Raw genomic sequence first — 57,671 nt, forward strand, 5'->3', positions numbered from 1 at the left:
ACAGCATAAACAATGAAACACTCTCTACGTTAATACCTAATACCATTAAGAGTATGATGTCTGCTATAAGTGATTGGAGTAAACCTATCCCTAATAATACACCATATTTACTAACAAACCAGCTGAAACCAGATTTTGGAGCCCCCACTGTCTCACGTAAAGGAAAAACAATAGAGGTTACTAACGCTCCAACAAACAACCCTATAGATAAGAAGTACGGTGTAATTCCTGTTCCGTAGTTTGGTACAGGTGCAACTTTATTTGTTTTAATCTCTACCGGCTGCGCAAGCATATTATACTTATCTTTATTCCCTTTAACTTCACCAGTCTCTTGAGCTGCTTCATTTAATTTATTCGCCAATTCTCCCGTTCCATCGTTGATTTGACCAATACCATCTGTTAATTGACTGGAACCTTCCGCCAGCTTTCCAACACCTTCAACCATTTGGATAGAGCCTGTTGATAATTGTCCTAAACCAGATAACAATGCAGCACTTCCGTCCGTCAATTGCTTTGCACCATTTTGCGCTTCACCAAGCTTACTTCCAAACACCTGAAAGTTTCTCAAAAATTCAGTTTGCCCTTGCTCAAGCTGTGAAATCCCTCCAGCCGCTTGTACTTGTCCTGCATTCAACTGACTAACCCCTTGTGAAAGCTGAGATACACCCATATTAATATCTTCTGCTTTTTGAGCTAATAAATCAGTTCCATCCGCAACTTGTTGGCTTCCTGCCACTAGTTCATCAAGTCCTTTTTGTAATGCTTCCTTCTGCTCTTCTGTTAGTATAGAGGAGCCTAAAATGGGTTGAAGCTGCTCTTGTAATTCTTTTGCGCCGATCACAACTCTTTTGGCTCCCTCATTTGTTGATACAGCTCCAGCCTTCCATTCTGCAACACCTGTTGCTAATTGATCCGCACCATTTTTTAAATTTTGCGAGCCATTTACGAGCATCGGCATTTTACTTTGCAATTCTTGTAAGCCACCTTGAATTTCTTCTCCACCTTGATATAACTGACCCTGTGCATTATATAATTGTCCAATCCCGCTTGATAAGTCATTCAATCCGTTTTCTACCTTGAATGACCCTTCAGAAGCGTCATTTAATCCATTTTTAAATGCAATAGACTTTTCAGCAAGTATCTTTAAATTATCACGAATTTGCTCCGCCCCTGCCTCAGCATCTGCAGACCCTTCATTTAACTTCGTTGCGCCATCTCCTGCCTGTGCTAATCCATTTGATACCTCTTTAATAGAATCAAACATTTGCTCCGCATATGTTTCTGTTAATGTGGCAGATATTTCTCCTTTAATTTTTTCCATTGCAGTGTTTCCCATTTGAGATGATAAAAAATTATAGCTTTCATTTGGAATATATTCTAATTCTAAGTGCTTTGGTTTTTCATCTAACAAGGTTGTTGCGTTCGAAGAAAAATTTTCTGGGATGCGAACCATCATATAATATTTCCTGTTCTTAAGTCCCTCGCTTCCCTGCTTTTCACTTACAAAATCCCATTTAAAATTCGAACTTTCTTTCAATTTATCAACAAAATCTTCTCCAATTTTCAGCTGTTCTCCCTCATATATTGCTCCTTTATCATTGTTTACAACAGCAACTGGAAGCTCATCAAGACTCTTGTATGGATCCCAGAATGCCCAGAGAAACATGCCACTGTATAAGATAGGAATAAACAGGACTGCCATAACCGAGATCAACAGTTTTTTATTTGTCACAATCGCCGAGAGTTCTTTTCCTAGCAATGTAAATCCTCTCATATATTTCCTCTCCTTAAAATAATTGACCATTTTGTTCATTTAGTCATTTTAGTGATAAGAATAAGGACTATCTCATTTAGACAATCCTTTTAGCAAGTAAAGCTGAAACAACTCTGCAATTTTTTCTTTTTCAAGCGGCTTGCGATTCTTTTCCCAATCAAAAATGAGTGCAATGTATAGACGAAGCATTACAAAAGCAGTAAGCTCTGGATCACATGGTTGGATTTCCCCTTTTTGAATGGCTATTTCAAGTTTTTCTTTTATAAAAGAAATTACTTCAGTATCAATTTTTTGCAGTACTGCCTGAACTGTAGGAGTTCCAACCTCTTTTTCTTCTTGAAACAATTTAATAGTAAGCTGGTGATCTTTACGAAATTCCAAAATACTATATAGAGCACGATGCACATTTTCAAAAAACGGTAACCGTGGATCAATAGCATTTTCTGCCACAAGCTTCATTTCACAAATCAAGTTAGAAACAATATCGTCGAACAATTCTTCTTTATTTTTGAAAAACGTATAAATCGTGCCTTTCCCTACATTGGCCATCTTTGCGACTTGATCCATTGTTGTTGCTTTGTACCCAAACAAAGCAAACGACTTAGTAGCTGCTTCTATAATGGAGCGTTTTCGATCAATTGTCAGAGCTCACACCTCCAGAAATAACTGAATGGACATTTTGGTCATTTAGTATGAACGTATTTTATCACATAAGAACATACAATGCAATTTTATATTCCAACCTAACCGCCCTTGTTCGCTTTCCCTTCTGCTATAGCCTCTCACATTTCCTCGCTAGAACAATCTGTGTATAGCATACACAAGGTTTCCTTCGTTGGATACCCTTTTGTAATTCAAAAAAACCCCTACCGCATTTGCAATAAGGGTCTTATTTTATTGTACTGCAGCCTCTTTTTGTTCAAATAACAAATAATCTAACACATATTTAACAGCTGCCTCACCTTGATCAATACAATCTGGTAATCCAGTACCCGCATAAGAGCTTCCTGCAAAGTATATACCTGGCAGCTCTCGATTGATAAATTTTTTGAGCTTTTCCATTCTCTCTTTATGACCAATTGTATATTGTGGCATAGCGTCCTTCCACCTGCTTACTACCGCAAATTCAGGCTCCGCTGTAATATCCATTATTTTGTTCAAATCTTCTAATACTAATTTTATAATTTCATCATCCGGCTGCTCCACAATTGCTTCGTCCCCCGGTCTACCAACATAACAACGAAGCAATACTTTATCTGCCGGCGTTGTATGAGGCCACTTTTTATGTGTCCATGTACATGCGGTGATAGTATAATCACTGTTTCGCGACACAACAAAACCTGTACCATCGATATCCTTTTGAATAGCACTTACTGGAAACGCAAGCGCGACGTTTGCTACTGAAGTAGCAGGCATCCGTCTAAAAAAAGATAGTTCCTTATACTGGGAAAACATTGTTGGTAACGCAGTATGTGGAGTTGCCACAATAACTGCATCTGCCTCTATCGTTTTTCCATTACTGAGAGTAACAGTGTATTCCAGCCCCCGTTTAATGACTTTTTCAACACGTGTACTTTTCAAAATCGTACCTTCCGTCAATCTTTCTTCCACTGCTTCCACTAACGATTGCAATCCTTTTGTCAATGTAAGGAAGATGCCTTTCGGCTTTATATCCTTAGACTTTGGCGGAGCTAGTGTGCGCATCCCAGCAACGATACTTCTGTGCTCTTGCTCAACATGATAAAACTGCGGAAACGTAGCCATGAGACTCATTTGATCAATATCTCCGGCATAAATCCCGGAAAGAAGCGGCTCAATTAAATTTTCCACCACTTCATTTCCAAGCCTCCTTCTAAAAAACTCCCCGAGTGATTGATCTGATTTTGGCTTGGAACGGGGCAGCACAAAATCAAAACCCGCACGAATCTTGCCAACTGGAGAAAATAAGCTAGAAAACAGAAACGGAGTAACTTGAGTAGGGATCCCCATCATCGACCCTTGCGGAATTCCGTGCAATTGACCATTCACAAGAACATACGATTTACCAGCCGTATTGTTCACAAGGGTATCCCCTAGACCTACTTCTCGAACCAAACGTGCTGCACTTTCTTTTCTCTCCAAAAATGAGTCCGGTCCTCTCTCAATCACATATCCTTCACGTTGTATGGTTTGAATTTTCCCGCCTAGCTTCGCGGATGCCTCAATTAAGGTCATATCAATAGGTAAGTTCTTTTGTTTCGCTTCTTTTTGCAGATAATAGGCCGCAGTAATTCCTGCTATCCCACCGCCGATAATGACGATACGCTTTTTTTCCCTGTTCATCAGCTGCTCCTCCTCTGCTATATCACTAAACGGTATGAACCTTATTCATTACAACATCTGCCAAACATGCAATAAACTCCTCTTGCGCATTCGGCATTTCAGGACGATAATAACTTGCTCCTATCTTGTCCGTTACCGCTTTACACTCAATATCATTGTCATATAATACTTCTAGATGATCTGCAACAAATCCCACTGGAATATATACAAATGCTTTATACCCCTGTTTTTCAAACAGTTCCTGAGTTAGATCCTGAACATCAGGTCCAATCCATGGATCAGGAGTATTTCCCGCACTTTGCCAGCCTACTTGATATTCTTTGATTCCTGCCGCTTCCGCAATTAAATCAGCTGTTTCTTGTAATTGACTTGGATACGGGTCACCCATTGTAATAATTTTTTCCGGCAAGCTGTGTGCAGAAACAATAAGAACTGAACTATCACGTTCTTCTTCTGTCATACTTGCGTAGGTTTCCTTTACTTTGGTTGCCCAATATTGAATAAACTTTGGATGTTTATACCAGCTTTCAATATCATAAATAACAGGGCCGCCTATTTTCTCAGTCTCTTCTTTTGCACGTCCGTTATACGACTTGACACTAAAAGTAGAATAATGAGGTGCAAGTACAAGGCTAACCGCTTCCTCAATACCATCTTCCTTCATCTGTTGCACAGCATCTTCTACAAACGGCTCAATATGCTTTAAACCTAAATACATCTTAAACTCAATTTCATTTTGTATCATATTCAGCTTTTGCTCTAGCTGCTCCGCTTGTTCAAGCGTAATTCTAGCAAGCGGAGAGATACCTCCAATTGCTTGATAACGTTCTGTCAGCTCATTCAGCATTTCCGGACTCGGCTTACGCCCTCTGCGAATGTGTGTGTAATAACGTTCAATATCTTCTTCCTTATACGGCGTTCCATATGCCATTACAAGCAGACCCATTCGTTTTTTCATTTTGTGACTACCCCTTTACTACTTAGATAACTTTGCTGCGGAATATTCATGAACAAACGCCGCAAGTCGCTTCAACGTTTCCGGCTGTACTTGAGGGAATACTCCATGTCCAAGGTTAAATACATAACCAGGTTGCTTCATTCCTTGATCCAAAATAGCTTTTGTTCGTTCTTCAATAACGTCCCATGGCGCAAGTAATATAGAAGGGTCAAGGTTCCCTTGTACTGTTTTATGGATACCTCGCTCACGTGCTTCATCTATTGATAAACGCCAATCTAAACCGACAACATCAAGAGGTAAATCATTCCACTCATTTGCTAAATGACTTGCGCCTACCCCAAACATAATAAGGGGCACATTGGTTTCTCGAAGCTCGGAGAAAATACGTTCCATCACAGGCTTAATAAATGTACGGTAATCTGCCACATTTAATGCTCCTACCCAAGAGTCAAAAATTTGGATTGCTCTTGCACCTGCTTTAATCTGTGCTTTTACGTATGTGATAGTCATATCTGCCAATTTTTCCATTAATGCAAACCATGCCTTTGGTTCTGAATACATAAAAGCTTTTGTTTTGTTATAATTGCGGGAAGGTCCCCCTTCAATCATATAGCTTGCTAATGTGAATGGTGCTCCTGCAAATCCAATTAAAGGTACTTGCAGCATTTCAGTTGTCAACAACCGAATCGTATCCAGCACATAAGGGACATCATCTTCCGGATGGATTTCTCCCAAGCGCTCTACATCCTGTAAGGAGCGAATAGGATTATCGATTACAGGACCAATTCCAGATTTAATTTCTACATCTACTCCAATTGATGGAAGCGGTGACATAATATCTTTATAAAGAATAGCAGCATCAACGTTATATTGATCTACCGGTAACTTTGTAACATAAGCACACAGCTCAGGCTGATGAGTAATTTCAAATAAAGAATATTTTTCTTTAATCTTGCGGTATTCCGGCTGTGATCGTCCCGCTTGACGCATATACCAAAGAGGTACGAAGTCTGTTCTCTCACCTCTGCAAGCTTTTAAAAATGTGTCATTAAATTGTTGTACCAAACCCCAAATCTCCCTTCATCAGCTTTACAGCGTAAAACTACAAATAAATTATGATTTTCTTTACTATTAACTATACCTGTTTCCAAACAAATTTGCACAGTTACCATTGCAATGTTCAACAAATTGACATTTTTCTTCATACAAAACCAAAATATATTATACCACACGATACGACATATTCACTTAATTTTCGCGTTTATCTAAGGCTGTAGAACTTTTGACCGTGGACCTGGCTTATTTGTTTGCTTATTGAATGGGACGATGTAAAATTTTGGAACAGAAAAAATATTAATATACTTTGCTTTATAACTCCCTGTTCCCGTCACAACATCAATTTGCGAAGCTTTCTTTCCTTCAATTTTATAAATACGATATTGAATACGTTTATCTTGAGGGGGCGTCCAAGTTAGCTTTACAGTAAATAGCCCTAATGGAGTAAACGTCCATTTCGCCTTCAAATCGGTAACACGTTCAAGGCGAATAGGCTTTTCTACATCCATTACCCCTTTTGGTTTCACAAACATTTCTAATGGTTTGACTTGAGAGGCTGTTAAAATTTTCTTAAAAAGAGCAGCTGTGTAACCACTCCCTCCTATTAAATGATGCCGTGAATCTGTTTTATCGTACCCCATCCAAACAGCCCCCACCATTTGTGGAGTATAGCCGACAAACCAAGCATCCTTAGCTCCTTCTCTACTATTAATTAAAGAAGTTGTCCCTGTTTTTCCTGCCAATGCTCCTATATACTCCCCTCTCTTTGCTGTTCCCTCTTTCACTACCCCTTCTAGCATTTTCGTCATAGTCCACGCAGTTTGAGGAGAAAATATTTTTATTTCTTTGATATCAGGTTTATTAATTGGTTCACCATTACGCTGCAGTATTTGTGTAATAACATGAGGTTCAATGATTTTCCCTCTTGCGGAAAACGCGCGATAAAGTTTAACCATGTCAAACGGACTAACTCCCTCTGATAAACCGCCGAGTGCCAAACTTAGCCCATTGTCTTGCAAATGAACCTCTCCATAATCTAAATATTGTTTTCCTGACTCTATGCCAATCTCGTTCAAAAGCCAAACGGCAGGAACATTTGCTGATGTTGTTACCGCATCATACATCGTAATATCTTTAGAATATTGGTTATTGTGATTACGAGGGATATACCCATCGAATGACAGCCTTTCGTTTGGCAAAAGAGAATACGGAGTATATACTCCCGTTTCTAAAGCGGGAGCATACACAATCAGAGGTTTAATTACTGAACCAGGCTGACGCTTCACATAGATTCGATTTAACCCTCGCTCAGCATAGCTTCTTCCTCCAACAGCAGCCACAATACCACCAGTCTTACTATCCATTAATAGGAAAGCACCTTCTACCTTGTCATCTGTACCCGGAAAGTATTTCTTTTCTTGAAACAATTGATATGCAGTCTTTTGTATTTTCGAGTTCATGGCAACTACAATTTTATATCCACCCCTTAAGACCTCTTCATTTGATAGACCGTATCGCGTTGCAGCTTCTTGAAAGACCATGTCCACATACGTCCTATAAGCTTGTTCTCTTTCCCTTTCTTTCCTGTTTAAATATATTGTTTTCCCTTGAAATCGAACAGCCTCTTCCGGGGTTATATAACCAGCTTGTTCCATTAAGGATAAAACAAGATCTCTCCTCTGTTTTGATTTGTTACTATTATATATAGGAGAATAAGATGCCGGAGCTTTCAATAATCCAGCAAGCAGAGCTCCTTCATCGACAGTTAAATCTGCTGTGTCCTTATTGAAATATATATCGGCAGCTGCTTGAATACCGTATGCTCCATGACCAAAGTAAATTTGATTTAAGTACATCTCTAATAATTGATCTTTCGTATATCGACGCTCTAAATTTAGAGCAATCACCATTTCTTTTGTTTTTCGTAACAACGTCTTCTCGTTTGTTAAGAAAATGTTTTTGGCAAGCTGCTGAGTGATAGTGCTTGCTCCCTCTACTTTTCCTCCTGCTGCAAGATCTTTATAGAGAGCCCTAAATATAGATTTAAAATCTAGACCATGATGTTCATAAAATCTTGCATCCTCTACCGCTATAAAAGCTTGCTGAACAGGCAGTGGAATTTTATCAATGGATACTATTTCACGATTTTCTAAATATAATTTAGAAATTTCTTCTCCTCGCTCATCAACAATCTTTGACGCAGAATTGAACACTAATTTTTTATCATCAATAACATAATTCCCAATTGCAACAATAAACAAATACCCAATCATCCCAATTACAAACACCGTAAATATGCTAAGAGACCCTACTATACACTTTTTCAAAGAAGACTATCCCCTTTAACAAATTTTGGTTAATTTTTAGTATTTGAATATTTCTTTCCTTTATGTACCAAATTTAAAGGATTATTTCATATGCACTAGAATAAAACTTGTTATAATTAAGAAAACCTCTGAATTATTAAGAATTGCGGCGTTAGAAAAGCCTCTTATCTTATGCTTGGATTCTCTCGAAAATGACAATTCCAGACAAAATCCACTACGTATTTCCAAGGAAATAGACAAAAAAGGAGCGGGGAAATTTGATTGATCGCTTATATAAGCTATTAGAGCAAAAATATGAACAGATGGTAGAAATGAGGCGTTATTTACATCAATATCCCGAATTATCATTTCAAGAATATAAAACAGCTCAGTATATCGCTTCGTTTTATGAAGAACGGGGAATTGAGGTACAAATGCATGTGGGTGGGAATGGAGTGGTAGCAAAAGTTCACGGGAAAAGTCCCGGAAAAACTGTTGCGCTTCGCGCAGACTTTGATGCCCTCCCTATTCAAGACGAAAAAACTGTACCCTACCGCTCTAAAGTTAATGGCGTCATGCATGCATGCGGTCATGACGGCCATACTGCAACTTTACTTATCCTTGCAGAAGTACTGCATGAGTTACGCCATGAATTTGATGGTACTGTCGTTTTTATTCACCAGCATGCGGAAGAGTTGGCACCTGGAGGAGCAAAACCAATGATTGAAGCTGGCTGTTTAGAAACTGTCGATGTTATTTTTGGTACCCATTTATGGGCTACTGAACCTCTTGGCTCTATTCTTATCCATCCTGAATCCATTATGGCGGCAGCTGATCGATTTGAAATTGTAATAAAAGGAAAGGGCGGACACGGCGCACAGCCCCATGAAACTAAGGATAGTATCCTCGCAGCTTCTCATCTAGTGTTAAACTTGCAGCAGATTGTAAGCCGGCGAATAAATCCGTTGGATAGTGCCGTTCTTTCGATAGGTTCATTTGAAGCGGTTAATGCATTTAATGTAATTGCTGAACAAGCAAAGCTTGTAGGAACCGTACGAACATTTAAAGAAAATATACAAAACTTTATGCAGGAAGAAATAGAACGTATTATCCAAGGTACATGTCTTGCCTTTGGTGTAGAGTATGAATTTACATACTTTAAAGGATATCCTCCCGTTATAAACCATAAAGATCAGACCACATTTTTAGCTGATCTTGCAAAAGATATTCCTGGAGTACTCAAAGTACATGAAACAGAACCTTTAATGGTTGGAGAAGATTTTGCTTATTACCTGCAATCCGTACCGGGTACTTTCTTTTTAACAGGAGCACAGGCTCCGCATAACAAAAATCCATATCCTCATCATCACGCAAGATTTGATTTTGATGAACGTGCTATGCTCATTGCAGCAAATACACTTGGAAATGCTGCTTTGACATATATGAGTGCTTCTCCCCTGCTTCAGAAAAGCAATATTTCAGACACAAGCAAAATATGAATACTTAACATCTAAACAGAAAAGGAAGGCATTCAACTGCCTTCCTTTTCTTTAATTATGCGTAAACGATAGCTGTTCATTACTACCTCACCCAACCTGTCAAGCAATTGATAATTTGCATAAGCTCCTACCGCCGCTCCAATTACCGGCACTAGTTGTAACATTTTCGCAAGATCAATATAATCTCTATATTCTTGTTGAAACACTCTCCAGTCGAGCTCCTGCACCTTTTCTTTTTTTTCTTCCCAATTCTCTATAATGGAAAATACTTTTTTTCGGTGTGCGTCACTTGAAAAGGCAAGCTGAAATAAATATAGTAAAAATACTCTTTCCTCTCTCTTAGTTGTATCAAAGCCGTAAATCGTTGCGGCATCGAATAAAAATTTGATTTTAATCCCTAATAAAAGCGGAAAATCTGCTAAACCAAGTAGAAATCCTCCCGCACCTGTTCCTGCTCCTTCTGCTGCTGCAATTTTTTTATAATCATTTATTTTTTTTTGCAAATCCCTATCTTTCTCCTGAAGTGTTAATCCTGATACATCCTGTGATTTTGTAATCAAATCAGAACCTGCCAGTATTGTTTGTACCATCACCTTAATAGTATCTGTCAACACCTCATGGACTTTTTCCGGAATTAACTCTTGTACCTTTGTTTGCACTCTTTTTGATAACTTGCCTACAACAGTGGAATCCTTCATCATCTTATACTTCCAAGCCGCCAGCTCCAGCCTTACTTTTCGTTCGTATGTCATCATCTATTTGTTCCTTTCTTTTTGATTTACCATATGCAACAACATATCGGAATAGTAAACCCCCTTCATGGAACAAGAAAATTTATAATTTCGTTTTAACATACCGGTACGAAAATATATATACAAATACTGTGCTAATGCCGAAAATAATCCCGGTCATTACAAAAGAAGCTGTTACAATTCCAATCACGGCTGAAAAAATAATACTTACTATGAACAATAGAACGAACAACAAGGTCTGAAAGGATTGCGTTCTGCTTTCTACTGAAACTGGGTATAAATCAATCCATAACTTCGACTGATGATGCTTCCATAAAGTAATCAACTGAAACCCGATAAAATATAAAAATAAAACACTAATTGCTAATCTTGCGTAAAAAAATGGTACAAAATACAGCAAAATCGCACCAATAACACTCAAACGAACATATACACCCAAGTAATCACCAGAGCGAAGAAAAGTGCGAATATACAAATATAAATAAACATGGCCATCAGGAGCTAATGAGGCAAGCAGATCCAGCCACCTTCTTCGTTTCACCCTTGTCTTTAACATGGGAACATCGGTAAACATATTGGCAACACGATAAAACAACGTCATTCTTTTCTCTTCTTCCGCAATTAAATATTCCCACTTTAATGACTTTGTTTTAACTGACTGATGTAAAAGAGTAAGGTAGGTAATCATGAGGAAGACGAGACATCCCAGCCAGATAGTTGCTGCATTTACAAACAAAAAGTAGCAAAATAAAAAGTTTATTCCAAACCGTACCAGACTGTCGTATAAATGCTTTTTTTCATCTGTAAGCAAAGAAATTTCCCATGTTACAAACATATTCCATGCTTTAATAAGTGCCGCCAGCAATAAAAACAAGAACAACGCGGAAAATGGCTTTTTTAATTGCTGCATATATAAAGGTGCTGCTGCTGCACCTGCAATAATTAAAATATATATTTGCATCATGTAACTCCATACAAAGGCTCGTTGAAAATATGGATTCATTTTTTTTTCAAGCGGTAGCAAAAATACCACATCTGCCTGTTTTAGTAACGTTTGTACTGATCCCGCTGTTAGTATCACTCCAAACAGCACAGCAAGTATAAACGCGGCAGGAAAAGAAGATGATAATGTTTCTAACCATTGTTGATAATAATAAGCTCCTATACCAATAGCAAAAATAAGAATAAACTTTAAATGGTCATTAAAAATATACTTAACGTATCTCCTTACTTCCTTCAAAAATAATTGAAAGCGCTGCTTCCATAACTCTATTGCATTAAACATAATCTTCTTCCTTTGTCAGTTCGATATAAATATCATCTAATGTGGCATTCGGCATCGAAAATTGCTGCTGAAGTTCTTGAAGTGTTCCTTTTGCACGCACTTGACCATTATGTAAAATAATGAACGAATCGCAATATCTTTCGGCTGTAGCAAGAATATGAGTGCTCATTAAAATTCCTGCCCCTTGCTCTTTCATTTGCTGCATAAGCTGCAATAGCGATTGAATTCCCAGTGGGTCTAATCCAACGAACGGCTCATCTATAATATACAAAGACGGCTGTACCAAAAAGGCACACATAATCATTACCTTCTGTTTCATCCCTTTCGAAAAATGGGACGGAAACCATTTCATGCGGTTTTTCATACGAAATTCTGTAATTAGTTGCTCTACACGTTTGGCATATTCTTCTTCTTTTACCCCATAGGCCATGGCTGTTAATTTCAAATGTTCTTCCAGTGTAAGTTCTTCATATAATACGGGTGTTTCAGGTATGTATGTAAATGCGGCCCGGTAAGAAGTTGGATTTTGAGTGAACATTTGACCGTTAATGGTAATCGTGCCTTCCTTTGGCTCCATTAAACCAATAATATGCTTAATAGTCGTACTTTTTCCGGCTCCATTCAAACCAATTAATCCTACTAATTCCCCTTTATTAATTGAAAATGAAATATCTTGTAATACGGGCTTTTTCGTGTATCCTCCCGTTAAATGCTGAATTTGTAATAATGGTTCCATAGCAAAATCCTTTCTTTTGGATTTGTTCCTGCCTAAAGCACAGATCTTCTGTAGAAAGTGAACACCACCCAAACATTAAAATTAATGAATAAAACTTGTTCCACTATACTTTCATCTTACCAAAAATTCTGCCAACTACATAGCGAATCCCATTGTTATATTTAAAAAATAATTTACGTTTCATTTGTATATAAAAAATGAAATGCGGGTATGCTATTTATTGAAGAGGGGAGATGTTGAAAAACATCATCCAGCAAAAAGGTGAATACGTTTTGTGGTGAATTCTCATCATAAAATGGGGTGTCAATCAAAGACAAAATGTCTATGTAGTAGGAGTAAGTTTTTGTTCAATTCGGAAATGGGGTGTCTCTGGGAGAGCATATAAACTCAATTAGAGATGAGAACTCAAATTACGAAATGGGGTGTCTCCGAAAGGCGTCGTAGCGTAGTACCTCATAAATGAAGGTTCGACAACGACAAAATAAGGGGATGGTTTTCTTGAACAAAGTCACCGTTTTACAGGAGTAAACCAACTTAACTACAACTGCAAATGGGGTGTCTCGAGCAGAGTAGACAACTGGATTACGCATATTATCCTGACAAATGGGGTGTCTCCGAAAGACAATATTGAGTAAACATCAGGTTTTTCAACTTCCCTATCTTCTTTAAAACAGGAAGCAATTCAGCTTCCTGTTTTTTATTTATTTTATCATTGTTTTTTCTACCGTCTAAATATGGTAAAATACGGATAATACTATATGAAAGGATGAAAAATATGAATCATTTAGCAGATGATTGCATTTTTTGCAAAATTACTGAAGGAAAAATCCCTTGTGCAAAAGTATTTGAAAACGAACATGTGATAGCGTTTCTTGATATTAGCCAAGTAACAAAAGGACATACTCTCATCATTCCAAAAGTACATAAAAAAGATGTATTTGAATTAACATCTGACATTGCAGCAAATGTATTCTCTGTTGTGCCGACAATAGCAAACGCTATCAAACACCAATATAGTCCAGTGGGATTCAACTTGTTAAATAACAACGGGGAAAAAGCTGGCCAATCTGTATTTCACTTTCACTTACACTTGATCCCTCGCTACGGAGAATCGGACGGATTTGGAGCAGTATGGAAATCTCATCAAAGCGACTACACACCATCTGCTTTACAGGAAATTGCAGAATCGATTGCCAAGCATATTTAATTATTAAAAAACTGAAATATTATTGTGCACAGCAAGCTCACTCCGCCTAAACAACCATATGTAAAAGCTCGTTGCTTAAGCAGCACAGCAGGCGGATATGCTCGCTTGCTTTTTAATAACGTAATTTCATACATAGCACGTACAAAAAAGAACACAGTGCATATAAGAAGAAAAAAGACCATTTGTCTACTCCCCTTTTCCATTATGGATATGCTTATAGTAGACATTTCATGAGTACATGCTGATATTAAGGAGGGTTCTTTATGGCAAAATCAAAGCTTTTTATAGTTGGAGTATTGTGCGGAGGAGCAATTACCGGAGCAGCAGCATTATTGGCTTCCCCAGCCAGTAATGAATTGAAACGTAAACTAAAGGAAAAGGGCAAAGAATGGAAACAATCTTTGCATGAACTAAAACTAGATGGAAACCGTTTAAAAGTACAAACAATTGAAGCGCTATCTGAAGGAAAAAATGCAATTGCTAAACTAAAAGATGAGATGCCGAAGTCACTTTCGATTTGGCAAGCAAATATTGAGCCAAATAAAGAAAAGATCCAACAAGAATTAGATAATCTAACCAAAACATTAGAAAATCTTCAACAAACGCTTCCACCTAAACATTAATATACAAAAATGCACCTCGCTATAAAAATCGAAAATCTCTCAATTATACTAAGCTAGACTATAATATGTCTAGCTTATACAAAAAATTTTAACAATTCTAACAAAAGTACTTTATAATTTTTTATTTTACTGGCATAATAGATACTAACGAGATAGATTTATAGAAAAGTAGGTGAGTCAATGAAAAGCGGGGATAAAAACTATACAATTAAAGAAGCAATGATTTTTAGTCAACGTATCGCCCAGTTATCAAAAGCATTGTGGAAGTCCGTAGAAAAAGATTGGCAGCAATGGATTAAACCCTATGATTTAAACATTAATGAGCATCACATCTTATGGATTGCATATCACTTAGAAGGAGCTTCTATTTCTGAAATTGCAAAATTTGGAGTTATGCACGTGTCTACCGCATTTAACTTCTCTAAAAAGCTGGAAGAAAGAGGATACCTTGTATTTTCTAAAAAAGAGGATGACAAACGGAATACGTACATCGAAATTACGCCAAAAGGCGAGGAACTTCTCCTAAAATTAATGCAAGAATATGATCCTGAAAGCAACTCTGTCTTTAATGGCGCATTGGCACTTCGTGATTTTTACGGGAAATTTCCAGAAAATATTGAATTAATGGCAATTTTACGCAACATTTACGGACAAGATTTTATTGAAATTTTCGAAAAGTCTTTAGATAATATCGAAGAAAACTTTAAAGTAGAAGATAAAAAACTGATAAAAAAATAAGGTCTATATACATCTTCTTCAAATTCATAAGCTTTCTGAATTTAATTATTAGCGTGCGGAACATCTTTTGCTTTTACATAGCTTCAATTCCTTGTCTTAACATTGGCTTTTGTGGAAGCGCTTTTCCAAATTCCGTAAGAAGCGGATAATACCAAAGTTAATCTTCCGCTTTTTGCTTTGTATATCTTTGTTCATTTATTCACAAACTAATAGATAATTCTTGATTGCGTTTTAAACTAAAAACACAGAATAAATTACAATGTACTATTTATACCTCTTTTTATTTCCTCTCTGTACACTGATTTCTATCCTATCCCTCTCTTTCACACCTGTTATTTTACAGTTTTTTCGAAATGACACTATAACTTTGAAAACACGAATCTAACAACCTATGGTACAATGAAATGGATATTTGTTTATTTTTACATATAAGGAGGCATATCCTATTGAGTGCAATCTATATTCCTTTTGCTCTTATTGTACTATTCTACGCTAATTTCATGACCCATACCCTATGCAGACAGAAGGATATGTCCGAAAAACGTGAAACAAGAACTTTTCGAACTATTAACGTGTGTATAACTATTTTATTAATTTCATCCTATATAGAATTCATACATGCATAGGTAAACGGTAAAGCAAAAGCTTTACCGTTTTTTGTTACATATAAATAATCCCCACTATAATAAGTAAAATAAATAAGACAAGTAATAAAACAAAATAAGAATTTTCATATATGTTTCCCACTTTAATACCTCCTCTGTTCTCTCCTCTCGTTATGTATATGTAGGCATAAATAAAAAAGTTCAGCCACGGTTGACTGAACCTTTCCTATAGTTTTTTCATTTACTGTATTATAACCAAGCACATCCTACGATGATTAATAAAATGAACAGAACCACGATTAATGCAAAGCCGCCATAGTAGTTGTATCCTCCACCCATGCCTGACACCTCCTTCGAATTACCTATGATATAATATGCAAATTCCGTTTGTAAGGAGTAGGCGTTTATCCTGCTTCTTTCAATCTTCTAATTTTGAGTTAATTAGGAAATGTAAGCACACCCTACGATGATTAGCAAGATAAACAATACAACGATCAGTACAAATCCGTTACCATAATTGTATCCCATCTTTCTTACCTCCTTTTTAGGCCTCCATACATACTATTGGAATTTTTAAAATTTGCCTATGCGAATGTCCCGGTTTTCTTGAATATGACAACAAATTGGCAAATTTTCTTTTCGACATATGAAAACAGATATAAATGTGATATATTAATTGTTGTATCGATTGAACATACTGTAAATAAAAATACATACATAGGAGTGTTAATCAATGAAGAAAGCAATTATTGCGTTAGCTGCTACAAGCATGCTTACATTATCAGCATGCAATTCCATGCAGAATTCTGACCCAATTGTAAAAACAAGCGCAGGTAACGTAACGAAAGAGGAATTTTATGAAGCAATGAAAGACCGCGGCGGACAAAGTGTCTTAAAAGAGCTTGTCGTGGCAAAGGTTTTCGCAAAAAAATATAAAGTTACTGATAAAGAAGTGGATAAAGAATTTGATAGCGTTAAAGAGCAGTACGGTGACCAGTTTGAGGATGCATTAAAGCAAAGCGGCATGGATGAAAAAGCATTAAAGGAGCAAATCCGCTCTAATCTTGCCATCAAAAAAGCAGTAGAAAAAACAATTACTGATAAAGAACTGAAAGAAAACTATAAACCTGAAATTCAAGCAAGCCATATTCTTGTAGCAGATGAAGCAAAGGCAAAGGAAATCAAAGCACGCCTAGATAAAGGAGAAGATTTCGCAAAATTGGCAAAAGAATTCTCCGAAGACACAGGCTCTGCTGAAAATGGTGGAGACCTAGGATTTTTTGGTCCTGGCAAAATGGTTGCTGAGTTTGAAGCAGTAGCTTATAAATTAAAAGTTGGTGAAATCAGCGAACCCGTTAAATCTCAATTCGGTTACCACATTATTAAATTAACTGATAAAAAAGAGCTTGAACCATTCGATAAAGTAAAAGATGACATCAAAGCAGATCTAGTTGAGAAAAAAGTAAACGACCAAACTTATGTGAACAAACTTGTGGATGATGAACTGAAAAAAGCAGACATTAAAGTAGAAGATAAAGATTTGAAAGATACATTCAAACCTTCTGAAGAAACTTCTGAATAATAAAGAAATCGAGCATAGAAATTTTCTATGCTCGATTTTTTAGGTAAAATGGGACTTGGATGGGAGAACGGTTTTCGCTCCTCCTTTTGTCATTACAATTTGCATAGAAACGTGAATTGGGCTATTCTGAATACCTGATAAATAGTGGATGTCCTCTTGTTTTCGTTACATACTCTCCTTATGCACTTATATCCGTAATCTTGTACTCTACTATGCACCAAGCATATTCGAATCCTCATCAGGAATAACCGCATCAGACAATCGTCTTTCCACTTCAGCCACATACTGTTTCTTCTGCTCAGCAGTCCAATTCAAACGCTTTTCCATATAATCTGTAACTGCATCCTTCCATTTATACACCCAGTGAATATTAAAAAATAAGGCTCCTGTTCGACGAATAAAGAAATCTACCGGTTTTACCGTCATTTCATAATCAATAGCATACGCGAGAGGAATCAATACCTCTAAAGGCAAATTACAATTCTTTACTTCTTTTTCATATTTTTGTACAAAATCAAAAATACGATTGACATTAGAACCATAAAAGCGTGCAAATCGCTCTGCCTGTTCCTTGCTCAAGCCATACCTTCTTCCTTCTGCCGTTTTTTGCGCAAGGAACATTTGAAAATTAGAAGAACCACCTATATCTCCTCCTGAAATAGGCATATGCTTTGTTTTACAAGAAGAATATACACCATTTCCTTCTTTTTCAAGTAACTTTACTACTACATCCGTTACAAATTCTGACATTTTTCTATATCCCGTCAACTTTCCTCCTGCAATCGTAATTAACCCTGACTCCGATTGCCAAATTTCATCCTTACGGGAAATTTCTGAAGCTGCTTTTCCTTCTTCAAAAATAAGGGGACGTACTCCTGCCCAACTCGATTCAATATCGTTTTCTGTAATATTTACTGTTGGGAACATATAATTAATAGCTTCAATTACATAGTTACGATCTGCAATTGTTATTTTAGGATGAACTATATCTTGATCATAAAATGTATCTGTCGTTCCTACATATGTTTTTCCATCTCTTGGAATGGCAAATACCATTCTATGATCAGGTGTATCAAAATACACAGCTTGCTTTAATGGAAATCGTTTTTGATTAATAACAAGATGAATGCCCTTTGTGAGCTGCAATGTTTTTCCGCTTCTTGAATTATCTTTTTCACGTAATCTATCTACCCAAGGTCCCGTTGCATTGACAACTTTTTTTCCATACACTTCATATACTCGTCCGTCAAGCTGATCAATTACTCTTACTCCCTTTACTTTGCCATCTCTATAAATAAATTCTTCGGCTTTTGTATAGTTTAAAGCAATTGCTCCTTGCTCCACTGCTTTTTTTATTACTTCTATCGTCAAACGGGCATCGTCAGTACGATATTCTACATAATATCCGCTTCCTTTTAATCCTTCCTGCTTAAGCAACGGTTCCTTTTCTACTGTGTCTTTTACATTCAGCATACTGCGGCGTTCTGTTTTCTTTACTCCAGCCAAATAATCATATACCTTTAATCCAATCGAGGTACTAAATTTCCCAAATGTTCCTCCCTTATGAATTGGAAGAAGCATCCATTCCGGAGTAGTAACATGCGGGCCGTTTTCATATACAACTGCTCGTTCTTTTCCTACTTCCGCCACCATTTTAACCTCAAATTGCTTTAAATAGCGTAACCCTCCATGAACAAGCTTTGTAGAACGACTGGAGGTACCAGATGCGAAATCTTGCATTTCAAATAAAACAGTAGAAAGCCCTCTTGTCACTGCATCAAGCGCAATTCCGGATCCTGTAATCCCCCCTCCGATGATTATAAGATCTACATGCTTTTTATTCACTTCTGCCAAAAGCTCTTTACGCTTACGGCTTGAAAAATTCATGTCATATCCCCCTTTATATAAAAAGAGACCGCAAATAATACTATAGATAAAATAACTATAGTATATTGCGGTCTCTCCAACTCTCTTGCCTAATGTATGAACTTATCTACAGCCTACTATATTGTATGTTACTTGAATACTTTTGTTGCCACAATTGCCTTTTTCCAACCACTATACAATTCTTCTCGTGTTTTTTCTGGCATATTCGTTTCAAATTGACGTTCAATCTTCCACTGTTCTGCAATTTCATCTTGGTCTTTCCAATATCCTACAGCTAAGCCAGCTAAATATGCTGCCCCAAGAGCTGTTGTTTCGTTTATGACAGGACGCTCTACAGATACCCCTAGTATATCTCCTTGAAATTGCATCAAAAAATTGTTTTTCACTGCTCCTCCATCCACACGAAGAGTTTTTAACTGAATTTTAGCATCAGCTTCCATGGCACTGATTACATCTTTTGTTTGATATGCCAATGCTTCCAGAGTAGCACGAATAAAATGCTCTTTTGTTGTTCCTCGTGTCAAGCCAAACACCGCTCCTCGTACTTCACTGTCCCAATAAGGTGTACCAAGACCAACAAATGCAGGAACTACATATACTCCCTCAGTAGAATCTACTCGAGAAGCATACTCTTCACTGTCTTTCGCATCCTGAAACATTCGTAAGCCATCACGAAGCCATTGCACTGCGGAACCCGCCACGAAAATACTGCCTTCTAATGCATATTGCACTCTTCCGTTCAAGCCCCACGCGATAGTTGTCAGCAAACCATGCTGAGACGAAACAGCTCGCTCTCCTGTATTCATAAGCATAAAACAACCAGTACCATACGTATTTTTAGCCATTCCCTCATGGAAGCAAGCTTGCCCAAACAAAGCAGCTTGCTGATCACCTGCGATACCTGCAATCGGAATGTTTTGGCCGAAGAAATGATACTCTGCTGTATATCCATATATTTCAGAAGAAGACCGTACCTCCGGGAGCATACTCTTCGGTACGCCTAACAGATCCAATAATTCCTCATCCCATACCAGTTCATGAATGTTAAAAAGCAGTGTACGTGAAGCGTTAGAATAATCCGTTACATGGTTGCTTCCTCCTGATAGCTTCCAAACAATCCATGTATCAATCGTACCAAAAAGAAGCTCTCCTCTTTCAGCTTTTTCTCGTGCACCATCTACATGATCTAAAATCCATCTCACCTTTGTGCCCGAAAAATAAGCATCAATTAACAAGCCTGTTTTTTCTCGTACTACTGTATCATATCCTTGTTCCTTTAATTCATCGCAAATCTCTTTCGTTTGACGAGACTGCCAAACGATGGCGTTATAAATAGGCTTACCTGTTTCTTTTTCCCATACAACCGTTGTTTCCCGTTGATTCGTGATACCGATTCCGGCAATTTGCTCAGGCTTTACATCTGATTCAATTAAACAAGTGGCAATCACTGATAAAATTGAACCCCAAATTTCATTCGGGTCATGTTCTACCCAACCTGGATGTGGAAAATGTTGCGTGAACTCTTTTTGTGAAACGTGAACAATCTGACCCTGATGATTGAATAAAATGGCACGTGAACTCGTTGTCCCTTGATCAAGTGATAATATATATTTCTCCATACATCTCCCCCTAACGTTATTACATACAAGAAAAAGAGCCCACAATAAATTACACTTTATCAAAAAGCGTATTTTATGTGGGCCTCCATTTCTCCGTCACTCCAATTAACTTAACAACAATGGTAAAATACCTTAAAAACGTTGTCAATCCTTATGATTTTATTCTTTTACCATTTACCTACATCCTGATTCCTTTACCTCATCTTAGAAACTCTTATTATGAAAATATAGATGAATCCTGGTTTTTATTTTTTTGTTTTTCTCTGGCTTCACGGATACGGTCCATATAGATTTCTCCTTCCCGTTCCACATAAGCCTGGTCAATTTCTTCTTCCTTTTTAGAAGTATAAAGCACCATATATCCGCTTATGATAATACCCACAATCACGAGATACACCCACCAAGGCAATAATTCCATAATTATCCTTCCCTTCCTAAGACAAGCTATTTATTCTCACTATATGAAGGAAACAAGAAATTATGTCTATTGATGAAATGTTGGCTTGTAAAAAGAGCGATTATCTAAAGCAAAAACTCGTTCTGTAAATTCACCTGGCTTCACTCTAACTAAAGCACGATCTAGCATATTCATCTTCGCATCCAAGTTATCAATATAGTGAAGCACCTCCGCTTCTTTTATCATCGGCGGTTTTGGGCTACCCCATTCCGGTTTTCCATGATGACTGAGAACAATATGCTGAAGCACCATCACTTCTTCCCCTTGGATATTCAACTCTTCTGCCGCTTTGGCAATCTCGCTTACCATAATGGAAATATGTCCAATTAGGTTCCCTTCGACTGTATAAGTAGTAGAAATGGGACCTGACAATTCCGTTACCTTACCTAAGTCATGTAAAATCACACCCGCATATAATAAATCTTTGTCTAAAGTCGGGTATAAATGTGCAATTGCTTTTGCTAAATCCAGCATGGACACTACATGATACGCCAACCCTGATACGAACTCATGATGATTTTTTGTAGCAGCAGGATAATCGAAGAATGAAGTTTGATATTTTTTAATTAAATGACGTGTAATACGCTGTATGTTAGGATTTCTCATCTCGAAAACATATTGCGTAACTTTTTCAATCATTACTTCCTTTGTCAACGGAGCCTTTTCAATAAAATCCGAAGCATCTGGTGCTTCATGAGGCTGCGCCAAGCGGATTTGCTTCAATTTCAGCTGAATTCTGCCTTTGTAGTTCTGGATATCACCCAGCACCTTTACAATTCGTTCTGCAGCATAATTTTCCTCATCATCTTTTGATACATCCCATAGCTTAGCCTCAATGTCACCGCTCTGATCTTGCAGTATAAGAGTCAAAAAAGGCTTTCCGTTACTGGCTGTTCCTTTCATAGAAGATTTAATGAGTAAATATAAATCAATTTGTTCGCCAACTTCATATTGAGTAATTTTCTTTTTCATACAATATCCTCCAGCTTAATACTACTCTTAGTATACCATCAAAAGATTGGCATATGAGTCTAAATTTAACAGATGATTTTACTCCAAAAGACGAGGGCCAACAGCAGCGCTTTCATAAGACCTTCTATATAAATACTCACTAATTCATTGATTCACTACATTTTCTGTTAACCTTACAATTTGCTCTTCATCAAAGAACCTCAACATATGCTCATGACAAGTAAAGAAAAAAATCTGCCGTTCCTTTGCCAATTCCTGTAGTAAAGACAAAGCTTTTTCTGTACGTAAATAATCAAAGTTAACAAAGCTATCATCAATAATAAGGGGATACTTCACTTTGGCTTCATAGGTATTTGCAAGTGCCAAACGAAGTGATAAATACAACTGCTCTGCAGTTGCTTGACTCAATTCATTTGCATAAAATTGTGTCCCATCATTCCGCTGAACTATAAATGGTTGACCATCCCGAGGGGCATATACGGCTTTGTACTGATTTTCTGTTAAGAATTGAAAATATCGTTCCGCCATCATAAGTGTGGATGGTAGTTTCTCTTGGTGATACCGCTCTTTCGTTTTCAATAAAATCGATTTTGCAACAGCATATGCTGCCCACTTTTTTGCTTGCTCACGCAATTGTGATTTTTTCAATTCATAGGAGTGAAGGAAGTCAGCATAGGCACTCCCTTCCTCCAAAGATGCAATGTGCAGCTTAGATTCAGCAAGCAATGTTTGTAATTCCTGTTCCTCCTCACGATATGCTTGCCGCTTAGACTCTAATTCTTCTAGCAGAGTGTTATAGTCAGTTTGCAGCATATTATCATCTATAACTACCTCTGCTATAGAGTTTTGCAATAGTCCAATTTGTGCATCAAGAAATACAAGGTGCTTCCTTGTTTGATTAATTTCCTCAGTTGTCTGTCCTTTTTTTCGAAATTCCTCTTCATCTTGTACTTTCGCTGATGCAAAAAGTGCAGTTGCCTCTTCTTGCAATTTTTTACATAAAAGACTAAGAGCCTTACGTTCTTTCTCCCAATCTGCTTTTTTCTCCTCTAGCTGCGTTTTTCTCAGATTTTGCTGCTGTTGCTGCGTTAATCGCTCCTCCATTTTATATAAGCACACTGAAATATTGTCTTTCTGTATCCCAAAAACATTTGCAAGTAAATATACTCGTGTTTCATATGCCTCCTTTTTTTCTTCTAATATAGTTATCTTTTCATTTTGCCTTTGAACCTCACCATATAGGTCCTTTATTCTTTGAATTTGCTCGAAAGCTGTCATAAGCTGTGAATATGTGATACTTGTAGGCAATCCATAGTAAGCTGTCCATTGTCTAATAGTATGCTCAAGCTGAAATGAATCCTTTTCCCATTCTTCGTATTCAGTAACTACGCGATTATATTGACTCTCAGCTTGTTGTAATTTAAACTGCTCACGCTCTAGAAGCTGATTAATTTGTTCATGTTTCTCCAGCTTATGTATAGCTTCCCGTGCGGCAAAGGCTGAATTTCCATCAAGTTTATGTTCGAGTTCGCTTATTTCTTCCTGTATCTCTCGTAATAACACAGTTTCCTGACCTCGTGTAAGCATTAGGATAACTATGGATATAACAAAAATAAATATACCAGACAAAGAAACTGCCAAGCTTTTCATAACTAGGCCAAATAAGATAAGAACGGCAACTATACTAAATACGACCCCTATTGTTAACTGCAATTGTTTCTTTTTCTGCTTCCCTGTTTGTTCCAATTTATTTTTTCTAGTTTTTAAGTCTTGTATTGTTTTTTCTTGAAAAACGGCATTTTCTTCTACTAGTGATTGTTTAGTATAGGTACTCAGTTCTTCTTCAGATAGCAATTGTGCTTGCAAATACTGTATCTGTACCTCATATTCCTCTAATGTTGCTTTTGTACCCTGAAAACGTTCATCTAATTGATGTTTCAGTTCTGTCAGTCTGCGCCCTTTCTGTGCAAGCACAGTTACTTCTTCCTTAGCAGCGAGAGTCGTATCCCAAGTCAAACTGGAATCACGAGAAGTGCTCATTCCTAAGCTTTGTGCTATCATTTCTATTTCTTCTCGATTGCGTGAAGCTAATGCTTTTAAATTTTCTATTTCTTCCAAAAGATTATCATATGTACCTTTTTTCAACCTGCACTCTTCTACGGCTGGTGCTGCCTCTAATTGTTGTTTATCTACATTTATAAAATTCAATTGTTGTTGTGTATTTTGCACCTTTTGCGATACAACGTCTAATTGCAGTTCTATCGGCTTCAACTCTGCTATTAAGGCATCATATCGTTTTACTCCATCTGCTGGAAATGAGTGATCTTCTAACAACTGCAAGTAGCTTTCATGCTTTTTTTTATCAAGCAACAACGGCTGAAGAGCAAGCATTGCTTTTCCTTCTTGAATTGAACGTTCTACTAGTTGCTTTTGTTTATCTAATTCAGATAGTCGTTCCTCATATTGCTTCTTTTTCTGTTTCAATTCCTCATACACTATGAGCTGTTCCTGCCATTTAACCATCTTTTCATGCATACTGGCAGTTTCCTGAAACATAGCATTTACAATGGGTTTTTTACCGTTTGCTTTAAACAAACTATCCATTTCCTTTTGCAGCTTTTTTTCTGTACGAAGCAGCGTATCTGTTCCGACCGTACCTGCTGAAAATAGATAACTTCCAATCTCCTCTTCGTTCATGCGATGAATATTTTGCAATCCATGCATATCAAAAGCAAATATAGAAGCAAACATTGCTCTGTCTATGCCTCTTACGAGTTCCCGAACAACCTCTTCTCCCCCTTTTCCTCCATCATCAAAGTAGGCAGTCACTTCCCCTCTAGCTACTTTTGGCAAACGTTCAATCCTCAGTTTCCCATATTGCTCTGTAAAAACTGTAAGTGAACCTCCATACTTACCGCCATGCTTCGGTTCATAGCGTTTTTCATTGCGATTTACAGGAAAACCAAAAAAGATAAAACGTATGAAGGACATAATTGTCGATTTTCCCGCTTCATTTTCTCCGTAAATAACGGGGAAAGAAGAAAATTTCAGTTGTATTTCTTCGAGCTTTCCGTATCCATATATATGTATTTCTTCTATTTTCATCTACTCTCCCCCCTCTACTCCTTTAATAATTCTTGCAGCAATAATCGCTCTGCCTCTACTGCAATCTCAGCTTGTTCTTCCACTGTAAAAGGTGTTAAAACTTTACGTGCCGCTTGCGTATATAATGGAGCCAGCACTGTTTTCATATCTTTAAACTGATCCATCGTTTCTATTACATCTCTTAAAAACGCATCTTCTTGCAACTCCTCACGGCTTACATAAGGAACTGTCCGATTTTCATACTTCACAATATATACAAAATTATCCTGTTCTTCTTCTTCCATAAGAACTGCAATGATTTCCTCCAGCTGTGCCTGATCCTCTAGCAGCGCTGCAATACTTCCATACCCTGTAAACCTTACGGACAGCAAAATACCTGCATTTTCATGACGAGCGATGTTTATTCCATCAGAGCAAGCTTGTATCAGGTCATCCATTGTATGTAATCCATCGATTGGGACCTCAAGCGTATCCCATATAATATCTGCCGTCGAAACAAAGGTACAATCAGGCTGTGCAGCGGATAATGAAACTAGATAACATCCTTTTTCACCTACTTCTTTTCTATGACGACCTTGAATATTTCCTGGATAAATAATGGGTGGTTCCATGGAGAGAATTTGTCTCTTATGAATATGTCCAAGTGCCCAATAATCAAATTTCGTTTCAATTAATTCAGATAGCAAGAAAGGGGCATACCGGCTATGTTCACTTTCTCCCTCAATACTACCGTGTAATAGACCAATATGAAACGGAGCAGTGCCTTGCTTTACATACTGCGAAACTATACTTTCAGTAACTGCTTTTTGATGGTAGCTGAAGCCGTACAGGCTTGCAAGCAGCTTTCCATCTTTATAAAAGGATTTCATTTCTACAGATGGCTCAGTATAAACATGAACGTTTTCAGGTAATTCCAGAACTGCTCCATTTCTATTAATATAATCGTGATTCCCGTGAATCACATATACTTGAATACCCTGAGGCAGCAACCTCTTCATCTGCTCCCGAAAAAAGGATTGAGCACGTATACTTCGTATTGCCGAATCAAATAAATCTCCTGAAAATAGAATAAAATCTACCTTCTCTCTAAGAGCCGTATCGACTATCTTTTGCAAGGAACGAAATGAACTTTCTTTCATTCTCTCAAAAATAAAAGGCGGCAAGCTCATTTGCAGCCCTTTAAACGGACTATCCAGATGCAGATCAGCCGCATGAATAAATTTTAGTGATTTCATCATACTACACATCCTTGTCATATAGTATAAGCTATGTTGCTCAATCAGCAATAAGCTTCTCGCTGATAGGAATATCCTTTCATTTTAGCATTCTAGTTATACGAATGCACATTCCTCATATAAAAAGCTATTTTCTTTTTGCACTCTATTTATTTTTATGACAAAATAGTAGTAACATTCAGATTTTTAGAGGGGGAAACACTATGAAATACATATTAACAGTTTTTGAAAAGAATGGAGAAAAATTGTTGGACGAAGCATTTGAAGCAGCAAGTGAAGCAGAAGCAAAAACAATTGGAGAAAAAGTTCTTCAGGAAAAAAGTCTTTATAAGCATACTCATCGTTGCACATCTTCAAGCGGCAAGCTTATTTTATTTCAACGTTAAATACAAAAAGGAGCAGGTACGCTCCTTTTTATTTTCCTTTGAACAATGGAGAACGCTTTTCTAAAAAAGCTTGCACACCTTCTGCATGATCTCCTGTTGCACGCATCTTGAATTGTCCTTCTTTTTCAAGTTCGAGTACCTTTACTAATGATGGTCTGTTTACAGCACACAAAATTTGCTTTGTCTCAATCATAGCTTTTACCGGCTTTTGCAGCCATTCTTCTACTCTCCTCTTAACTGCTTGTGGAAAATCTTGCTCGATTACCTCATCAATGACTCCAATTTCGAGTGCTTCCTGTGCCTTCATCTTGCGACCTTCCCAAATGATTTGTTTCGCTGAACCCTCACCCACACGATTTTGCAAGAAGAAATGTCCGCCTCCATCTGGAATTAATGCAATGCCAATAAAATTCATCGCTATGATCGAAGAAATGTCGGCCATTACATAGTCTGCCGCTAATGCAAGGCTTAAACCTAGTCCAGCTGTCGGTCCATGAATAGCGCTGATTACAAGCTTAGGCATACTATAAAGTGTTGTAACTACTTCAGAAATCGTGTCCATAATAACCGGAAATTGACTGCTGTCAGGATTAGACAACATAGATTTAATATCTCCACCCGCTGAGAATCCACGTCCATTTCCGCATAATACAACTACATCGCATGAGCTTTCTGCGACTTTTTTCAATTTCACAAGCAGTTCCTGTAACGTCCTTTCATCAAGAGCATTTAATACCTCAGGACGATTTAACATAATGGTCGCTAAGCGGCCTTCATATTTTACAACTACGGAATCAGTAGAACTAGATACTGTCATAACACATCGCTCCTTATATACTTGTTCACTATAACATTTACAGATACTCTTACATAAATCCTTCTTTTTATGAAATATTCCGAAAATAAATAACAAAAATGGATGAGGAATCTTCTGCTTCCCATCCATTCTTATAAAATCAGTCTGCCCTGAAGGAGACTTTCCTCCTTCTCCCACTAACGGATTCCCAATCTATTCAGCTTTTACAAGCATTTATTACTAAATTATACTTAAAGATGTACAATAAAAGCCTGCCTTTATTGATTAGGAGATGCTTCAAACATTTTACGCAATACAAACTTTTGCAGCTTTCCGCTGGCATTACGAGGAAGCTCATCTACAAATACATAATGGCGCGGTCGTTTATAATCTGCCAGAGCATCACTATTTTTACAATATATATCAAGCTCCTCCACATTCAAATCTTTATCTTTCTTGACAATAACAGCAATTACACGCTCTCCCCAAAGCTCATCTGGCTCTCCGAGCACTGCTACATCTAAAATCCCATCATGCCCATGTAAAAAGTCTTCAATTTCACGAGGATAAATGTTAACTCCTCCGCTGATAATCATATCATCTATACGATCTGCCACATACAAGTAACCCTCGTGATCCAAATACCCTAAATCACCTGAATGGTACCAACCTTTATGAGTAGATTTTTTCGTTGCCTCTTCACGATTATAATATTCGGCCATCATACAAGGCCCTCTCATAATAATTTCCCCTACTTCAAATGCCGGCAATATATCATTAGGATCGGATGGACCTTCTTCCCTTGGTTTCACAATACGAATTTCATGATTTAAACACTGTTTTCCAGCAGATCCAGCTTTTCGAAGCTGGTCTTCTTCCACAAGAAAGGAAACAACTGGCCCCATTTCTGTCATGCCGTATATTTGTACTAACTCAATATGTAAACGCTCTTTACATTCTTTTACTAATGATGGCGCCATAGCTGCTCCACCATAAATTCCAATTTCGAGAGAATCCAACTTATAGTTCTCTAAATCTTCTTGCAAGAGCATATTCCACATCGTTGGCGCTGCAAAGAAGCATGTAATCCCCTCTTCTTGAATGGTCCTTAACACTTGTTTCGTATCAAACTGATGCAAAATTACATTTTTAGCTCCTACATGAACACGCGGCAAAATCCCTGCATGCAGTTCCCCACAATGATACATCGGTGCTGTAACAAGTCCTACACTGTCTCGATTATATTTTAAATAATATGTACAAATTGTACTATGCTCAGCCATTTCACGATGACGATGCAGTACTCCTTTTGGTTGTCCTGTTGTTCCGCTTGTGTACATCATGGAACAAAAATCAGTTTCCACTACTTCAATGTCTGCTAAATCAGAAGTAGCTTTTTTCACTTTATCGTGATAAGAAACTGCATACTCTGGTGTTTCCCTATCAATACACCAAAATGAAATTGACGGAAAATCTCTTTCGATGCTGCTGATTACCGGTTCGACAGCTTTTTCAAATAACACTACTTTTGGAGCTGCATCAGATAGTATGTAGGAAACTTCCTTAGCTTTTAAACGGTAGTTAATTGGATTGAAAACGGCTCCAATTTTCGCTGCTGCAAAGTAAGTTGTCGCAAATTCACTCGAGTTATATAAATATGTAGAAATACGATCCCCTTTTTTGACACCCGCTTCTAATAATGCATTTGCTGTCTTATTTACCTTCTCTTCCCACTCTTTATACGTCCAGCGAATTCCTTTTAACGGCTCTACCAGCGCTTCTTTATTCGGGAAACTTCGAACTGCTAAATCAAAAATACGGCCTACTGTCATAAACATAGCTTTCCCCTCCTAAAAAGATTCACAATGCTATCATTTCGTGTATGTTTCGAGCTCTTCCTTCTATAAAATAACTAAAAATTCAAAATTTTATCGACATTTAACGTGATATTTATCATTTTTTGTAAAATTTTAGTTGTGAATATTGTAAGAAAGCGAAAATTTAGTGTAGTAAAGAATATTTTATAGTAGAGAATGAGCCTTTGCCGGTAGATAAACCATTTTGGGTATAAAAAAGAAAGGCCATCCTATGACAGCCTTTCTTTAAATAGCTCTTCTAAAATTGTCAATTTGTCTTCTGTGTATTTTTCAAAACCTTCATTATAAGATTTCGGATCTTTCGGATTAGCAAAATGAGTGATTGCACCCGTTACAGGATTAACAAATTTGCTTGCCGCACCGCATCCTAAACCAATAATAGACTGTACTTCTTCCATAATAACAATGTTGTAGATACTTTCTTGTTCTGGCATTGAGTAACCTACATTTTCTAAGTTTCCTAAAATATTTTTTTGTCGATATAAGTAATATGGAACATAACCATGTGCAGCTGTCCATTCTTCTGCAGTATGCATCATTTCCGTAATCTCTTCTCGACTCGCTACTTTATATTTCCGTTTATTTTGTGTCATTTCAGAAGCACGTTTAAACGATAAGGTATGGACCGTTAAAGATTCAGGCATTAACTTTTCAGTTTCAGCCAATGTATGATTAAAAATATCCAATCCTTCTCCTGGTAACCCAATAATTAAATCCATGTTAATATTGTTCATACCCATCTCTCTTGCAAGATGGTATTTTTCAATCGTTTCTTCTACTGTATGGTGGCGTCCTATTGCTTTTAATGTTTCCTGGTGATATGATTGCGGATTAATACTGATTCTGTCAATATTCCACTTTCTCAAAACATCAAGCTTTTCAGGAGTAATTGTATCCGGACGTCCCGCTTCTACTGTTACTTCACGAATCTCCTTCACACCTGGGAAAGATTGATACATTTCTTCATACAACATATCCATCTCTTCTGCCGTAATGCTTGTTGGAGTTCCTCCTCCGTAATATACAGTTGTAATCTTAATGCCTTTTTCTTGCAAAAACTTACCTATAGCCCGCATTTCATAATGCAGTCCGCCTAAAAACGAATCTACCGATCCTTGCCTTCCATTAATTGCATACGCAGGGAAGGTACAATATGCACATTTCGTCGGACAAAACGGAATGCCGATATAAATGCTCACTTCGTTTTTTAAATTATATAGATCTGGAACAGCAGCTAATTGTCTATCAACGATACGCTGCATCAGAGTAATTTTTTCATCATGAATTAAGTATTCTTCTCGAAGCTCTTTATGAGCTTGTTCCTGATTCATACCGCTTTGCAATTTTTTATGCAACAGCTTCGTTGGGCGTACCCCAGTTAAAATGCCCCACTTTTGTTCTATTCCTGTTAATTGCTGCAATACAGATAAATAGACATATGATACAGCCTGCTTCACTTGTTTGAAACGTTCTTTCTCTGTTTCAAATTTCGTAATATCTTTTGTAAATACGGCTTCAAATGTTTGTCCATGTTCCAGATCCGTTAACCTTGCAAACACCGTAACAGCATCTGTTCCTTCTATCGAAAGATCCACTTGCACCTTTGCTTCTTTATCTTGAAAAGCCACTGTACATTCTTCAAAAAACAAGCTGCCAATCAACTGCAGCGGCCGTAAAAATCGATCATCTTGAATTCCTGTTATTACAATACGCAACTGCCATCACCTTTTCATTATCAAACTTCCTTTAGTTTACTTGAACCTCATTACTATGGTCAACCTATTCGAATCCCCTTATTATATCTAGTATTTACCATAAGGTGAACCTTTCCTCAGTGCACAAGCTTCTTTTTCCATTGAAGATAAATTAGCTTTTTGTACAATATTAAACATCCTGCTCTTCGTAAAAAATCTCCTTGGATATGTATCCAAGGAGATTCATTTTACCACCTTCTTACTTTAATGTGATCTTTCAAGAAGTCTAGTGGGAATTGCTTGCGGAAGTGCTCCTTAATCATATAGGTTACTCCGCTTTGATTGTTCGAACGAGTAACCCAATCAGCGGCCAATTTTACTTCCACCGGAGCATTCCACATGGCTACTCCTAATCCAACACTTTCAATCACTTCAATATCATCTATACTATCACCGATAGCTACCATTTCTTGTAAATCAATTCCAAGATGATCTCCCAGCACTTGTAACCCTCTAAGTTTTGAGACGCCTTGCGGTAAAATTTCAATCCGTTCTCCGTTGCATGCCACAACATTTACATCACTGAATGCTTCTCTAATTGTACGGAGAGCATTTTCTTTTTCCTGTTTATTAGAGAAAAAGACATCGATTTTCGGTGCAGCTACCGGCTGATCTCTTAGTGTGTCACCTAGTGATTCTACGAATTGAATCGGATAAAACACTGGGTCTGCACTAGAAAGAACGGTTTTTGCTATCAGATTTGATCCCAGCTTTCTCCTATTTCCCAATGAAAATCGTTCATGCGAAATTCGAATGTTACATTCAAAGTGCTCCAACACCTGCACAAGATTAAATGTCTTCTCCTCAGACAATCGTCTTTGCACAAGCGGCGTATCCAGAGAAGAAGAAATAAATGCCCCACTATGAGTAACCAGAATAGATTCCAACTTTAATACTTTTGCAATTTTTTGTGCCGCTTGAAAGTTTCGGCTCGAATACAGCGTAACATATACACCCTTTTCTCTTACAAAGTCAATTGCCTCTTTCGTACCTTTCTGCAACTTACCGTTGGACCGTAACAACGAACCATCTATGTTAATAGCAAGCAAACGATAGATCACGTATCTGTGCCTCCTTTTCTAAGGTGTTACATCCTACAAATAAAGTATGAAAGGAGAAGTGCAATTAGAACGAACGTTACACTTGTTATACAAGCTTTAATATAGCCATTGTTCCTAATAAAGTCTGTACGTCCTTTTAGAGTTCTCTTTTAATCAGCCTTTTCAAGGTTTAATACACTAGTCCTACTATGGAAATATAATAACCGCATCGTGCTATGCTATTGCTAAGTCTCTAGATTGTGTTTAATAAGTACGTTTTTATGAAAAAATAATAATAAAAAGGAGTGAACTTTACTTGAAACTCCCTCTTTCTTGGTATGAAGGAGATACATTAGAGGTCGCTACGCGATTGCTTGGTCATAAGCTTGTTCATATTGTGAATGGAGACAAGCGAAGCGGATACATAGTAGAAGTGGAAGCATATAAAGGACCCGATGATAAAGCAGCCCATAGTTACGGTGGACGCCGCACAAAACGGACAGAAGTAATGTTCGGGCCTCCAGCACATGCGTATGTCTATTTCATTTACGGTATGTACTACTGCTTTAATATTATCACAGCACACAAAGAAGTGCCTCAAGGTGTATTAATTCGAGCTTTGGAGCCTGCGGAAAGCATTGAAGAAATGAAGCTATCTCGTTACGGAAAGAATACTATTACAAAGCAACAATGGAAGAATTTAACCAACGGTCCAGGCAAGCTCTGTCGTGCCATGAATATTACAAAAGAGCAAACAGGGCTGTCTCTTTTAAGCAATGAGCTGTATATAGAGTATGTCGAGCCTGACGTGCATTTATCTACTACACACTCCATTATCGCAGGCCCACGTATCGGGATTGATTATGCTGAAGAAGCCGTTGACTATCCATGGCGTTTTTATTTTAAGGATCATCCCTGTATTTCTAAAAAATAGATATACATATAATAAAGAAGCAACCATGATATACAATAAAAAGCAATGGAATGTCTCTTGTTATTTAAATCATAATGCTCTAAAAAAGCCTGCTTTCTTTAAAGGAAGCAGGCTTTTTCCTATTGTTGCATAGGACCATATAATTCTTCAAGCGGCTTTAAGATAATCTTATTTAAATCTGTAATAAGCATATTCATGCGTTGTTCTGCTTGCATTAATTGAGAAATCTTAGGGTTTTGCTGCACTTGCACTACGATTTGCTGCGCCTTCATATTATCTTGCTCCGTAATTTCTTGCCCTTGCATCATCTTTTGCTGAAGCTCCATTTGTACGGCACGGAATTGTTCAAATAGTTGTTTTGCTTGTGGATCTGTCTGTACTTGTTGATAGCTCGTCTTAAGAGCTTGATAATCCGGATTTTCAGTGATTGCTTTTTGTAAGTCATAGGCTGCATCATACATGTTTGTTGCCATTTCATTTCCTCCTTTACACGGACTGCCCCTTAACTATAACAGACTATGTATTATATGTGTAGTTTTGAAACTACATCTTATGCAAATTCATTTGCCGTAAAAGTTCTATTTTTTCCATATTTCACAAACTCTTTTGTTTTATCATAAGATGCTACATAGACAATCGCCCATGAAGATAAGACTTATCCATTATATAAACAAATGAGGGACTTATATGTTTTCCACCACAACGATCAAGCTCTTACCAAATGAAAAAATAAAAAAGATTGCGGACATTCAAGTAAGTCGCCGCTTGCTTTCTTACTGGAAAGTGAAAACAAATGAAGAAATTACTCTTTTTTTTGGTCTAACAAGCGTTCCTGTGAATATTACTTCAATAGATGAAAAGGAATTTGTTATCCATTGCAGCGAGGCTTTATTTTCTCATCTTTTATTACCTATAAAGAATCATAGTCTTCACTGCGACTACCTTCCATCTGAAAACAAACTGATTTTAGGCCCTATCGTAGCATTGCTTACAGAAATAAAAGAACAAGCCTATCCCGTTTCATTCGGAACGCTTTCTTCCTTTTGCGAAGAGATTGCCCATCTTGCTCAAAATAGTGGCTGTTTCTTTTATGTAACCTCCCTTCCTTTATGGAACGAGAAACAAATTCAAGGTTATTACTATGAAAATGAGAAATGGCACAAAGCAACTATGCCATTTCCTCATGTTGTTCACAATCGGATTCATTCTCGAAAAACAGAACAGGGTATAATGTTTCAAAGACTGCAAGATATTCTAAGCAAGCAAGGTACTCCCTATTTTAATACTCGATTTCTAAATAAGTGGGAAGTCTATGAATCACTGCAGGCTGCACCGCATTTACAACCTTATGTTCCTCCTACTGAATTGTTTCGCAACATGAAAATATTAGAAGAATCACTGGATTTGTACACTGTTGTATTTGTCAAACCTGTATTTGGAAGTCAAGGCAGACATATTTTTAAAATTCAAAAGCATACCACCCAATATATTTTAGAGTACACCTCATTTCAGGATGAAATTCAAACTTGCTATGATTCTTCCACAAAGTTGTTTCAATCTATTAAGCAACAAATCAAGCAAAAGCCCTATATCGTTCAAAAAGGATTGGATTTATACACATTTAAGGAAAGACCACTCGATTTCCGCATTCTTTGTCATATGAATAGCTACAACAAGTGGAAAGTTACATCTGCTGTTGCCAGAGTTTCTTCAAAGGAACAGTTCGTTTCCAACGTCGCCCTTGGCGGTGAAATTCACAAAATTGATGATGTTTTGCGATATACCTTTGATGCAAAAACAACGCAGCATATCAAAAAGTTATTAGCTGAACTAGCACTTGAAACTGCTAAATGCATCAGTCTAACCTATGAAGGCTTATTTGGCGAACTTGGTATCGATATGGCAATTGACAAGGAAGGCAACCCTTGGATTATTGAGGTTAACTCAAAGCCGTCTAAGGAGTTGCTGCCTGCTGCTTCGATGAATAGTATCCGCCCTTCTGTTAAATCTGTTTTATACTACTGTATCCATATTGCTCAACAATTTCATAAGGAGTGAAAATATGATTACACTCGGTTTGCTTTCTATTCGTTTCAACCAAGAAGAAGACTATTTCACCGAGCTTGCGAAACGAGCTGATTCCTATAATATCCAAATCGTCCGCTTTACACCAGCAAGTATTGACCCAGTTACAGAAATAGTTCATGGATTACGTTTTCAGCCAACTATACAACAGTGGACCCAAGAATCTTTTCCTATTCCCCCTTATATTTATGACCGCTGCTTCTACAGCGCAAACAGTAGTTCTCAAAAAGCTCGACCGATTGTTGAATGGCTCAAAAATCGTCCTTCCACAACCTTTTTAGGTTACGGACTGCCAAGCAAATTACAAACATATGCTGTTCTTTCCAAAAATCGCGTTGCCGCTTCTTATCTGCCTCAAACCGAAGAGGCAGAGTCTGCGGCTACTATATACAATGTATTAATGAAAGAACGCTACTTGCTTTTAAAACCGGCAAACGGGTCACAAGGAAATGGGATTGTACGATTAACCTTAGAAAGAGGAAGACTGGAAGTATCCGTCCAAAAGCAGCATGAGGTTACAACAAAGCCTTTTTACAAAAAGGAGGAACTAGAAACCTATCTCCAAGCTCTCTTGGCAGATCAAGCCTATATGATGCAGCCGTTGTTATCCGCACAGGATGTGCAAGGACGTCCATTTGATATTCGAATTTTACTGCAAAAAGATAAAACTGGATTATGGAAAGAAGCTGGAAGAGGTGTACGATTGGGTGCCCCTAATCACCTTATTTCAAACTTAAGCATTGGGAGCAGTGTCGTACCGTACGAAGAATGGAAAATAAGCTTACGAAACCGAGATATTGTGCTCTTTGAGGATGATATTAATACAATTATACAAAACGTTCCCCTTGCACTTGAAGAAGAATTGCCACCATTATTTGAAATCGGCTTAGATATAGCTATTGATAGGAAGCGGGCTGTTTGGCTTTTAGATGTAAATTCAAAGCCTGGACGAAAGGTCATTATGGAAGCAAACCCAGCATGTCATGAATCATTATTTACTGCACCTCTTGAATACTGCCGTTTTCTTGCCGACTCAATTTCCAAAAAAGGAGCTGAACGCCCATGAATCATTCCGCTTATTCTATCGTATTAGGGGAGCGTGAACCTGATAAAGTATTTATACCCTACACATTTCCAAATATAAACTCCCTTCACTCCATCTCATTTGGTACAAAACTATTTGAGTGTGCAATTCTGCCAGATTATATGTCTCCGAATACAATTACAATCGGAAAAGATCTTTTTAAAGAACTTGGAATCCCATACGAAAGTAAAATCCATGCCTTTACTAAAGATGATACTATTTTTTTAGGTCCGCTTATTGGGATTTTCACAGCCGGTTTTACAGAATCCTACCTTCGTCCTTTGGGAGAACGTTCCATGTTTTTTGCAAATCTACTAACAGCCAATCAAAGTTTTAAAGCTTTTATATTTGTGTTCGGTTCACATAATATAAACTGGCAGGAAGGAACAATTACCGGCTATTTCTATAATGAAAACCGCTGGTGCCAATATGATGTACCCTTCCCTCACGTTGTGTATGACAGACTTCCTAATCGAAAAACAGAAAATCACCGGGCAATCGCACGTGTAAAAGACCGTTTGCAAACAGAATATTTAATCCCTTGGTTCAACCCTGGTTTCTTTAACAAATGGGAAATTTATAAACTATTGAAAAATGAACAGGCTGTTGCTAGCTATCTCCCAGAAACACATCGTTTTACCAATTTTGAAACAATTGAAATTATGCTTTCAAAATATGGTCATGTGTATGTGAAACCAATGGACGGCAGCTTAGGTTCCAGTATTTATCAAATTTTCTATTCCTTTGAGGAAAACGTATACTACTGCCGCTATCGTGATAACGATGAAAACAAACTGCGAAAATATCAAACATTAGAAAAATTAATCAATCATTTATTAGGAGACCGCGACTTAGAAACATTTATAGTGCAGCAAGGTATTGCTTTAAAACGAGTAAACCAGCAGCCGGTTGACTTCCGTATTCATACGAATAAAAATATACAAGGAAACTGGCAATTGAGTGCAATCGCAGCTAAAATAGCCGGCCAAGGTAGTATGACAACCCATATTAATAATGGCGGCGATGTAAAAACCCTTGAAGAAATATTTCCAGATTATACAGAGCGGGAGCAAGTAAGAGAAAATCTTGTAAAAGCCACTCTATTGTTAAGCGAATGTATCGATAGACAAATCGAAGGTTATATCGGTGAAATAGGCTTCGATATTGGTCTTGATAAAAACGGAAAGGTATGGCTATTTGAAGCAAATTCCAAACCAGGCCGCTCTATCTTTGATTATCCGAAGCTAAAGGATAGCGACCGCCTGACAAAAGAGCTTTTTTTTGCTTATGCTTTATATCTGACTGAAAAATCTTTACTGCAGCCTGATGAGCTGTTTGAAAGATGAATATTTATTATAATGACAAACAAGGCTGGTTTCATAAGGATACGCAACTTCAATTCGGTGACAAAATCGTAAATCCGCAACAGCCCTTACAGCCCTCGTATTGTTTTTTAATAAAAAATACAAAAACAAAAGCAGGTCCGCTTATTGGAATTTTAACAAGCGGTACGGAAAACGGGAAAATATTTGGTGATTTTAAACGCTGGGCACAATTGCAGGAGGAGCTGCAGCAAAGCGGAGGCATCAGCTTCCTCTTTACTCCGTTCAGTTTACAAGAAGACAAGATTTACGGCTATGTGTACTTAATTAATTTGAAGCGGTGGAGAAAATGTACAATGCCTTATCCTGATATTGTTTATAATCGCGTTCCCTACCGTACTCATGAAAAGCTTAGCAGCGTCCAGCAAGCGCTGCTACATTTTCAACAAAAACACATCCCGGTATTTAATCCGTCCTTCTTTTCTAAGTGGCAAGTATACGAAACATTACAGGCAAATTCTTATTTGCAATCATTTTTACCTCATACACGTCTGCTACGGACAGAACATGACTTGGAAATTATGTTACTACAGCATAAAAAGCTGTATATAAAATCATGTGAAAGTGCAAAAGGTAAGCATTTATTTACATTAGAGCAGCTCCAAAACGGCCGCTTAATCCGACAAAATATTAAAGAAGTGCCCATTGAAACAAACATGAAGGATGTTTATAGGTTTCTTAGTACCTCCTCTCACTCTTACCTGGCACAGCAAACTATAAAAGTTGCCATGTACAAAGGACGCCCCTATGATTTACGAGTGTTGGTGCAATATGTACGACATGCCTTTACAGTAACTGGAATCGGAGTAAGGGTTGCTCCTAAAAACGGTATTGCTACACACGTGCCAAACGGTGGAGAAATCATTTCAATAGAACAATTGAAGTATCCAATTGATATTAAACTCATTGCAAGAATTGCCTCTGAGTGCGGCTATACTCTTATGCAAAAATTTGGTAATATAAAAGAGTTTTCCATTGATATTGGGATTGAACAAAATGGACACTACTATATCTTTGAAATAAATGCTAAACCCATGATATTTGACGAGCCTCTTATACAACGGCAAGCTGTAAAAAATCTTTTAAACATTTTTGAGGAAGAGGCTGGATTTTCTTCTTCAAATTAAAGGATTTCGACAAAAAACAGCGTATTGGTTTCTTATAAGGATCAACAAGGGGGAACACAATATGCTTGTACACTTTCAATGGAAACCACTTTATCCGGGAACCGAATTACCAGGATGGAATATTTCTTTCTTTTTTAAAGGAACCTATTATACTGCTGTTTATCATAAAGAAGGCCGAGTTGAATGGACTTCTGCTGAGCCTCCAGAGGATATGCAAAAACAAATCGTCTCACACATTCACGACCTTATGCTGTTCCATGTTTATAAGTGAGAGCTATCCCCTTTTTCTAAGGGGATTTTTTTATGTTACAATAAAGTGAAACTTCTATGAGTGGTGATTTGCTTTCTTCTCTCACTACTTATTTAACTAAACCAACTAGTCAGTTCTTCCTGCTTTTTCTTCCCTAGCAGCCTTAAAGCAGGGCATATAAAGACGGGATAATATTTGATCATATACGCAAGGGGATAAACACATGCTGGAGCGATTAAAGGACTATTACAAAGGAGCCATTATAATTAACACACTGCCGGACAATCAAGAAGATTATCAGTGGTTTGCAGATGAAACAAATTCAATTATAGGAATAGAAAAACAAACCATAAGCGAAAAAGACTTTGCTATTATATCTTTGTTTTTGACTCCTATTACAAATGAAACCCTTCATTTTTCTTCAGAACAACGTCTATGGCAAAAGCTCTTATTCCAGAAAAACGCCGAAGAGCAAGTTCATGCATTATTAGAACAAATAAATAAAGCAAATACCTTTATTCGCTTTATTCAATTTCACATAAGGGAGCCCTTCTTTGAAAAATTAGCTTTTGAAGAAGCGTTATACGGCTTACTTTCATCACAATTCATTATCGTTTGGAAAGATAACCAATATGGAACTATTATTGAAATTTACGAGGAACAAAATCCGGAACAGCTGTTAAATAATCATATTTTTGATACGTTAATAAGTGACTTTTACGTTTCTATCACTGCTTTTGCAGGCAGACTATATCCATTGGATAGTACTCTTATATCTTCGTTTCATTGGGAGAACCAGATTTTCCAAACAGTGCGTCAATACAATAAAAATAAAAGTTTACTTCAAATGGAGGATATTCTCCCACGCTTTCTCTTAAATGAAATCAAACAAGAAACACATCAACAATTCTCACAGCAAATATTGCAAGACGTAAGTGAAGACAAAGAATTACTTACTACTATTCGAGCATTTTTAGAATATAATATGAATGTTTCGCTCGCTGCTAAAAAACTGTATATGCACCGCAATAGCGTACAATATCGTGTCGATAAATTTATCGAAAAAACAGGGATTGATATTAAAAGCTTTAAAGGGGCAGTCTCCATTTATCTAGCACTTCTTGCTTATGAGCAGGCTTCTATCTGACTTTTTGTACATATTGCACAAATTCGAACACTTTTTTTATTCACGTTACCTATTTACCAAGTTCCATTGATTTGGTTACACTTACAATATAAGAAAACGATTTCACGATACTGTGAGGAGGCATTTGCATGGCAGAGTTAAAGTTAGATAATATTTATAAAATTTACGATAATAATGTAACGGCCGTTACAGATTTCAATCTCCATATCAAAGATAAAGAATTTATTGTATTCGTCGGTCCATCTGGCTGTGGAAAATCTACTACCCTTCGTATGATTGCTGGTTTAGAAGAAATTTCAAAGGGTGATTTCTTGATTGATGGCAAACGTGTCAATGATGTAGCGCCAAAAGATCGTGATATCGCAATGGTATTCCAAAACTACGCACTATATCCTCATATGAGTGTATATGACAATATGGCATTCGGTTTAAAGCTTCGTAAATTTCCAAAAGATGAAATTGATCGCCGTGTAAAAGAAGCTGCCCGTATCCTTGGCTTAGAGCAATACCTAGAGCGCAAGCCAAAAGCGCTGTCCGGCGGCCAACGTCAACGTGTTGCTTTAGGGCGTGCTATCGTTCGTGACGCAAAAGTATTTTTAATGGATGAGCCATTATCAAACTTAGATGCAAAATTACGTGTATCAATGCGTGCAGAAATTTCAAAGCTTCATCAACGCTTGGGAACAACAACCATTTACGTAACACACGATCAAACAGAGGCTATGACTATGGCCACTCGCTTGGTCGTTATGAAAGATGGCGTTATTCAGCAAGTAGGAACACCAAAAGAAGTTTATGAAAAGCCAGAAACAGTGTTCGTAGGTGGATTTATCGGTTCTCCTGCGATGAACTTCTTCAAAGGCAAACTGACTGAAGACATATTTACTGTAAACGATCTTTCTGTGAAGGTTCCAGAAGGTAAAATGAAGTTCCTGCGTGAGCAAGGCTACGTTGGAAAAGAAATTATTATGGGTATCCGTCCAGAAGATATTCACGATGAGCCAGTTTTTATTAACGCCTCATTAGATTCCGTAGTTAACGCAAAAATCGAAGTAGCTGAATTGCTTGGTGCAGAGTCTATGCTATATTCTCAAGCAGGTGGACAAGATTTCGTAGCGCGCGTGGATGCTCGCACAGAATTTAAGCCTGGACAAGTCGTTCAACTTGCATTCAATATGAATAAAGTTCACTTCTTCGACGTAGAAAACGAACGCCGTATTCGCAGTGCAAGCGAAAAATAAAAATACTTTAAAAAACTCGATTCCAAAGAATGAGAAGATCTAACAAGTACATTACATTCTCCCTCTTATAAAACACAAAAGTCCGCCTTTAATGAGGCGGATTTTTTTACATTAAATCTACTTTCAGCTGTAATTCCTGCCTACATGTCGCGCAATAAAATACATGCATACAATAGATACCCGACTCTATTTCCTTCAATCCATCCACTTGCTCAAGCAGCTGCTGATCCATATATGCGCTATAATCATCTAAATAATCTACTGTTCTTCCACAGTCTTGCAGTTCATCCAAACATGAAGGACATTGATATGCAGAATTAGTAAACCCGTTACATCTCGGACAAAGCCCCATCTTTATTTGCCCCCTTGAAATGTAAAAGAGGCGGGTTTTCCCGCCCCTATAGCCATCTATTTATTTTGAAAACCCGCCTAAGTGTTGTTCAGCATACGATACAAGACGCTTTGTAATTTCTCCGCCAACAGAGCCGTTCGCGCGCGCCGTAGCATCGGGTCCTAATTGTACGCCAAATTCAGAAGCAATTTCATATTTCATCTGATCAAGAGCACTTTGTACTCCAGGCACTACAAGATTGTTAGTTCCTGCCATGTGATTTCACCTCCTTAGTTGGTGTATGGATAGTATGTGAAAAAGTTTATTGAATATGTTTAAAGAACATTTGAAAATTGTGGAATTTTCCTAGAAAAATTTACTATATAGCTTTAAGCATATATCTTTTTTTCTTATCCATACTATTAGTACAGTAAGTTACTTCACTACATTGGATTAGAGCCGATAGAGGCTGAATCCTGGTGCAACTCCAGCTAATCCAACCAAATAACTTATTAAGGAGATGACAGCTATGCCAAGTCAAAATTCATCTAATAAATTAGCAGTACAAGGTGCACAAGCTGCATTAGATTCTATGAAATACGAAATTGCTTCTGAGTTTGGAGTAAGTTTAGGAGCTGACGCAACTGCTCGTGCAAATGGTTCAGTAGGCGGCGAGATTACAAAACGTCTTGTTGCAATGGCTGAACAACAATTAGGCGGATACCAAAAATAATTGAATATACAATGGCTAAAGGGGCTCAGTGTAAAAGCTGAGTCCTTTCTATTTGATTTGTACACTTGTATAATACATAAAAAACTGTCACAGCGTGTATGGCTGTGACAGTTTTTTATTGAATCAATTGTAAAAAGCGCTTTGTTCTCTCTTGTTTTGGATGCTCGAATATATCCAGTGGTGTGCCTTCTTCTACAATAATCCCGTCATCCATGAAAATAACTCGATTAGCAATCTCACGTGCAAATCGCATTTCATGAGTCACAACCACCATCGTCATCCCTTCAAGTGCGAGTTCTTTCATAACCTTCAATACTTCCTGTACAAGCTCGGGATCTAAGGCAGACGTTGGCTCATCAAATAAAATGACTTGCGGCTCCATCGCTAAAGCTCTTGCGATACCGACACGCTGCTGCTGCCCGCCGGACAATTGGAACGGATATAAATCCATCTTATCACTCAATCCTACTTTATCTAAAAAAGAAGCCGCTTTTCGCTTTGCATTACCCTTAGTTTCTTTTTTTACAGTAACAAGCCCTTCCATTACATTTTCAAGAGCCGTAAGATGAGGAAATAAATTATGATGCTGAAACACCATACCTGTTTGTTTGCGAAGCTTAGCAATGTCACTTTTGGAGATTTTATTTGAAAAATCAACGACTTCTTCTCCAATTTGAATAGTGCCGCTATTCGGCATTTCTAGTACGTTCAAGCAGCGCAAAAATGTCGTTTTTCCTGAGCCTGATGGACCAATAATAACTACGACCTCACCCTTTGCTACTTCTACATTCACATCACGAATGACTGTATTTTCTCCAAAGCTTTTTTGTAAATGATGAATCGAAATCATACTCTAATCTCCTTTACAGCAGAATGCTTACTTTAAAACATAACGTTCTAAACGGCGTTCTAATGATTGCTGCACAAGCGAGAGTAAGAAACAAATTACCCAATAAATAAGGCCAGCTAATGAATAGACCATTAACACCTCATAATTTGCAGATGCAATCTCCTGAGCCTTTCTAAACATCTCTGTTACTAAAATTAATGAAGCAAGTGATGTATCTTTTATTAAACTGATGAATGTATTGGACAATGGCGGTACGGATACTCTTGCAGCCTGTGGAAGTATAATCCGCTGCAGTGTTTGTCGATATGACATATTAATGGTGTATGCAGCTTCCCACTGTCCTTTAGGAATAGATAAAATAGATGCACGGATAATTTCAGATGCGTAAGCTCCTACATTCAATGAAAAACCGATAACCGCTGCAGGAAACGGGTCTATTGTAACACCAATAGTCGGCAACCCATAAAAAATAATATAAAGCTGTACAAGTAACGGGGTTCCTCGAACAATTGATACATATACCCTGGCAATCCATTCTAATACAGCATTTCCAGAGATACGCCATAAGGCGGTTATCGTTGCTAATATTAAACCTAAAACAAAAGTAATAAGAGTTAACGGTATAGTATTGAAAAGAGCACCCTTTAGCAAAGGCATAAAGGATGCTGTTATAACATCAACCCAAACGGACAATCGATCAGAATTTACTACACTATTTAGATACATCTTCACCGAACCATTTCTTTGCAATTTTGTCATATGTTCCGTCTTGCTGCATATCATCTAATGCTTTATCTACAGCCTCGACAAGAGAATCGCTTCCTTTGCGGAACATAAAGCCGCTTTCAGATGCCTCTTTTTCGGTATCCACGATTTTCACTTTTGCATTTTGCTTCGTTGCCAGATAGTTTAATACAGACAGGCGATCATTGATAGTTAAATCCACTCGGCCTGACGTTAATAATTCTACTGCTTGATTAAACCCATCAACCCCGACAAGTTCAGCACCGTATTTTTTTGCCATATCGCCGTAATTGCTCGTTAAAGATTGTGCAGCTTTTAAACCGTTCATATCTTCAAATGCACCAGGCTTGTCTTTATCTTTTGCGATCACTAATACTGCTGATGAAGAAATGTAAGGCTTAGAAAAGTCATATTTCTTTTGACGATCTTCACGGATACCAACTTCATTGGCAATCATATCAAAACGTTTCGCATCTAATCCTGCAAACATAGCATCCCACTGTGTTTCTTTAAATATTGCTTTTACTCCTATACGCTTGGCTACTTCTTCCGCCAGCTCTACATCAAATCCGGTAAGCTTACCGTTATCATCATGAAATGTAAAAGGGGGGTATGTGCCTTCTGTTCCAATTAACATCTCGCCTTCTTCTTTCACATCTGCGAGCACATCGCCTTCTTTAGCTCCCGTATCTTTTGTTTCTTGTTTTGTGCAACCTGCAATAACGCCTAAAGCAAGCGTAACTAATAAAATAAATGAAAATATTTTTTTCATAATACAAATCCTCCAGTATTCATATCGGAATTAATAACATAACTGATTGTAGTCTAATTTTTATTTTTTTGCAATTAAAATCTCTCTCCTTAGTTTAACCTTATGAAAAAAAACCAAAACAAAAAGAGTAGATTGTTTGTCTACTCATCATGTTCAAAGCCAGTAACAGCAATCGTTACCTTCCGTATTCTTCTGTTTTCTACCTCATCGATTGTAATAACCATATTCTTATATTGAAGCTGTTCGCCTGCAATCGGAATTCGTTCAAATTGCTCAAAAATCCAGCCTCCCAAAGTATGGTAATCGCTGTTAGGTTCAGGAATATTCATCATTTTCACAAATTCATCTAAAGGAAGCTCCGCGTTCATTTTGTACGTATTTTCATCAATTTGAACAATTGTTTTGACAGTTTCATCATGCTCATCCCATATTTCTCCCACAATTTCTTCTAAAATATCTTCAAGCGTAATAAGACCTGAAGTGCCGCCAAATTCGTCTACAACAATTGCCATATGTACCTTGCTTTTTTGCAATTCTGGAAGCAGTGTCGAAATCTTCATCGATTCCACAACAAACAGAGGCTGCCTTAAAAGTGCCCTAATATTGATTTCTTGCTTGCGTACAAGATGACTTAGAAATTCTCGTTCAGACAAAATACCAATTACATTATCAATGTTATCTTCATATACAGGAATACGCGAATAGCGTTCTTCTAAAAACAGATTACAGATTTCTTCAATAGGCTGATTCACCTCAATTGTTATCATATCAATTCGAGGCGTTAAAATTTCTCCAACTAGGATATCATTAAACTCTAAAGAACGATACACAAGCTCTTTTTCTTTATTGTCAATGACTCCTTCTTCTTCGCTTAAATCCACCATTACTTTGATTTCTTCTTCCGTGACAGACGGTTCTTGTACCGTATTCTGAAATAACTTTAATATGAATTTTTTGAGCAGAACAAATAAATATGTAATAGGAGTGAATAGCTTCATTAAAAATACCATGATACTTGAAATGAGCAATGCGAAGGATTCAGCATTTTCTTTTGCAAATGATTTGGGAAGCATCTCTCCAAAAATTAAAATAACAATTGTCATAAAAGTAGTGCTGAATAAAATACCCGTTGCCGCCCCAAAGGTGTCTATGGATACCTTTGTAGCAATAGAAGCAGCAGCAATATTAACAACATTATTTCCAACAAGAATAGTGGATAACGCCTTATCAAAATTTTCTGTAATATACCATGCATTCTTACTGCCTGGCCGCTTTTCATCCAAGTAATTTTTCAGCCTAATTCTATTAGCACTTGAATATGCTGTTTCTGCAGAGGAAAAAAAGGCAGATAATATTATCAATAGGACTAAACTAAAAATTGTATTCAAAGGCAGCTCGCCCAACACTCTTCACTCTCCTAATTTTTAAAGTAAGCTATACTTTCTATACAACTTATGCACAGATGGATTAAGATAGCTAACAAATACACATTTTTTATATTTCCTCTTCAATTACAATAGAGAAAAGAGAGAATAATTCAGAAAAGCTTCACATGACTATGAGGCTCAGCTTCAAAATAAATAAGAAAGAAAACTGCTAGCTGGTAGAAATTTTACTTTATCTCTTATCTTTCTAAAAAACGGAGCTTGGTTGGACTCCATGCTCCGTTCTTCTTTATCACAATCATATTACATTGCCATTTGACCGCCTGCTGATTGAATCTGGTACATGCGTGCATAACGCCCGCCCTTCATCATAAGCTCTTCATGTGTTCCTTGCTCAATAATTTCCCCGCGATCTAACACAAGAATTTGATCTGCATTTTTAATTGTAGATAACCGATGTGCAATAATGAAGGTAGTGCGTCCCTGTTTCAGCACCTCTAATGCATTTTGAATAAGAGCTTCTGTTTCTGTGTCAATGCTGGATGTCGCTTCATCCAATATTAGAATAGCAGGATCAAATGCCAATGCTCTTGCAAAAGAAATGAGCTGCCTCTCTCCATTAGAAAGTGTGCTTCCTTTTTCTATGACTGGCTCATCCAGTCCCTTGGGTAAATTCGCTATAAAACGATTTGCTCCTACATCGTTAACTGCTTTTTCAATTGTTTCTCGGCTGATTTTTGGATTTTCAAGACCTACATTAGATGCGATAGTTCCGGTAAACAAAAATGGATCTTGCAGCACAATACCCATATGCTCACGCAACGTTTGCTTGGGCATATCTTTCACGCTCTGATTATCGATTGTAATATCTCCCTTTTGAAACTCATAAAACCCAAACAATACGTTCATAATCGAACTTTTCCCTGATCCCGTATGCCCGACCAAAGCAACAGTTTCTCCTTGCGTCGCCTTAAAACTGATGTTTTTTAATACGTAATCTTTTTCATTATATGCAAAAGAAACATTCTTGAATTCCACATTTCCTTTGTAACGCTTCACATTGTTGCTACTTATTGCTGTTCCATTCTCATCAAGCAGCTCAAATACACGCTCTGATGCCACTAGTGCCTGTTCAAGATTAGCAAGCTGATTAACCATACCTGTAATAGGTGAAAACAAGCGTGTTAAATAATCAACAAACGCATACAGTACTCCGAGAGAAATTGCGCTTTCAGCAGTGAGAGACGCGCCTCCAAAATACCAAATGACGGAGATGAACGCCATATTGCGCAGTACACCGACTAAATTATGCGATGTTGCTGCATTCAAGCTTAACAGCTTGTTTTGATGTGCGTAATAATCATTATTTAATGCTTCAAACTCCCCTTTAGTTTCCCTCTCTTGCCGGAACGCTTGAATTATCGTCATACCGTTGATAGATTCATTAATCATACCATTAATATCGGACAAACGTGTTCGAATGATATGATTATACTTCGAAGCATACTTTCGGTATAGCACCATCCATAAATATAAAATAGGTACAATTACTAAACAAATTCCGGCCAATTTCATATCGAGCAAAAATAAGGCTATAAAAATACCTGTAATGTATATAATGCTGGAGAAAAAGGTTGCCAATACTGTTACATAAAGCTCTCTAATCGCTTCTGTATCATTGGTGATGCGAGACACAATTTTCCCCGCCGGCAAGTGATCGAAATACTTAATCGGCAGTGTTTGAATGTGAGCAAAGACATCCTCTCTCATGTTTTGAATAATTTTATTGGAAGATTTTTGTAAATATAATTTTTGTCCGTATGAAAAGACGGATGCTACAGCTAACAAGGCAAAATATCCTCCTGCAAGCCAAAGCAGCCGGCCAATTTCCGGTTCGTAAAACGCAAATAGTTCATCAACAGACAATTTTTGTCCCTTATAAACTTGAACAGCCTCTCCATTTTTAATTGTTATGACATTATTGACTACTGAACGTTTACCATCAAAGGAAACTGATCCATTGATAAAATAATACGCTCGTTTCACTTGGAGAATATGAATTTCTTTTCCCTTGTTTTCATCGACTTTGAACCGATCACTCCTCTTGTACCAAGTTCCTTTGTATTGTACGGCATCATGACCTTCTGTTGTTTCATACCACGGCTGCTCAATTCCTACAATATGCTGATCAATCATTCGTTTTGCTACAAACGGTCCTGTCAGCTCCGCAACTACTGAAATAGTCAGCATAGCAAGCGCAGCAATAATAACTCCTTTTACTGACAAGGCATATTGAAATAAGCGTTTTCCAACTTTCATACGTTCACCCCGCTTTCTTCTTCATTCATAAGCTTTTGACGATCAAACTGTTCTTTATACCATCCGTTATTTGCAATCAGCATTTCGTGTGTACCTTCTTCTGTAACCTTTCCTTCACCTAGTACAAGAATCCAATCCGCATGCTGTACAGCAGATAAACGATGAGTTGTAATAATCGTTGTTTTATTGTTTCGTTCACTGCGAATGTTCTGGATGATGGCTGCTTCTGTCCGTGCATCTACCGCTGACAGAGAGTCATCCAAAATAAGAATTTCCGGATCAGAAATCATCGCACGTGCAATAGAAATACGTTGTTTTTGTCCGCCTGACAACGATACTCCCTTTTCTCCTACAAGCGTTTCTAATCCTTCTGATAAAAACTCTACATCATTCTCTAAAGAAGCAAGTTGAATCGCTTTTTGAAGCTCTGCTTCGGTCGCTTCATTCTTTCCAACCAAAATGTTTTCCTTGACTGTTTTTGAAAACAGAACATGCTCTTGAGGAACATAACCGATCCAGCTAAGTACACTTTCAACTGGTATTTTTTCAAGCGGCACTCCATTCACACTTATCGTTCCTGCACCAACAGGATATTGACGCAGCAGCTGACGCACGAGTGTTGTTTTGCCGCTCCCCGTTTTTCCCACAATGCCTAATGTCTGCCCTCGTTTTAATGAAAACGTGATTTGTTTTAAATTTTTACTATTTGCAGTGGGATACGAAAATGAAACATTTTGAAACTCCACATTTACAGGCTTATCAACCAGAGTAGGGTGTCTATCATTTACTACGTCCTGCTTATATGACAGCGTTTCATTCACGCGATCGAGCGATGCATTGCCTCGTTGCATGACATTAATTAATTCACCAATAGCAAACATTGGCCAAATCATCATTCCTAAATATACGTTAAAGGAAACAAGCTCTCCTAACGTCACCTCATTTTTAAATACTAGAAATGCTCCATATACGAGCCCAATTAAGTAGCTCATTCCAACGAGCATTTTAATTGTCGGTTCGAACAAAGCATCAATTTTTGCTACTTGCATATTTTTATCAAATACATCATCAGCAAGATGAGAAAATCGTTTCTGGTCTTCCTTTTCTTGTACATATGCCCGTATTACACGTACACCGGCAATGGATTCCAACACTTTATCATTCATATCACCAAACGCGTCCTGTGCCTTTATAAAGCTTTCATGCAGCCTTTTACCATAAATATTCATGGCAAGCGCCATAACAGGAAGCGGAATCAATGCTGCAAGCGTAAGCTTCCAACTAATAGTAAACCCCATCATGCATAAAATAATAAGCATAAACATGCTAGAATCGATTAAGGTCAAAATGCCAAATCCGGCTGTCATGGATATTGCTTTTAAGTCATTTGTTGCACGAGCCATCAAATCTCCAGTACGGTTTTTTTGGTAAAAGCTAGGTGTCATTTTGACTAAATGCCCCATTAACTTAGAGCGCATCACTTTTTCTAATACAAATGCCCCGCCAAATAAATTATATTGCCAAAAATAAGACAGAGTATAGCTAGCGGCTGTTACGCCCAGTAAAATACCTACGTACGAAAGAACTATTCTTGTTGTCAAATTCCCCTCTTTAATATCATCTATAGCCACCCCAATTAATTTTGGGGGTACGATTTCAACAAAATTCACAATCATTAATAATGTAATGGCAATCGTGTACCTCTTCCAATTCTCTTTAAAAAACCACGTTAACTTCTGTAAGACTGCAAACAACACTCTCATCTCCTCTCAGTTGTAACTATCTTTCCTTCTATCTCTAGCTACTGTCCATATTTCCTCTATCGCTTGTCAATAACACTTTTTTTGTCTGCATATCCCATTCCCCTCTTCTTCATTTTTTATCATAATCACAATAAATGTGAGAATAACCCGCTTTTAAACATAAAAAAGGCATACCGCCGCTTTGACGATATGCCCAAAAGCATAAAAAGCGCCTGTTACAAGTACACGTAACAGGCGCGGATATCCATATGAATTCCGAACATACAAAGAAGAAGAGAATACTACATAAATTCTCTCTTATCGGTTACGTATATGAGTATGCAGTTATATCCTAGTACTGTTCTTGCTACAATCATCACGTAACCCTCCTTTTCCTATTTTTTACATGTTTAATTGTATTATTAAACCGACTTTTCTGTCAATTGATTTTTACATAATTTTCAAAAATTAATTGATAACATACCTTTATGTAACTTTCTTTTTATAAGCTTCTTTTCCCTTATGTTTTTTTAGTAAAGAATACAAAGGAAAAAAAGAAATCATGTAGTATTAATAAGCTGATTACCTGTATGGCCAGCTTATTTTAGAAATGAGGTATAAATATGATAAAGATGTTATGGTATCAAAGGTACCACATTCACACTCAAAAAACTGCTAAATATTTTGCCCTGATTGGCAATAGTGTATTTTATGCTTTTCTCACTTTATTCGGGTTGGGAGGATATTGGTATGCAAAATTGCTTCCTTCAGTAGCTCCTCAAACACCATTTTCTTTAATTATAGCTGTCATATTAGCTTTTTTTCTAACACGCAGCCGCATTCGTACCTTCTTGCAAGAAGGGGATCTCGTATTTCTACTTCCTTTAGAAGAGAAAATGAAGACCTACTTTCTGCATTCATTTATTTACAGTTATACAATTTCAATAATTCCGCTTCTTGTTGCCGGATTAGCGTTGGTTCCGTTTTATATGCATAATCCAAAAGCTAATATAGCATTGTTTCTGATTGGACTTTTATTTCTTTGTTTACTAAAAGCATGGAATATGTATTTATATTGGATTATTCAAAAAAACAGAGAACCCTCTTCTCTATACTTAGATTACACAACACGTTATATATTTAATACAGCTTTTGTTTTCCTTTACTTACAATCTTCTTTACTTTTAGTAGTTATTGTTTTATTAGGAGCTGGATTAACCCTATTTTATCAAAAGATAAACAGCAAATTCATTCATTGGGAAAGGCTGATTGCTCGAGAACAGCAAATGAATATATCCTTCTATCGTTTTATTAATCTGTTTATGGATGTTCCTCACATTAACAAAAAAGTGAAAGCGCGCAAACTAATCAGCTTGCCGATTAGTATCCTAGTAAAATCACCTTTCCTTTACGCATACACTCTTGTGTTCGTCCGAGGAAATGATTACTTAACACTCTACATACGACTTATATTAATTGGATGCATCGCCCTATATTATATTCCAGGAGATTATGGAAAGCTAGGGGTACTAATTCTTTTTCTGTTTATGACTGCATTTCAAACTATTCCACTATGGAAGCATTTTTATGGAAAAATAATCATGGATCTATATCCCCTTTCCTTACAAAAACGGAAACAATCCTTTTTATTACTGTTATTCTTGTTAATTCTTATTGAAAATACTGTATTTACTATCATTTTAGCTATTTGGGCCAAAAACATTTTCATTGTAGGTTTTTTCATTGGAATGATATATATAGTACTCTACATCTATTTGATAGTACCAAAGAAACTGCGTATATAGCTATTATCGTCTAAAAGTTTTCCTTAAACTGCGAAAGAGGATTATGCAGATTATCACTCACTCTAAATACCGCCCGCTGCTTCAGCGGGCGGTTCTATTATACCAAAGAACAGCCAATGTACCCTCTCCTGCATGGACACTGACCACAGATGTGATAGGAGCAACATCAATAGTTAAGTATGGAAAAATAGTGAGTAGTTGGTTCTTCCACTCCTCGGCATCCTCTCTTCTGTTTCCATGTAAAACCGCAACCTTCTCTACTCCATTTGCTGCAATCGAATGTTGGCATTCTTCTAAGATACGTTTTGCTGCTTTTTTCCCTGATCGAACCTTATCGTATACGTGAATTGTTCCTCCTTGTATTTGCAAAATAGGTTTAATATTCAAGAGTGTACCAAGCAAGAATTGGCTGCTGCTCATTCTGCCGCCCTTGTGCAATTGTGACAAACTTCCTACTAAAATATAATTTTCCAAAGTTGGAATTGTGGCTTTCAAATATGAAACAATGTCTTCGACAGTGTTTCCTTGTTTGTGTAACAAAATTCCCGTTTCTAATAAATACGTAATACCGTAAGATACAGACAACGAATCGATCAAAACATAATCAATCCCTGCTAAATCCGCAGCCTGTTTACTTGCTGAAGCAGTTCCGCTCAACTGCTCAGAAACATGAATCATGATTACCTTTTCATACTGATCCCTTAATCTCTCATACAATTCTACAAATCGCCCTATGGAAGGTTGCGATGTTGTTGGTAACACGTCGTACTCCCTGATTTTCTCATATAATGTTTCTTCATTTATAGTCATGCCATCTTCATACACACGTTCCCCAAAAATAATAGACAAGGGTATCATAAAAACATCAGGATTATTCTTTAATTCTTCCGTAATATAAGCAGTACTGTCAGTAACCCAAGCAATTTTCTTTTTCATACTACCTCCCCTAATTTTATACTAGGTACTAGTAATTACTAATATAGATTACTACATAATTATGCTCTTACAGTAGAAAAGTTTCATACTATTCTCTATTATGTATACGCTTTCTTAAACTAAACCTCCTGCAGTAGAAGGCTTTCTTCTTCTGGCGTTCTTGATTACTTCCATCCAAAAAATAGAAGCCTGTATATAAACAGGCTTCTTACTTAAAACAGCGTTCACCATTCACATAATAGCTGTTTTCCCTATAAGTTACAAACGCAACTTCCACTTCTGGAATGCCAAGAGACATTACATGCTTGGTTATTGCTTTTGCAAATTGATCACGCGTCTCTTGGCCTCTCTCAAACCAACCGACCTCAATAAACGGATAGGAATCAACTATTTTCCCGTCTATAATAGACGTTGTATGCTGGCATTCCAACATAAAGTTGTCTGTGCCGCATTCGCAAATATCGGCTAGTTCTCTAACAAGCTCTTCACTGATTTCACACACTTGTTTCGGATTAATTCCGCGAATTAACAACTGAGGCATATAAATCTCTCCCCTTCCTAACTACTATAGTTTTATTTTACCACAAAAAAAGATACGGTTATGCCGTACCTTTTTCTCTACAAATCTTATTGAATTGTTTTTCTCACAAACCCATCTCCGTTTTGGAGTTTTTGCAAAGCCATATTATAGTCACAACCAACTAAAATCATCACGATCGCCGCTTTTACATTACGATTTGCAGTTTCATAAAACCTAGCTGCTGTTTCATAGTCAACCTCTGCCGCTTGCATGATGATGCGTTTAGAGCGTTCAACTAGTTTCAAATTAGTAGATTGTACATCTACCATTAAATTTTTATATACTTTACCTATGCCAATCATGGACGTCGTTGAAATCATATTTAACACAAGCTTTTGCGCAGTTCCTGCCTTTAAACGGGTAGAGCCTGTTAAAATTTCCGCTCCACTTTCCACTTCTATACTTATTTCAGCGTATTTGCTGATTTCAGCATTTTTGTTGCAGGAAATGCTCCCGGTATTTGCACCTACTTGTTTTGCGTACTTCAGAGCACCAATCACATATGGAGTTCTGCCGCTTGCTGCAATCCCAATGACGGTATCGTTGTTTGTAAGAGAAATCGCTTTTAAGTCTTCAACAGCTAAGGATTCACTGTCTTCTGCTCCCTCAACTGCAACCGTAAACGCTTCCACTCCGCCTGCTATTAATCCTTGAACCATTTCTTTATCCGTACCAAAAGTCGGTGGACATTCTACTGCATCTAAAATTCCTAGTCTTCCACTTGTACCTGCCCCCATATAAATCAAACGGCCGCCCTTTTTAAAGGAAGCAACTACTTTTTGCACGATAGCTTCAATATGTTTAATTTCTTTTGAAACAGATATAGGAACAGTTTGATCTTCCTCATTCATTGCTTTTAAAATTTCTATTGTAGTCATTTCGTCTAAATTCATTGTGCGTTCATTTCGACGTTCAGTAGACAAATGTTCGAGCATGCTGTCACCTACTTAAATTATTTGAAATTTTATTTCACAATTTTATTTTACCAATAAGAAATAAAAAGTCAATAAAAATAGGTTTAATAATGAAATTTAATTTCATTATTATCGTCTCAGCTTAACCACTTCTTCCCTTGTTTCATGAAACTGCTTAATCATACTTCCCCCAACTTTATTGAAAATAATGAGATAAAGAGCATCTATAATGTTTAATTGTGCAATTTTAGATGCAATACTGCCAACACGGTAATCCTGTTCTATATCCGGTGTGCAGAGACAAATATCTGCTTCTTTATACAGCGGCGATTTATCTAGCTTTGTAATTGCTAAAACAGTCACTTCTTTTTTCTTAGCAAATCTAACTAGTTCTAGTATATCTTTCGTTTGACCTGATGTTGAAATAGCTACCATTACATCTCCTTTATGAAGATTTGCTACCATTGGGAGCATCATATGAAAATCTAAAGATAACATAGATGGATAACCTAGCTTTGTAAATTTATATGCTGCGTCCACTGCTGAAGCTGCTGACCCGCCTACTCCATAAAACAAAATTTTTTCTGCTCCCAAGAGAGCCTCTGTAGCTTTTTCGAGTTCCTTTTTATCCAATGTAGAGACCGTTGCTTCAATAGCAGCTTTATTAACATATGTAACTTTATTGAATAAATCATAAGGCGAATCTTTTTTGTCAATAACAGAAAAGTCATTGATATTCATATCTGCTACGGTCAAATCACGCACAAGTGCTAACTTAAACGATTTAAAGCTGCCTATGCCGATGGTTTTACAAAAACGGACAACACTCGCCTCACTAGCACCGGAGCTTTTAGAAATATCCTTAGTCGTCATATTTGGAACTATCTCTGCATTTTCCATTATATATACAGCTACTTTTTTCTCCGCATGCGTAAATTGCTCCATATTATTTTTAATCTTTGATAAAATTGATAAATGCTTCAACCTTTCTGGCCCCCCTGGCTTAGTACTGAAAAAATCATACCACTAAATGAAGAACACTGACAAAAAAAATTGTTCTGTCTCTATATACTATTTATTTGCCAAATGCCTTTTTTAGCATAGGTGGAGTAACAATGGTCGTTAAAATAACGACTATTACTATCGCCGTAAAATATTCTTGAGCCAACAGGCCAGCTTCTAAACCGATAGCCGCAATAATTAAAGCTACCTCTCCTCGCGATACCATTCCTGCTCCGATAGCAAAAGAAGAAGACAAATCAAATCCGGACAATCGAGCCCCAAAGCCTGATCCTATCAGCTTTGTAAGGATTGCTACGATGGTTACAATAAGAATAAACCAAATTTGTTTTCCAATCCCTTCAAATGAAATAGTCATTCCGATACTAACAAAAAAAATAGGAACAAAAATAGCATAAGCAATTGGCTCAAGCTTTTTCTCTACCTCGTGCTTATAGCTTGTTTGTGATACTGCAATCCCTGCTGCAAATGCACCAATAATTCCAGCAATTCCCATCATTTCACTATAGTAAGCAATTGAAAAACAAACAATTAAGGCAGCACTTATAATAGATTCGGTCACCCGTAAAGGAGACAACCAGCGCATAATAAGCGGGACAACTTTCCAGCCTATGAAAACGATAGTGACAAAGAAAATAAGCTTTTTCACGATAATTACAGTTAAATTGACATCTTGAGAACCAAGGAAGCTCATAGCAAATGCAAGCAAAATCACGACAATCACATCATCGAATACAGCAGCTCCTAGTATAGTTGTACTCTCTCGCGAGTTCATCTTTCCTAAATCACGAATTGTTTGAACAGAGATACTAACCGATGTCGCGCAGAGTAGCAAACCTAAAAAAATCGCCTCATCCTGCTTCATTCCTAGTAATAATGCAATACCATATCCTCCGACAAACGGGAGAATAATTCCTCCAATTGCAACCGCAAACGAAGCATTGCGATTTTTATTTAACTCCTCTAAATCCGTTTCTAAACCGGCTATAAACATTAATAATAAAACTCCGATTTCACTTAATTCATCTATCAATTCTGATGTTTCAATAAGCTCAAATACTGCAGGGCCAATTAAAATACCGACTAACAGCTTCCCTAGCACCGCCGGCTGGCCAAGACGGACACTGATATCACCAGCCAACTTTGTACTTAATAAAATAATAACAAGCTCTAAATAAAATAGCATGTTATCCTCTCCTTATACCTAAATAAACATACGATACATTTCCTATTAGTATCTGTTTCCTCTTTTAATCCATTCTTCACAATATTTCCCTTTATTATTAGGAACAAAAATAGGAAAAAATCTTCTTACAACTGTAAACAATAGGAGTTGAAGAATATTGGAATCGCTGTTACCCAACATTAACATAGATAAATCCGATATTTTTAATGCCCTAATCTTAATCCTTATCCTATATATAATTTTTTATATTTTGCAGCACACTCTTCGCATCTTTTTTAAAAGAGCTACGTTTATTGAACCAAAAAGAGCAGAAACCATTCAAAGTGTATTTCGTAATACAATAAAGTATTTATTATTTACGATTATCCTTTTACTAATCCTTCGTCCATTTGTTAATGTGGGGCAGCTTCTGCTCGCCGGCGGAATTATCGGTACAATTGTCGGCTTCGGAGCTCAGTCTATTATTAAAGATTTTTTATATGGCTTTTTTTTCTTATTTGAAGGGCAGTTTCGTAAGGGAGATTTTGTCCATA

At 37.2% G+C, this 57,671-nt stretch carries 55 protein-coding genes (2 of these 55 only partly in view); 18 read left to right on the forward strand and 37 right to left on the reverse strand.

Going from position 1 to position 57,671, the window contains the following annotated elements; translation table 11 throughout:
• From J7Q84_RS03255 to J7Q84_RS03280, 6 genes are all read right to left on the reverse strand, one after another.
• Nucleotides 1–1,774 carry the 5' portion of a YhgE/Pip domain-containing protein gene (locus J7Q84_RS03255; RefSeq protein WP_209092945.1) on the reverse strand. It extends 368 nt beyond the left edge of the window, so 1,774 of the gene's 2,142 nt are visible here — the first part of the coding sequence; its start codon is at nt 1,772–1,774; its stop codon lies off the left edge, out of view.
• Nucleotides 1,775–1,846: 72 nt separating this feature from the next.
• Complete coding sequence (locus J7Q84_RS03260) at nt 1,847–2,419, reverse strand: TetR/AcrR family transcriptional regulator (RefSeq protein ID WP_209093111.1); 573 nt, start codon at nt 2,417–2,419, stop codon at nt 1,847–1,849.
• Between the two features lie 249 nt (nt 2,420–2,668).
• Nucleotides 2,669–4,096 carry a protoporphyrinogen oxidase gene (hemY, locus tag J7Q84_RS03265; protein ID WP_209092946.1) on the reverse strand — a complete coding sequence of 476 codons (1,428 nt, stop codon included), beginning with the start codon at nt 4,094–4,096 and terminating at the stop codon, nt 2,669–2,671.
• A 25-nt stretch (nt 4,097–4,121) separates the two neighbouring features.
• Nucleotides 4,122–5,054 carry a ferrochelatase gene (hemH, locus tag J7Q84_RS03270; RefSeq protein ID WP_209092947.1) on the reverse strand — a complete coding sequence of 311 codons (933 nt, stop codon included), beginning with the start codon at nt 5,052–5,054 and terminating at the stop codon, nt 4,122–4,124.
• Between the two features lie 18 nt (nt 5,055–5,072).
• A complete protein-coding gene (gene hemE / locus J7Q84_RS03275) occupies nt 5,073–6,119 on the reverse strand; it encodes a uroporphyrinogen decarboxylase (protein ID WP_209092948.1) in 1,047 nt (348 codons plus the stop codon).
• A 200-nt stretch (nt 6,120–6,319) separates the two neighbouring features.
• Nucleotides 6,320–8,437 (reverse strand): transglycosylase domain-containing protein, encoded by a 2,118-nt coding sequence (locus tag J7Q84_RS03280; protein WP_481747522.1) that lies wholly within the window; start codon nt 8,435–8,437, stop codon nt 6,320–6,322.
• A gap of 302 nt (nt 8,438–8,739) precedes the next feature.
• On the opposite strand from J7Q84_RS03280, the gene J7Q84_RS03285 reads away from it, so the two are divergent.
• Nucleotides 8,740–9,915 carry an amidohydrolase gene (locus J7Q84_RS03285; protein WP_209093113.1) on the forward strand — a complete coding sequence of 392 codons (1,176 nt, stop codon included), beginning with the start codon at nt 8,740–8,742 and terminating at the stop codon, nt 9,913–9,915.
• Nucleotides 9,916–9,947: 32 nt separating this feature from the next.
• On the opposite strand, the gene J7Q84_RS03290 is transcribed toward J7Q84_RS03285, so the two are convergent.
• From J7Q84_RS03290 to J7Q84_RS03300, 3 genes are all read right to left on the reverse strand, one after another.
• Nucleotides 9,948–10,670: an EcsC family protein gene (locus tag J7Q84_RS03290; RefSeq protein ID WP_209092949.1), complete on the reverse strand. Its 723-nt coding sequence runs from the start codon at nt 10,668–10,670 to the stop codon at nt 9,948–9,950.
• Between the two features lie 79 nt (nt 10,671–10,749).
• Nucleotides 10,750–11,952, reverse strand: a complete 1,203-nt coding sequence (locus tag J7Q84_RS03295) for an ABC transporter permease (RefSeq protein WP_209092950.1) — start codon at nt 11,950–11,952, stop codon at nt 10,750–10,752.
• The gene (locus J7Q84_RS03300) at nt 11,945–12,688 is read right to left on the reverse strand and encodes an ABC transporter ATP-binding protein (RefSeq protein WP_209092951.1); all 744 of its coding nucleotides are present in this window, start codon (nt 12,686–12,688) and stop codon (nt 11,945–11,947) included. The genes J7Q84_RS03295 and J7Q84_RS03300 overlap by 8 nt, the downstream gene beginning before the upstream one ends.
• Before the next feature lie 775 nt (nt 12,689–13,463).
• Between J7Q84_RS03300 and J7Q84_RS03305 the strand changes: the two genes are divergently transcribed.
• On the forward strand, nt 13,464–13,895 hold the full coding sequence (locus J7Q84_RS03305; protein WP_209092952.1) for an HIT family protein: 432 nt from the start codon (nt 13,464–13,466) through the stop codon (nt 13,893–13,895).
• On the opposite strand, the gene yhzF is transcribed toward J7Q84_RS03305, so the two are convergent.
• Nucleotides 13,892–14,122: a membrane protein YhzF gene (yhzF, locus tag J7Q84_RS18720; protein ID WP_481747523.1), complete on the reverse strand. Its 231-nt coding sequence runs from the start codon at nt 14,120–14,122 to the stop codon at nt 13,892–13,894. The genes J7Q84_RS03305 and yhzF overlap by 4 nt on opposite strands.
• Nucleotides 14,123–14,158: 36 nt before the next feature.
• On the opposite strand from yhzF, the gene J7Q84_RS03310 reads away from it, so the two are divergent.
• From J7Q84_RS03310 to J7Q84_RS03320, 3 genes are all read left to right on the forward strand, one after another.
• Nucleotides 14,159–14,518 (forward strand): YtxH domain-containing protein, encoded by a 360-nt coding sequence (locus J7Q84_RS03310; RefSeq protein ID WP_209092953.1) that lies wholly within the window; start codon nt 14,159–14,161, stop codon nt 14,516–14,518.
• Between the two features lie 180 nt (nt 14,519–14,698).
• Nucleotides 14,699–15,256, forward strand: coding sequence for an HTH-type transcriptional regulator Hpr (locus tag J7Q84_RS03315; protein ID WP_209092954.1), 558 nt, complete (start codon nt 14,699–14,701; stop codon nt 15,254–15,256).
• A gap of 404 nt (nt 15,257–15,660) precedes the next feature.
• Complete coding sequence (locus J7Q84_RS03320; RefSeq protein ID WP_209092955.1) at nt 15,661–15,882, forward strand: hypothetical protein; 222 nt, start codon at nt 15,661–15,663, stop codon at nt 15,880–15,882.
• A 34-nt stretch (nt 15,883–15,916) separates the two neighbouring features.
• On the opposite strand, the gene J7Q84_RS18670 is transcribed toward J7Q84_RS03320, so the two are convergent.
• From J7Q84_RS18670 to J7Q84_RS03335, 3 genes are all read right to left on the reverse strand, one after another.
• Nucleotides 15,917–16,003 carry a YjcZ family sporulation protein gene (locus J7Q84_RS18670; protein ID WP_348519822.1) on the reverse strand — a complete coding sequence of 29 codons (87 nt, stop codon included), beginning with the start codon at nt 16,001–16,003 and terminating at the stop codon, nt 15,917–15,919.
• Between the two features lie 107 nt (nt 16,004–16,110).
• Nucleotides 16,111–16,200 carry a YjcZ family sporulation protein gene (locus J7Q84_RS03330; protein WP_209092956.1) on the reverse strand — a complete coding sequence of 30 codons (90 nt, stop codon included), beginning with the start codon at nt 16,198–16,200 and terminating at the stop codon, nt 16,111–16,113.
• Nucleotides 16,201–16,302: 102 nt separating this feature from the next.
• Nucleotides 16,303–16,389 (reverse strand): YjcZ family sporulation protein, encoded by an 87-nt coding sequence (locus tag J7Q84_RS03335; protein WP_209093115.1) that lies wholly within the window; start codon nt 16,387–16,389, stop codon nt 16,303–16,305.
• 205 nt (nt 16,390–16,594) lie between these two features.
• Between J7Q84_RS03335 and prsA the strand changes: the two genes are divergently transcribed.
• Nucleotides 16,595–17,443 carry a peptidylprolyl isomerase PrsA gene (prsA, locus tag J7Q84_RS03340; RefSeq protein WP_209092957.1) on the forward strand — a complete coding sequence of 283 codons (849 nt, stop codon included), beginning with the start codon at nt 16,595–16,597 and terminating at the stop codon, nt 17,441–17,443.
• Between the two features lie 210 nt (nt 17,444–17,653).
• Here the strand turns inward: prsA and J7Q84_RS03345 are convergent, their stop codons facing one another.
• The 6 genes from J7Q84_RS03345 to J7Q84_RS03370 all read right to left on the reverse strand — a co-directional run bounded on the left by J7Q84_RS03345 (nt 17,654) and on the right by J7Q84_RS03370 (nt 26,718).
• Nucleotides 17,654–19,330 carry a glycerol-3-phosphate dehydrogenase/oxidase gene (locus J7Q84_RS03345; RefSeq protein WP_209092958.1) on the reverse strand — a complete coding sequence of 559 codons (1,677 nt, stop codon included), beginning with the start codon at nt 19,328–19,330 and terminating at the stop codon, nt 17,654–17,656.
• 128 nt (nt 19,331–19,458) lie between these two features.
• Nucleotides 19,459–20,949 carry a glycerol kinase GlpK gene (glpK, locus tag J7Q84_RS03350; protein WP_209092959.1) on the reverse strand — a complete coding sequence of 497 codons (1,491 nt, stop codon included), beginning with the start codon at nt 20,947–20,949 and terminating at the stop codon, nt 19,459–19,461.
• A 217-nt stretch (nt 20,950–21,166) separates the two neighbouring features.
• A complete protein-coding gene (locus tag J7Q84_RS03355) occupies nt 21,167–21,367 on the reverse strand; it encodes a sporulation YhaL family protein (protein ID WP_209092960.1) in 201 nt (66 codons plus the stop codon).
• A 66-nt stretch (nt 21,368–21,433) separates the two neighbouring features.
• Nucleotides 21,434–22,378: a 3'-5' exoribonuclease YhaM gene (gene yhaM, locus J7Q84_RS03360; protein ID WP_209092961.1), complete on the reverse strand. Its 945-nt coding sequence runs from the start codon at nt 22,376–22,378 to the stop codon at nt 21,434–21,436.
• Between the two features lie 144 nt (nt 22,379–22,522).
• A complete protein-coding gene (locus tag J7Q84_RS03365; protein ID WP_209092962.1) occupies nt 22,523–25,483 on the reverse strand; it encodes an ATP-binding protein in 2,961 nt (986 codons plus the stop codon).
• 14 nt (nt 25,484–25,497) lie between these two features.
• Nucleotides 25,498–26,718 carry a metallophosphoesterase family protein gene (locus J7Q84_RS03370; RefSeq protein WP_209093116.1) on the reverse strand — a complete coding sequence of 407 codons (1,221 nt, stop codon included), beginning with the start codon at nt 26,716–26,718 and terminating at the stop codon, nt 25,498–25,500.
• A 203-nt stretch (nt 26,719–26,921) separates the two neighbouring features.
• On the opposite strand from J7Q84_RS03370, the gene J7Q84_RS03375 reads away from it, so the two are divergent.
• Nucleotides 26,922–27,104 (forward strand): YhzD family protein, encoded by a 183-nt coding sequence (locus tag J7Q84_RS03375; RefSeq protein WP_209092963.1) that lies wholly within the window; start codon nt 26,922–26,924, stop codon nt 27,102–27,104.
• Nucleotides 27,105–27,132: 28 nt separating this feature from the next.
• Here the strand turns inward: J7Q84_RS03375 and J7Q84_RS03380 are convergent, their stop codons facing one another.
• The 4 genes from J7Q84_RS03380 to J7Q84_RS03395 all read right to left on the reverse strand — a co-directional run bounded on the left by J7Q84_RS03380 (nt 27,133) and on the right by J7Q84_RS03395 (nt 32,592).
• Nucleotides 27,133–27,921: an enoyl-CoA hydratase gene (locus tag J7Q84_RS03380; RefSeq protein WP_209092964.1), complete on the reverse strand. Its 789-nt coding sequence runs from the start codon at nt 27,919–27,921 to the stop codon at nt 27,133–27,135.
• A gap of 257 nt (nt 27,922–28,178) precedes the next feature.
• Nucleotides 28,179–29,738 carry a fatty acid--CoA ligase gene (locus J7Q84_RS03385; protein WP_209092965.1) on the reverse strand — a complete coding sequence of 520 codons (1,560 nt, stop codon included), beginning with the start codon at nt 29,736–29,738 and terminating at the stop codon, nt 28,179–28,181.
• Between the two features lie 248 nt (nt 29,739–29,986).
• Nucleotides 29,987–31,492: a coproporphyrinogen III oxidase gene (locus J7Q84_RS03390; protein ID WP_209092966.1), complete on the reverse strand. Its 1,506-nt coding sequence runs from the start codon at nt 31,490–31,492 to the stop codon at nt 29,987–29,989.
• Between the two features lie 227 nt (nt 31,493–31,719).
• Complete coding sequence (locus J7Q84_RS03395) at nt 31,720–32,592, reverse strand: Cof-type HAD-IIB family hydrolase (RefSeq protein WP_209092967.1); 873 nt, start codon at nt 32,590–32,592, stop codon at nt 31,720–31,722.
• A 295-nt stretch (nt 32,593–32,887) separates the two neighbouring features.
• Between J7Q84_RS03395 and J7Q84_RS03400 the strand changes: the two genes are divergently transcribed.
• The gene (locus tag J7Q84_RS03400; protein WP_209092968.1) at nt 32,888–33,505 is read left to right on the forward strand and encodes a DNA-3-methyladenine glycosylase; all 618 of its coding nucleotides are present in this window, start codon (nt 32,888–32,890) and stop codon (nt 33,503–33,505) included.
• A 119-nt stretch (nt 33,506–33,624) separates the two neighbouring features.
• Here J7Q84_RS03400 and J7Q84_RS03405 read toward each other — a convergent pair whose 3' ends face one another.
• Complete coding sequence (locus J7Q84_RS03405; protein ID WP_209092969.1) at nt 33,625–33,978, reverse strand: YlbF/YmcA family competence regulator; 354 nt, start codon at nt 33,976–33,978, stop codon at nt 33,625–33,627.
• 214 nt (nt 33,979–34,192) lie between these two features.
• Here J7Q84_RS03405 and J7Q84_RS03410 point away from each other — a divergent pair, with 214 nt between their 5' ends.
• The 7 genes from J7Q84_RS03410 (at nt 34,193) to J7Q84_RS03440 (ending at nt 41,821) form a co-directional block, all read left to right on the forward strand.
• Nucleotides 34,193–35,563, forward strand: coding sequence for a YheC/YheD family endospore coat-associated protein (locus tag J7Q84_RS03410; protein ID WP_209092970.1), 1,371 nt, complete (start codon nt 34,193–34,195; stop codon nt 35,561–35,563).
• A gap of 4 nt (nt 35,564–35,567) precedes the next feature.
• Nucleotides 35,568–36,656 (forward strand): YheC/YheD family endospore coat-associated protein, encoded by a 1,089-nt coding sequence (locus tag J7Q84_RS03415; protein WP_209092971.1) that lies wholly within the window; start codon nt 35,568–35,570, stop codon nt 36,654–36,656.
• On the forward strand, nt 36,653–38,020 hold the full coding sequence (locus J7Q84_RS03420) for a YheC/YheD family endospore coat-associated protein (protein WP_209092972.1): 1,368 nt from the start codon (nt 36,653–36,655) through the stop codon (nt 38,018–38,020). Before J7Q84_RS03415 ends, J7Q84_RS03420 begins: the two co-directional genes overlap by 4 nt.
• On the forward strand, nt 38,017–39,183 hold the full coding sequence (locus tag J7Q84_RS03425) for a YheC/YheD family endospore coat-associated protein (protein ID WP_209092973.1): 1,167 nt from the start codon (nt 38,017–38,019) through the stop codon (nt 39,181–39,183). The genes J7Q84_RS03420 and J7Q84_RS03425 overlap by 4 nt, the downstream gene beginning before the upstream one ends.
• A gap of 61 nt (nt 39,184–39,244) precedes the next feature.
• Entirely contained in the window at nt 39,245–39,454 is a 210-nt protein-coding gene (locus J7Q84_RS03430; protein WP_209092974.1) for a YheE family protein, read from the forward strand.
• A gap of 202 nt (nt 39,455–39,656) precedes the next feature.
• Entirely contained in the window at nt 39,657–40,580 is a 924-nt protein-coding gene (locus J7Q84_RS03435) for a PucR family transcriptional regulator (RefSeq protein WP_209092975.1), read from the forward strand.
• A 128-nt stretch (nt 40,581–40,708) separates the two neighbouring features.
• Nucleotides 40,709–41,821, forward strand: a complete 1,113-nt coding sequence (locus tag J7Q84_RS03440) for an ABC transporter ATP-binding protein (RefSeq protein ID WP_209092976.1) — start codon at nt 40,709–40,711, stop codon at nt 41,819–41,821.
• 106 nt (nt 41,822–41,927) lie between these two features.
• Here the strand turns inward: J7Q84_RS03440 and J7Q84_RS03445 are convergent, their stop codons facing one another.
• Together J7Q84_RS03445 and J7Q84_RS03450 are read right to left on the reverse strand one after the other, a co-directional pair.
• On the reverse strand, nt 41,928–42,173 hold the full coding sequence (locus tag J7Q84_RS03445) for a hypothetical protein (protein WP_209092977.1): 246 nt from the start codon (nt 42,171–42,173) through the stop codon (nt 41,928–41,930).
• A gap of 60 nt (nt 42,174–42,233) precedes the next feature.
• Nucleotides 42,234–42,428, reverse strand: a complete 195-nt coding sequence (locus J7Q84_RS03450; protein WP_209092978.1) for an alpha/beta-type small acid-soluble spore protein — start codon at nt 42,426–42,428, stop codon at nt 42,234–42,236.
• Nucleotides 42,429–42,681: 253 nt separating this feature from the next.
• On the opposite strand from J7Q84_RS03450, the gene J7Q84_RS03455 reads away from it, so the two are divergent.
• Nucleotides 42,682–42,885 (forward strand): alpha/beta-type small acid-soluble spore protein, encoded by a 204-nt coding sequence (locus J7Q84_RS03455; protein WP_209092979.1) that lies wholly within the window; start codon nt 42,682–42,684, stop codon nt 42,883–42,885.
• Nucleotides 42,886–43,000: 115 nt separating this feature from the next.
• Here the strand turns inward: J7Q84_RS03455 and J7Q84_RS03460 are convergent, their stop codons facing one another.
• The 6 genes from J7Q84_RS03460 to J7Q84_RS03485 all read right to left on the reverse strand — a co-directional run bounded on the left by J7Q84_RS03460 (nt 43,001) and on the right by J7Q84_RS03485 (nt 50,709).
• The gene (locus J7Q84_RS03460; RefSeq protein WP_209092980.1) at nt 43,001–43,735 is read right to left on the reverse strand and encodes an amino acid ABC transporter ATP-binding protein; all 735 of its coding nucleotides are present in this window, start codon (nt 43,733–43,735) and stop codon (nt 43,001–43,003) included.
• Between the two features lie 27 nt (nt 43,736–43,762).
• Nucleotides 43,763–44,461: an amino acid ABC transporter permease gene (locus J7Q84_RS03465; RefSeq protein ID WP_209093117.1), complete on the reverse strand. Its 699-nt coding sequence runs from the start codon at nt 44,459–44,461 to the stop codon at nt 43,763–43,765.
• Nucleotides 44,448–45,251 (reverse strand): amino acid ABC transporter substrate-binding protein, encoded by an 804-nt coding sequence (locus tag J7Q84_RS03470; protein ID WP_209092981.1) that lies wholly within the window; start codon nt 45,249–45,251, stop codon nt 44,448–44,450. Before J7Q84_RS03470 ends, J7Q84_RS03465 begins: the two co-directional genes overlap by 14 nt.
• 140 nt (nt 45,252–45,391) lie before the next feature.
• A complete protein-coding gene (locus J7Q84_RS03475) occupies nt 45,392–46,654 on the reverse strand; it encodes a hemolysin family protein (RefSeq protein ID WP_209093119.1) in 1,263 nt (420 codons plus the stop codon).
• A gap of 285 nt (nt 46,655–46,939) precedes the next feature.
• A complete protein-coding gene (locus J7Q84_RS03480; protein ID WP_209092982.1) occupies nt 46,940–48,955 on the reverse strand; it encodes an ABC transporter ATP-binding protein in 2,016 nt (671 codons plus the stop codon).
• Nucleotides 48,952–50,709 carry an ABC transporter ATP-binding protein gene (locus J7Q84_RS03485; RefSeq protein WP_209092983.1) on the reverse strand — a complete coding sequence of 586 codons (1,758 nt, stop codon included), beginning with the start codon at nt 50,707–50,709 and terminating at the stop codon, nt 48,952–48,954. The genes J7Q84_RS03480 and J7Q84_RS03485 overlap by 4 nt, the downstream gene beginning before the upstream one ends.
• Nucleotides 50,710–51,320: 611 nt before the next feature.
• Between J7Q84_RS03485 and J7Q84_RS03490 the strand changes: the two genes are divergently transcribed.
• Nucleotides 51,321–52,502 carry an ABC transporter permease gene (locus J7Q84_RS03490; RefSeq protein WP_209092984.1) on the forward strand — a complete coding sequence of 394 codons (1,182 nt, stop codon included), beginning with the start codon at nt 51,321–51,323 and terminating at the stop codon, nt 52,500–52,502.
• 81 nt (nt 52,503–52,583) lie between these two features.
• Here J7Q84_RS03490 and J7Q84_RS03495 read toward each other — a convergent pair whose 3' ends face one another.
• The 5 genes from J7Q84_RS03495 to J7Q84_RS03515 form a co-directional block, all read right to left on the reverse strand.
• Complete coding sequence (locus tag J7Q84_RS03495) at nt 52,584–53,438, reverse strand: DegV family protein (protein WP_209092985.1); 855 nt, start codon at nt 53,436–53,438, stop codon at nt 52,584–52,586.
• A gap of 208 nt (nt 53,439–53,646) precedes the next feature.
• Nucleotides 53,647–53,979, reverse strand: coding sequence for a DUF1904 family protein (locus J7Q84_RS03500; protein ID WP_209092986.1), 333 nt, complete (start codon nt 53,977–53,979; stop codon nt 53,647–53,649).
• Between the two features lie 86 nt (nt 53,980–54,065).
• Nucleotides 54,066–54,953 carry an N-acetylmuramic acid 6-phosphate etherase gene (gene murQ / locus J7Q84_RS03505; RefSeq protein ID WP_209092987.1) on the reverse strand — a complete coding sequence of 296 codons (888 nt, stop codon included), beginning with the start codon at nt 54,951–54,953 and terminating at the stop codon, nt 54,066–54,068.
• 108 nt (nt 54,954–55,061) lie between these two features.
• The gene (locus tag J7Q84_RS03510) at nt 55,062–55,916 is read right to left on the reverse strand and encodes a MurR/RpiR family transcriptional regulator (RefSeq protein WP_209092988.1); all 855 of its coding nucleotides are present in this window, start codon (nt 55,914–55,916) and stop codon (nt 55,062–55,064) included.
• A 91-nt stretch (nt 55,917–56,007) separates the two neighbouring features.
• On the reverse strand, nt 56,008–57,138 hold the full coding sequence (locus tag J7Q84_RS03515; protein WP_209092989.1) for a cation:proton antiporter: 1,131 nt from the start codon (nt 57,136–57,138) through the stop codon (nt 56,008–56,010).
• A gap of 157 nt (nt 57,139–57,295) precedes the next feature.
• On the opposite strand from J7Q84_RS03515, the gene J7Q84_RS03520 reads away from it, so the two are divergent.
• On the forward strand, nt 57,296–57,671 hold the start of the coding sequence (locus J7Q84_RS03520; protein WP_209092990.1) for a mechanosensitive ion channel family protein. Its footprint extends 458 nt past the window's final position; 376 of the gene's 834 nt are visible here — the first part of the coding sequence; the start codon lies at nt 57,296–57,298; the stop codon falls past the right edge of the window.

The sequence above is a fragment of the Bacillus sp. 165 genome, from assembly GCF_017742235.1.
Taxonomy (GTDB): Bacteria; Bacillota; Bacilli; order Bacillales; family Bacillaceae_G; genus JAGHKQ01.

What these genes read in the sequence shown, in the direction of transcription:
- hemY (WP_209092946.1), bottom strand. Translation starts at nt 4,096, where the DNA reads ATGAACAGGGAAAAAAAGCGTATCGTCATTATCGGCGGTGGGATAGCA.
- hemH (WP_209092947.1), bottom strand. Translation starts at nt 5,054, where the DNA reads ATGAAAAAACGAATGGGTCTGCTTGTAATGGCATATGGAACGCCGTAT.
- J7Q84_RS03285 (WP_209093113.1), top strand. Translation starts at nt 8,740, where the DNA reads ATGGTAGAAATGAGGCGTTATTTACATCAATATCCCGAATTATCATTT.
- J7Q84_RS03290 (WP_209092949.1), bottom strand. Translation starts at nt 10,670, where the DNA reads ATGATGACATACGAACGAAAAGTAAGGCTGGAGCTGGCGGCTTGGAAG.
- J7Q84_RS03295 (WP_209092950.1), bottom strand. Translation starts at nt 11,952, where the DNA reads ATGTTTAATGCAATAGAGTTATGGAAGCAGCGCTTTCAATTATTTTTG.
- J7Q84_RS03300 (WP_209092951.1), bottom strand. Translation starts at nt 12,688, where the DNA reads ATGGAACCATTATTACAAATTCAGCATTTAACGGGAGGATACACGAAA.
- J7Q84_RS03305 (WP_209092952.1), top strand. Translation starts at nt 13,464, where the DNA reads ATGAATCATTTAGCAGATGATTGCATTTTTTGCAAAATTACTGAAGGA.
- yhzF (WP_481747523.1), bottom strand. Translation starts at nt 14,122, where the DNA reads ATGTCTACTATAAGCATATCCATAATGGAAAAGGGGAGTAGACAAATG.
- J7Q84_RS03310 (WP_209092953.1), top strand. Translation starts at nt 14,159, where the DNA reads ATGGCAAAATCAAAGCTTTTTATAGTTGGAGTATTGTGCGGAGGAGCA.
- J7Q84_RS03315 (WP_209092954.1), top strand. Translation starts at nt 14,699, where the DNA reads ATGAAAAGCGGGGATAAAAACTATACAATTAAAGAAGCAATGATTTTT.
- J7Q84_RS03320 (WP_209092955.1), top strand. Translation starts at nt 15,661, where the DNA reads ATGGATATTTGTTTATTTTTACATATAAGGAGGCATATCCTATTGAGT.
- J7Q84_RS03330 (WP_209092956.1), bottom strand. Translation starts at nt 16,200, where the DNA reads ATGGGTGGAGGATACAACTACTATGGCGGCTTTGCATTAATCGTGGTT.
- J7Q84_RS03335 (WP_209093115.1), bottom strand. Translation starts at nt 16,389, where the DNA reads ATGGGATACAATTATGGTAACGGATTTGTACTGATCGTTGTATTGTTT.
- prsA (WP_209092957.1), top strand. Translation starts at nt 16,595, where the DNA reads ATGAAGAAAGCAATTATTGCGTTAGCTGCTACAAGCATGCTTACATTA.
- J7Q84_RS03345 (WP_209092958.1), bottom strand. Translation starts at nt 19,330, where the DNA reads ATGAATTTTTCAAGCCGTAAGCGTAAAGAGCTTTTGGCAGAAGTGAAT.
- glpK (WP_209092959.1), bottom strand. Translation starts at nt 20,949, where the DNA reads ATGGAGAAATATATATTATCACTTGATCAAGGGACAACGAGTTCACGT.
- J7Q84_RS03355 (WP_209092960.1), bottom strand. Translation starts at nt 21,367, where the DNA reads ATGGAATTATTGCCTTGGTGGGTGTATCTCGTGATTGTGGGTATTATC.
- yhaM (WP_209092961.1), bottom strand. Translation starts at nt 22,378, where the DNA reads ATGAAAAAGAAAATTACTCAATATGAAGTTGGCGAACAAATTGATTTA.
- J7Q84_RS03365 (WP_209092962.1), bottom strand. Translation starts at nt 25,483, where the DNA reads ATGAAAATAGAAGAAATACATATATATGGATACGGAAAGCTCGAAGAA.
- J7Q84_RS03370 (WP_209093116.1), bottom strand. Translation starts at nt 26,718, where the DNA reads ATGAAATCACTAAAATTTATTCATGCGGCTGATCTGCATCTGGATAGT.
- J7Q84_RS03375 (WP_209092963.1), top strand. Translation starts at nt 26,922, where the DNA reads ATGAAATACATATTAACAGTTTTTGAAAAGAATGGAGAAAAATTGTTG.
- J7Q84_RS03380 (WP_209092964.1), bottom strand. Translation starts at nt 27,921, where the DNA reads ATGACAGTATCTAGTTCTACTGATTCCGTAGTTGTAAAATATGAAGGC.
- J7Q84_RS03385 (WP_209092965.1), bottom strand. Translation starts at nt 29,738, where the DNA reads ATGTTTATGACAGTAGGCCGTATTTTTGATTTAGCAGTTCGAAGTTTC.
- J7Q84_RS03405 (WP_209092969.1), bottom strand. Translation starts at nt 33,978, where the DNA reads ATGGCAACAAACATGTATGATGCAGCCTATGACTTACAAAAAGCAATC.
- J7Q84_RS03410 (WP_209092970.1), top strand. Translation starts at nt 34,193, where the DNA reads ATGTTTTCCACCACAACGATCAAGCTCTTACCAAATGAAAAAATAAAA.
- J7Q84_RS03415 (WP_209092971.1), top strand. Translation starts at nt 35,568, where the DNA reads ATGATTACACTCGGTTTGCTTTCTATTCGTTTCAACCAAGAAGAAGAC.
- J7Q84_RS03420 (WP_209092972.1), top strand. Translation starts at nt 36,653, where the DNA reads ATGAATCATTCCGCTTATTCTATCGTATTAGGGGAGCGTGAACCTGAT.
- J7Q84_RS03425 (WP_209092973.1), top strand. Translation starts at nt 38,017, where the DNA reads ATGAATATTTATTATAATGACAAACAAGGCTGGTTTCATAAGGATACG.
- J7Q84_RS03430 (WP_209092974.1), top strand. Translation starts at nt 39,245, where the DNA reads ATGCTTGTACACTTTCAATGGAAACCACTTTATCCGGGAACCGAATTA.
- J7Q84_RS03435 (WP_209092975.1), top strand. Translation starts at nt 39,657, where the DNA reads ATGCTGGAGCGATTAAAGGACTATTACAAAGGAGCCATTATAATTAAC.
- J7Q84_RS03440 (WP_209092976.1), top strand. Translation starts at nt 40,709, where the DNA reads ATGGCAGAGTTAAAGTTAGATAATATTTATAAAATTTACGATAATAAT.
- J7Q84_RS03445 (WP_209092977.1), bottom strand. Translation starts at nt 42,173, where the DNA reads ATGGGGCTTTGTCCGAGATGTAACGGGTTTACTAATTCTGCATATCAA.
- J7Q84_RS03450 (WP_209092978.1), bottom strand. Translation starts at nt 42,428, where the DNA reads ATGGCAGGAACTAACAATCTTGTAGTGCCTGGAGTACAAAGTGCTCTT.
- J7Q84_RS03455 (WP_209092979.1), top strand. Translation starts at nt 42,682, where the DNA reads ATGCCAAGTCAAAATTCATCTAATAAATTAGCAGTACAAGGTGCACAA.
- J7Q84_RS03460 (WP_209092980.1), bottom strand. Translation starts at nt 43,735, where the DNA reads ATGATTTCGATTCATCATTTACAAAAAAGCTTTGGAGAAAATACAGTC.
- J7Q84_RS03465 (WP_209093117.1), bottom strand. Translation starts at nt 44,461, where the DNA reads ATGTATCTAAATAGTGTAGTAAATTCTGATCGATTGTCCGTTTGGGTT.
- J7Q84_RS03470 (WP_209092981.1), bottom strand. Translation starts at nt 45,251, where the DNA reads ATGAAAAAAATATTTTCATTTATTTTATTAGTTACGCTTGCTTTAGGC.
- J7Q84_RS03480 (WP_209092982.1), bottom strand. Translation starts at nt 48,955, where the DNA reads ATGAAAGTTGGAAAACGCTTATTTCAATATGCCTTGTCAGTAAAAGGA.
- J7Q84_RS03490 (WP_209092984.1), top strand. Translation starts at nt 51,321, where the DNA reads ATGATAAAGATGTTATGGTATCAAAGGTACCACATTCACACTCAAAAA.
- J7Q84_RS03495 (WP_209092985.1), bottom strand. Translation starts at nt 53,438, where the DNA reads ATGAAAAAGAAAATTGCTTGGGTTACTGACAGTACTGCTTATATTACG.
- J7Q84_RS03500 (WP_209092986.1), bottom strand. Translation starts at nt 53,979, where the DNA reads ATGCCTCAGTTGTTAATTCGCGGAATTAATCCGAAACAAGTGTGTGAA.
- murQ (WP_209092987.1), bottom strand. Translation starts at nt 54,953, where the DNA reads ATGCTCGAACATTTGTCTACTGAACGTCGAAATGAACGCACAATGAAT.
- J7Q84_RS03515 (WP_209092989.1), bottom strand. Translation starts at nt 57,138, where the DNA reads ATGCTATTTTATTTAGAGCTTGTTATTATTTTATTAAGTACAAAGTTG.